The organism is Verrucosispora sp. WMMD1129 (genome assembly GCF_029581255.1).
GTDB lineage: Bacteria > Actinomycetota > Actinomycetes > Mycobacteriales > Micromonosporaceae > Micromonospora > Micromonospora sediminimaris.
On record NZ_CP120741.1, the window covers coordinates 1 to 56,973 of the forward strand.

At 72.4% G+C, this 56,973-nt stretch carries 53 protein-coding genes and 1 pseudogene (1 of these 54 only partly in view); 30 read left to right on the plus strand and 24 right to left on the minus strand.

Going from position 1 to position 56,973, the window contains the following annotated elements:
* A partial coding sequence (locus O7624_RS00005) for an AMP-binding protein (RefSeq protein ID WP_282238381.1) occupies window positions 1–890 on the plus strand: 890 nt, incomplete at its 5' end.
* Here O7624_RS00005 and O7624_RS00010 read toward each other — a convergent pair.
* From O7624_RS00010 to O7624_RS00020, 3 genes are read right to left on the minus strand one after another with little or no spacing between them, the layout of a single operon-like run.
* Window positions 887–1,558 carry a lysoplasmalogenase gene (locus O7624_RS00010; protein WP_282238373.1) on the minus strand — a complete coding sequence of 224 codons (672 nt, stop codon included), beginning with the start codon at window positions 1,556–1,558 and terminating at the stop codon, window positions 887–889. The two genes, O7624_RS00005 and O7624_RS00010, sit on opposite strands and share 4 nt — an antisense overlap.
* A complete protein-coding gene (locus O7624_RS00015) occupies window positions 1,555–2,382 on the minus strand; it encodes a sterol desaturase family protein (RefSeq protein ID WP_282238374.1) in 828 nt (275 codons plus the stop codon). The genes O7624_RS00010 and O7624_RS00015 overlap by 4 nt, the downstream gene beginning before the upstream one ends.
* Window positions 2,379–3,095, minus strand: coding sequence for a GntR family transcriptional regulator (locus O7624_RS00020; protein ID WP_282238375.1), 717 nt, complete (start codon window positions 3,093–3,095; stop codon window positions 2,379–2,381). The genes O7624_RS00015 and O7624_RS00020 overlap by 4 nt, the downstream gene beginning before the upstream one ends.
* Before the next feature lie 587 nt (window positions 3,096–3,682).
* Between O7624_RS00020 and O7624_RS00025 the strand changes: the two genes are divergently transcribed.
* Entirely contained in the window at window positions 3,683–4,441 is a 759-nt protein-coding gene (locus O7624_RS00025; protein ID WP_282238376.1) for a hypothetical protein, read from the plus strand.
* Between the two features lie 161 nt (window positions 4,442–4,602).
* Entirely contained in the window at window positions 4,603–5,298 is a 696-nt protein-coding gene (locus tag O7624_RS00030) for a hypothetical protein (protein WP_282238377.1), read from the plus strand.
* 122 nt (window positions 5,299–5,420) lie between these two features.
* On the opposite strand, the gene O7624_RS00035 is transcribed toward O7624_RS00030, so the two are convergent.
* On the minus strand, window positions 5,421–6,995 hold the full coding sequence (locus tag O7624_RS00035; RefSeq protein ID WP_282238378.1) for an FMN-binding glutamate synthase family protein: 1,575 nt from the start codon (window positions 6,993–6,995) through the stop codon (window positions 5,421–5,423).
* Window positions 6,996–7,234: 239 nt separating this feature from the next.
* Between O7624_RS00035 and O7624_RS00040 the strand changes: the two genes are divergently transcribed.
* From O7624_RS00040 to O7624_RS00050, 3 genes are all read left to right on the plus strand, one after another.
* A complete protein-coding gene (locus tag O7624_RS00040) occupies window positions 7,235–8,920 on the plus strand; it encodes a serine/threonine-protein kinase (protein WP_282238379.1) in 1,686 nt (561 codons plus the stop codon).
* A gap of 48 nt (window positions 8,921–8,968) precedes the next feature.
* The gene (locus O7624_RS00045) at window positions 8,969–9,751 is read left to right on the plus strand and encodes a hypothetical protein (RefSeq protein WP_282238380.1); all 783 of its coding nucleotides are present in this window, start codon (window positions 8,969–8,971) and stop codon (window positions 9,749–9,751) included.
* 552 nt (window positions 9,752–10,303) lie between these two features.
* Window positions 10,304–10,909 (plus strand): lytic polysaccharide monooxygenase, encoded by a 606-nt coding sequence (locus O7624_RS00050; protein ID WP_093406097.1) that lies wholly within the window; start codon window positions 10,304–10,306, stop codon window positions 10,907–10,909.
* Window positions 10,910–11,006: 97 nt separating this feature from the next.
* Here O7624_RS00050 and O7624_RS00055 read toward each other — a convergent pair whose 3' ends face one another.
* Window positions 11,007–12,191, minus strand: coding sequence for a helix-turn-helix domain-containing protein (locus tag O7624_RS00055; protein ID WP_282238382.1), 1,185 nt, complete (start codon window positions 12,189–12,191; stop codon window positions 11,007–11,009).
* Between the two features lie 242 nt (window positions 12,192–12,433).
* Here O7624_RS00055 and O7624_RS00060 point away from each other — a divergent pair, with 242 nt between their 5' ends.
* From O7624_RS00060 to O7624_RS00075, 4 genes and pseudogenes are all read left to right on the plus strand, one after another.
* Window positions 12,434–13,225, plus strand: a complete 792-nt coding sequence (locus tag O7624_RS00060; protein WP_093405625.1) for a hypothetical protein — start codon at window positions 12,434–12,436, stop codon at window positions 13,223–13,225.
* On the plus strand, window positions 13,222–14,046 hold the full coding sequence (locus tag O7624_RS00065) for a hypothetical protein (protein ID WP_282238383.1): 825 nt from the start codon (window positions 13,222–13,224) through the stop codon (window positions 14,044–14,046). Before O7624_RS00060 ends, O7624_RS00065 begins: the two co-directional genes overlap by 4 nt.
* 84 nt (window positions 14,047–14,130) lie before the next feature.
* Window positions 14,131–14,856: pseudogene (locus O7624_RS00070) on the plus strand (hypothetical protein); the annotation flags it as partial.
* A 514-nt stretch (window positions 14,857–15,370) separates the two neighbouring features.
* Entirely contained in the window at window positions 15,371–16,762 is a 1,392-nt protein-coding gene (locus O7624_RS00075) for an MFS transporter (RefSeq protein ID WP_282238384.1), read from the plus strand.
* 5 nt (window positions 16,763–16,767) lie between these two features.
* Here O7624_RS00075 and O7624_RS00080 read toward each other — a convergent pair whose 3' ends face one another.
* The 4 genes from O7624_RS00080 to O7624_RS00095 form a co-directional block, all read right to left on the minus strand.
* Window positions 16,768–17,187, minus strand: coding sequence for a YchJ family protein (locus O7624_RS00080; RefSeq protein WP_282238385.1), 420 nt, complete (start codon window positions 17,185–17,187; stop codon window positions 16,768–16,770).
* Window positions 17,188–17,255: 68 nt separating this feature from the next.
* Window positions 17,256–17,726: a hypothetical protein gene (locus O7624_RS00085; protein WP_282238386.1), complete on the minus strand. Its 471-nt coding sequence runs from the start codon at window positions 17,724–17,726 to the stop codon at window positions 17,256–17,258.
* Window positions 17,727–17,792: 66 nt separating this feature from the next.
* On the minus strand, window positions 17,793–18,407 hold the full coding sequence (locus tag O7624_RS00090; RefSeq protein WP_282238387.1) for a class F sortase: 615 nt from the start codon (window positions 18,405–18,407) through the stop codon (window positions 17,793–17,795).
* A gap of 126 nt (window positions 18,408–18,533) precedes the next feature.
* A complete protein-coding gene (locus O7624_RS00095; protein ID WP_093405611.1) occupies window positions 18,534–19,022 on the minus strand; it encodes a hypothetical protein in 489 nt (162 codons plus the stop codon).
* Window positions 19,023–19,600: 578 nt separating this feature from the next.
* Between O7624_RS00095 and O7624_RS00100 the strand changes: the two genes are divergently transcribed.
* Together O7624_RS00100 and O7624_RS00105 are read left to right on the plus strand one after the other, a co-directional pair.
* Window positions 19,601–20,188: a hypothetical protein gene (locus tag O7624_RS00100; RefSeq protein WP_282238388.1), complete on the plus strand. Its 588-nt coding sequence runs from the start codon at window positions 19,601–19,603 to the stop codon at window positions 20,186–20,188.
* A 144-nt stretch (window positions 20,189–20,332) separates the two neighbouring features.
* Window positions 20,333–21,607 carry a lycopene cyclase family protein gene (locus tag O7624_RS00105; protein WP_282238389.1) on the plus strand — a complete coding sequence of 425 codons (1,275 nt, stop codon included), beginning with the start codon at window positions 20,333–20,335 and terminating at the stop codon, window positions 21,605–21,607.
* Here O7624_RS00105 and O7624_RS00110 read toward each other — a convergent pair.
* On the minus strand, window positions 21,601–22,137 hold the full coding sequence (locus O7624_RS00110; protein WP_282238390.1) for a GNAT family N-acetyltransferase: 537 nt from the start codon (window positions 22,135–22,137) through the stop codon (window positions 21,601–21,603). The two genes, O7624_RS00105 and O7624_RS00110, sit on opposite strands and share 7 nt — an antisense overlap.
* A gap of 62 nt (window positions 22,138–22,199) precedes the next feature.
* On the opposite strand from O7624_RS00110, the gene rnhA reads away from it, so the two are divergent.
* Window positions 22,200–22,679, plus strand: coding sequence for a ribonuclease HI (gene rnhA, locus O7624_RS00115; RefSeq protein WP_093405601.1), 480 nt, complete (start codon window positions 22,200–22,202; stop codon window positions 22,677–22,679).
* 84 nt (window positions 22,680–22,763) lie between these two features.
* Here the strand turns inward: rnhA and O7624_RS00120 are convergent, their stop codons facing one another.
* Window positions 22,764–23,630, minus strand: coding sequence for a pentapeptide repeat-containing protein (locus O7624_RS00120; RefSeq protein ID WP_282238391.1), 867 nt, complete (start codon window positions 23,628–23,630; stop codon window positions 22,764–22,766).
* A gap of 154 nt (window positions 23,631–23,784) precedes the next feature.
* Here O7624_RS00120 and O7624_RS00125 point away from each other — a divergent pair, with 154 nt between their 5' ends.
* From O7624_RS00125 to O7624_RS00145, 5 genes are all read left to right on the plus strand, one after another.
* The gene (locus O7624_RS00125) at window positions 23,785–26,574 is read left to right on the plus strand and encodes an exo-alpha-sialidase (RefSeq protein WP_282238392.1); all 2,790 of its coding nucleotides are present in this window, start codon (window positions 23,785–23,787) and stop codon (window positions 26,572–26,574) included.
* A gap of 26 nt (window positions 26,575–26,600) precedes the next feature.
* A complete protein-coding gene (locus O7624_RS00130; RefSeq protein ID WP_282238393.1) occupies window positions 26,601–27,452 on the plus strand; it encodes a carbohydrate ABC transporter permease in 852 nt (283 codons plus the stop codon).
* 2 nt (window positions 27,453–27,454) lie between these two features.
* Complete coding sequence (locus O7624_RS00135) at window positions 27,455–28,780, plus strand: sugar ABC transporter substrate-binding protein (RefSeq protein WP_282240790.1); 1,326 nt, start codon at window positions 27,455–27,457, stop codon at window positions 28,778–28,780.
* The gene (locus O7624_RS00140) at window positions 28,777–29,814 is read left to right on the plus strand and encodes an ABC transporter ATP-binding protein (RefSeq protein WP_282238394.1); all 1,038 of its coding nucleotides are present in this window, start codon (window positions 28,777–28,779) and stop codon (window positions 29,812–29,814) included. The genes O7624_RS00135 and O7624_RS00140 overlap by 4 nt, the downstream gene beginning before the upstream one ends.
* A gap of 83 nt (window positions 29,815–29,897) precedes the next feature.
* Window positions 29,898–30,767 (plus strand): sugar ABC transporter permease, encoded by an 870-nt coding sequence (locus O7624_RS00145; protein WP_282240791.1) that lies wholly within the window; start codon window positions 29,898–29,900, stop codon window positions 30,765–30,767.
* Here the strand turns inward: O7624_RS00145 and O7624_RS00150 are convergent.
* Window positions 30,733–31,284 carry a DUF1772 domain-containing protein gene (locus tag O7624_RS00150; protein ID WP_282238395.1) on the minus strand — a complete coding sequence of 184 codons (552 nt, stop codon included), beginning with the start codon at window positions 31,282–31,284 and terminating at the stop codon, window positions 30,733–30,735. The genes O7624_RS00145 and O7624_RS00150 overlap by 35 nt on opposite strands.
* A gap of 205 nt (window positions 31,285–31,489) precedes the next feature.
* Here O7624_RS00150 and O7624_RS00155 point away from each other — a divergent pair, with 205 nt between their 5' ends.
* The gene (locus tag O7624_RS00155) at window positions 31,490–32,908 is read left to right on the plus strand and encodes an RtcB family protein (protein ID WP_282238396.1); all 1,419 of its coding nucleotides are present in this window, start codon (window positions 31,490–31,492) and stop codon (window positions 32,906–32,908) included.
* A 48-nt stretch (window positions 32,909–32,956) separates the two neighbouring features.
* Here the strand turns inward: O7624_RS00155 and O7624_RS00160 are convergent, their stop codons facing one another.
* Window positions 32,957–33,379, minus strand: coding sequence for an archease (locus tag O7624_RS00160; RefSeq protein WP_282238397.1), 423 nt, complete (start codon window positions 33,377–33,379; stop codon window positions 32,957–32,959).
* Window positions 33,380–33,392: 13 nt separating this feature from the next.
* Window positions 33,393–35,006, minus strand: coding sequence for an LLM class flavin-dependent oxidoreductase (locus tag O7624_RS00165; protein WP_282238398.1), 1,614 nt, complete (start codon window positions 35,004–35,006; stop codon window positions 33,393–33,395).
* A 108-nt stretch (window positions 35,007–35,114) separates the two neighbouring features.
* Here O7624_RS00165 and O7624_RS00170 point away from each other — a divergent pair, with 108 nt between their 5' ends.
* Window positions 35,115–35,651: a MarR family transcriptional regulator gene (locus tag O7624_RS00170; RefSeq protein WP_282238399.1), complete on the plus strand. Its 537-nt coding sequence runs from the start codon at window positions 35,115–35,117 to the stop codon at window positions 35,649–35,651.
* 92 nt (window positions 35,652–35,743) lie between these two features.
* Complete coding sequence (locus O7624_RS00175; RefSeq protein ID WP_282238400.1) at window positions 35,744–36,346, plus strand: MBL fold metallo-hydrolase; 603 nt, start codon at window positions 35,744–35,746, stop codon at window positions 36,344–36,346.
* A gap of 61 nt (window positions 36,347–36,407) precedes the next feature.
* Here O7624_RS00175 and O7624_RS00180 read toward each other — a convergent pair whose 3' ends face one another.
* Together O7624_RS00180 and O7624_RS00185 are read right to left on the minus strand one after the other, a co-directional pair.
* Window positions 36,408–37,100: a phenylalanine--tRNA ligase beta subunit-related protein gene (locus O7624_RS00180; RefSeq protein WP_282238401.1), complete on the minus strand. Its 693-nt coding sequence runs from the start codon at window positions 37,098–37,100 to the stop codon at window positions 36,408–36,410.
* An 18-nt stretch (window positions 37,101–37,118) separates the two neighbouring features.
* On the minus strand, window positions 37,119–37,730 hold the full coding sequence (locus O7624_RS00185) for a LysE family translocator (RefSeq protein WP_282238402.1): 612 nt from the start codon (window positions 37,728–37,730) through the stop codon (window positions 37,119–37,121).
* Between the two features lie 58 nt (window positions 37,731–37,788).
* On the opposite strand from O7624_RS00185, the gene O7624_RS00190 reads away from it, so the two are divergent.
* The gene (locus O7624_RS00190; protein ID WP_282238403.1) at window positions 37,789–39,351 is read left to right on the plus strand and encodes a PLP-dependent aminotransferase family protein; all 1,563 of its coding nucleotides are present in this window, start codon (window positions 37,789–37,791) and stop codon (window positions 39,349–39,351) included.
* 9 nt (window positions 39,352–39,360) lie between these two features.
* On the opposite strand, the gene O7624_RS00195 is transcribed toward O7624_RS00190, so the two are convergent.
* From O7624_RS00195 to O7624_RS00210, 4 genes are read right to left on the minus strand one after another with little or no spacing between them, the layout of a single operon-like run.
* Window positions 39,361–41,745, minus strand: coding sequence for a tetratricopeptide repeat protein (locus O7624_RS00195; protein WP_282238404.1), 2,385 nt, complete (start codon window positions 41,743–41,745; stop codon window positions 39,361–39,363).
* Window positions 41,742–43,505, minus strand: coding sequence for an ABC transporter permease subunit (locus tag O7624_RS00200; RefSeq protein WP_282238405.1), 1,764 nt, complete (start codon window positions 43,503–43,505; stop codon window positions 41,742–41,744). The genes O7624_RS00195 and O7624_RS00200 overlap by 4 nt, the downstream gene beginning before the upstream one ends.
* Window positions 43,502–44,782 carry an extracellular solute-binding protein gene (locus tag O7624_RS00205; RefSeq protein ID WP_282238406.1) on the minus strand — a complete coding sequence of 427 codons (1,281 nt, stop codon included), beginning with the start codon at window positions 44,780–44,782 and terminating at the stop codon, window positions 43,502–43,504. The genes O7624_RS00200 and O7624_RS00205 overlap by 4 nt, the downstream gene beginning before the upstream one ends.
* The gene (locus O7624_RS00210; protein ID WP_282238407.1) at window positions 44,779–45,408 is read right to left on the minus strand and encodes an ATP-binding cassette domain-containing protein; all 630 of its coding nucleotides are present in this window, start codon (window positions 45,406–45,408) and stop codon (window positions 44,779–44,781) included. The genes O7624_RS00205 and O7624_RS00210 overlap by 4 nt, the downstream gene beginning before the upstream one ends.
* A 124-nt stretch (window positions 45,409–45,532) precedes the next feature.
* Here O7624_RS00210 and O7624_RS00215 point away from each other — a divergent pair, with 124 nt between their 5' ends.
* The 6 genes from O7624_RS00215 to O7624_RS00240 all read left to right on the plus strand — a co-directional run bounded on the left by O7624_RS00215 (window position 45,533) and on the right by O7624_RS00240 (window position 51,763).
* On the plus strand, window positions 45,533–46,180 hold the full coding sequence (locus O7624_RS00215; RefSeq protein WP_282238408.1) for a phosphotransferase: 648 nt from the start codon (window positions 45,533–45,535) through the stop codon (window positions 46,178–46,180).
* A 129-nt stretch (window positions 46,181–46,309) separates the two neighbouring features.
* Window positions 46,310–47,794 (plus strand): NAD(P)/FAD-dependent oxidoreductase, encoded by a 1,485-nt coding sequence (locus O7624_RS00220; RefSeq protein ID WP_282238409.1) that lies wholly within the window; start codon window positions 46,310–46,312, stop codon window positions 47,792–47,794.
* A 164-nt stretch (window positions 47,795–47,958) separates the two neighbouring features.
* Window positions 47,959–49,044 carry an S-(hydroxymethyl)mycothiol dehydrogenase gene (locus O7624_RS00225; RefSeq protein ID WP_093405557.1) on the plus strand — a complete coding sequence of 362 codons (1,086 nt, stop codon included), beginning with the start codon at window positions 47,959–47,961 and terminating at the stop codon, window positions 49,042–49,044.
* Complete coding sequence (locus O7624_RS00230; protein WP_282238410.1) at window positions 49,044–49,673, plus strand: MBL fold metallo-hydrolase; 630 nt, start codon at window positions 49,044–49,046, stop codon at window positions 49,671–49,673. The genes O7624_RS00225 and O7624_RS00230 overlap by 1 nt, the downstream gene beginning before the upstream one ends.
* Before the next feature lie 79 nt (window positions 49,674–49,752).
* Entirely contained in the window at window positions 49,753–50,856 is a 1,104-nt protein-coding gene (locus O7624_RS00235) for a DUF3626 domain-containing protein (RefSeq protein ID WP_282238411.1), read from the plus strand.
* A 208-nt stretch (window positions 50,857–51,064) separates the two neighbouring features.
* Entirely contained in the window at window positions 51,065–51,763 is a 699-nt protein-coding gene (locus O7624_RS00240; RefSeq protein WP_282238412.1) for a hypothetical protein, read from the plus strand.
* Between the two features lie 8 nt (window positions 51,764–51,771).
* Here the strand turns inward: O7624_RS00240 and O7624_RS00245 are convergent, their stop codons facing one another.
* Together O7624_RS00245 and O7624_RS00250 are read right to left on the minus strand one after the other, a co-directional pair.
* Window positions 51,772–53,250 (minus strand): MFS transporter, encoded by a 1,479-nt coding sequence (locus tag O7624_RS00245; protein WP_282238413.1) that lies wholly within the window; start codon window positions 53,248–53,250, stop codon window positions 51,772–51,774.
* 49 nt (window positions 53,251–53,299) lie between these two features.
* Window positions 53,300–53,536, minus strand: a complete 237-nt coding sequence (locus O7624_RS00250) for a hypothetical protein (protein WP_093405548.1) — start codon at window positions 53,534–53,536, stop codon at window positions 53,300–53,302.
* A gap of 146 nt (window positions 53,537–53,682) precedes the next feature.
* Here O7624_RS00250 and O7624_RS00255 point away from each other — a divergent pair, with 146 nt between their 5' ends.
* Both O7624_RS00255 and O7624_RS00260 read left to right on the plus strand, forming a co-directional pair.
* Window positions 53,683–54,843, plus strand: coding sequence for a geranylgeranyl reductase family protein (locus tag O7624_RS00255; protein WP_282238414.1), 1,161 nt, complete (start codon window positions 53,683–53,685; stop codon window positions 54,841–54,843).
* A gap of 194 nt (window positions 54,844–55,037) precedes the next feature.
* Complete coding sequence (locus O7624_RS00260) at window positions 55,038–55,940, plus strand: SDR family oxidoreductase (RefSeq protein WP_282238415.1); 903 nt, start codon at window positions 55,038–55,040, stop codon at window positions 55,938–55,940.
* 54 nt (window positions 55,941–55,994) lie between these two features.
* Here the strand turns inward: O7624_RS00260 and O7624_RS00265 are convergent, their stop codons facing one another.
* Together O7624_RS00265 and O7624_RS00270 are read right to left on the minus strand one after the other, a co-directional pair.
* Window positions 55,995–56,666, minus strand: coding sequence for a nucleotidyl transferase AbiEii/AbiGii toxin family protein (locus O7624_RS00265; RefSeq protein ID WP_282238416.1), 672 nt, complete (start codon window positions 56,664–56,666; stop codon window positions 55,995–55,997).
* Window positions 56,663–56,973: the 3' portion of a hypothetical protein gene (locus O7624_RS00270; protein ID WP_093405541.1), read on the minus strand. It continues 31 nt past the right edge of the window; only the last 311 of its 342 coding nucleotides appear in the window; its start codon lies beyond the right edge, outside the window — the gene reads right to left on this strand; it ends in the stop codon at window positions 56,663–56,665. Before O7624_RS00270 ends, O7624_RS00265 begins: the two co-directional genes overlap by 4 nt.

A 56,973-nucleotide genomic window follows, 5' to 3' on the forward strand; every position in this document is an offset into this window, starting at 1 on the left:
CGGCCGTGCGGTACAGCCGCGCGCTGGACACGTCACGTGGCCCCGGAAGGCTGCTCCGCCTGGCGCACCTGGTGTTCGACCTCGCCGCGTACCGCCGGTTGCGCGCCGCACTCGGCGGACGGTGCCGGATGGCCATCGTGGGCGGCGCGCCGCTGGGGGAGCGGCTGGGTCACTTCTTCCGGGGCACCGGAATCACCGTGCTGGAGGGGTACGGGTTGACCGAGACCTCCCCCGCGCTTACCGCGAACCTGCCGACGGCGATGCGGATCGGCACGGTCGGGAAACCACTGCCGGGGGTACGGATCCGCATCGCCGACGACGGCGAGATCCACGCCCGGGGCGAGGTGGTGTTCGGCGGCTACTGGAACAACCCGGAGGCCACCCGGGCGGCGTTGACCGACGACGGGTGGCTGCGTACCGGCGACCTCGGCACGATCGACGACGGCGGCTTCCTGCGGATCACCGGACGGACGAAGGACATCATGGTCACGGCCGCCGGCAAGAACATCGCGCCTGCGCCGATCGAGGAGCGGATCCGAGCGCATCCGCTGATCAGTCAGGTGATGCTGGTCGCCGACGGTCGCCCCTACGTCGCCGCGCTGGTGACGGTGGACCCGCAGGCGTGGACGCGCTGGCGGGAGCAGCACGGGCACCCCGGGGCGTCGGTGTCCGCGTTGCGGGACGATCCGGCGTTACGTGGCGAGATCCAGATGGCGATCGACCGGGCCAACCGCAGCATCTCCCGGGCCGAACAGGTCAAGACCTTCCGGATCCTGCACCGGGATCTCACCGAGGTGGACGGGGAACTCACCCCCACGCTCAAGATCAAGCGGGAGGCGGTGCAGGATCATTTCGCCGACGAGGTCGCCGCCCTCTACCAGGGCCATTAGGGTCGGTGCCGGCTCGCCGCTGCCCAGCCGGTGCTGATCAGGAACAGTGCGGCGCTGTAGGTCGCCATCACCAGCACGCTGTGTCCGGGCACCGTCGTACCGGCCGCACCGAGGCCGATCAACAGGTCCGAGAAGAGGAACAGCGCGCCGCCGAGCGCGACCCGCAGACCGAGCGCGGTCGCGGTCGCCGCCATCAGGCACAGCGCCAGGCTGTACCCGAGCACCGGCAGCCGCAGCTCGCCCAGCCGCGGCCACAGCAGCGCGTTCGCCACCACCCACAGCGCCAGGTACCCGGCCAGCGCCGCCGGTCGGGCCCGGCGGTGACCCACGAACGCGGTGACGAGCGCCAACTGGGTGCCGAGGAAACAGCCCATCCCGACCAGGAACGCGGCGTCCGACGGCATCAGCAGCGCGACGTCTCCGGCGGTGGCGAGCAGCAGGCCGACCGCGATCGGGGCGTTCGCCGCGCGGACCCGCCACAGCCAGGCCAGCAACAGCGGCGCCAGCAGCGGCTTGGCCAACCACTGCACCGCGAGCACGTCGGTGGCGACGGCGACCAGTTCGACGGCCGCCACGACGGCGAACGCCCAGAGCAACACCCCATCCCGGTCCGGCCGCCGCAGCCGCGTGTCCACCAGCCTCCGGCCGGTGCCGGTCGCGGTGTTCATCGGGCCGGCTGCCAGCCCGGGCGGCGCAGCAGGTACCCGAGCCGCTCCCGCCAGGACCTGGCGGTGCGCAGGTCCCGCCAGATGGCCGCGTACTCGTGGGTCGCCACCCGCAGCGGGTTGTAGGTGCCGATGTTCTTGGTCAGGCCGTACCGGACCGCGTCGCCCTCAGCCTGGAAGGTCCCGAAGAGTCGATCCCAGATGATCAGAATGCCGCCGTAGTTGCGGTCCAGGTACTCGTCGTTCGAGCCGTGGTGCACCCGGTGATGTGAGGGGGTGTTGAACAGCAACTCGATCGGTCGGGGCAGCAGGTTGATCCGCTCGGTGTGCAGGAAGAACTGGTAGAGCAGGCTGATCGACTGCTGAAGGAAGATCATCCACGGTGGAATGCCGAGCAGGGCCAGGCCCAGCCAGAAGGGCAGCGAGGTCATCGGTGTCCAGCTCTGCCGCAGCGCGGTGGAGAAGTTGAAGAACACGCTGGAGTGGTGCACCACGTGTCCCGCCCACAGCAGTCGCACCTCGTGGTGGGCCCGGTGGAACCAGTAGTAGGCGAAGTCGTCGGCGAAGAACAACAACACCCAGACCCACCAGTCGCCGGGGGAGAGACTGAACGGCGAGATCGTGTAGGCGGCGGCGTACAGGCCGATCGTGAGCAGCTTCCACGGCACGCCGATCACCTGGCTGCCGGCCCCCATGGTCAGGCTGGTGGTGGTGTCCCGGGCCTCGTAACCCCGTTCGGCGTCGTCGGGCGCGAACCGGTACGACAGCGCCTCGACGGTGATGAGCAGGAGGAACGCGGGGATGGCGTAGAGCACGGCGGGGATCATGCCCGGCTGTCCTTTCTGGTCGGGGCGGTGAGCGCGGCGGTGAGCAGCGATCGGGCCTCTTCGGCGGCCTCGACGTCCCGGCCGTCGGCGATTGCCGACGCCAGCCGGCGGTGCCCGGTGACGTCGAGCAGTTCGGTGGCGCGCCGTTGGGGCGGCACCTCGGCCACCGCCAGGGCGCCGGCCACCAGGCTGTTGAAGGCCAGCAGGTACGCGGTGTTGCCGCAGCCGTCCAGGATCAACCGCCAGACGGCGATGTTGGCCTCACCCATCGCGGTCAGATCGGGTGCGAGGTCGGCGAACTCCTCCACCGCGCGGACGATCCGTCGCCGCGCCGCGTCGTCGGCCCGGCGGGCGCAGAGCCGGGCCGCGTCGACGCCGATGCAGGCCCGCATGTCCATCATGTCGCGGACCAGGGTGGCGACCGGCAGTACGTCGCCGGAGCGCACCAGCGACAGCGCGAGATCCAGACCGGCGTGCACCCGCCAGTCCAGCACCCGGGTGGCCCCGCCCTGGCTGATCCGGACCAGGCCGAGTTGCTGCAACCGACGCAGCGCCTCCCGGACCGCATGTCGGTTCACCTGGAAGGTCGTCGCCAGCTCCCGTTCGCCGGGCAGCGTGTCGTCGGTGCGGTAGGTGCCACTGACGATGGCGTCGCGCAACTGTCCGAAGACCAGGTCGGAGACGGAGGCCCGGGTGACGGGGACGAATGCCATGCCCGGCAGTGTGGCCCAGGGCACATCAACCCGTCAACTGGTTGGACCAGTTGGGAACCTGGCGGATCGACACGCCCGTGGCTCGTGACCGTGCTGTCGCAGTGAGTTAGGGTGCGTTCGCAGCGGGTGGCGGTCGGGCACGGGAGGCGCCGGTGACGAGACGACGGCGTGGCCTCGCCCGCGCGGTCCTACGACTCGGTTTCCTGACCGCGGTCGCCGGGGCGGCATGGTGCGCCTACGACGTCGCCTCGGCCGATTCCGCCCGGGCCGCCGGGGAGCCGCCGGCCGTCACTCAGGGCGGAGCAACGCCCCGCGTCGGCGACCTCGTTCGAGGTCTGCTCGCCCCGGCACTCACGTCGGATCCGCCCGCCCCGGAGCCCCCGCCGCCGGCCCCATCGCCGCCGGCCCCACCGCCCAGGTCCGATCCGCCCCGACCGCTTCCGCCCGACGAGCCCGAACCACCCGCCGACGCCAGGCCGGCGGAACCGCCGTCACCACCTGCCGGTGGGCGACCACCGCAGGACACCGCGCCACCGGCTGACCCGGCGCCACCGGCTGGGTATGCGCCACCGTCGACCGACCCGAGCATGTCGAGACCGAGGCCGAGCGCACCTCGGGTCGCTGCCCACCCGGCGGGTGCGACACCGGCAGCGCAGCGGACGGCCGGGTCGCCAGCTGCGAGCCGGCCCCACAGCCGATCGGCGGAGCCGCTGGCGCGACTGCCCGAGGCGGTACGCGACGAGGTGGCCGTCGTGGTCGCCGAGGCCGGGACGCTCGCAGCGCCGCTCATCGCCGCCCTTGTGGAGCTGCTGGATGCCGAGTTGCCGCTGCTGGACTCCGTAGTGGTGGGGCTGGAGCCGGTGCTCGACGTGCTGGATCCGGTCGTCGAGCTGCCCCAACCCGCTCCGGCACCGGTGGACCCGACCCCCCGACCCGATCCGGATCCCGCCATGCTACCGGCACCGGAAGCCGAACCCGCGCTACCGGCCAGGCCGGACCGGGCCGACGCCGGCGCGGACAGCGCCCGGCAGATCGGCTCCGTCCACCACGTCATCCGTCACCGGTCCGGCCACCCGGCGGCTTCGCTGCCGCACAGCGGCGAGGAGATCGTCGACGGTGGACTGCACGAGCGGGACGGGCAGGCCGACCGTACGCCGGGTCCGCCGCCCTCGTCGCCGGCTCCCGGCACCAGCGGCGCCGAGTCGGCACCGACGTCGCACAGCGGCCCGGTCGACATGGCCGTGGCCGGCTGGTCGCCGCCAGCGGTCAGCGGCCGGGTGACCCGGCTGGCGCGTACCCGGAGACGCCCCTCCCGCTCGCCACGCCCGCGCAGCCGGCCCGCCTGACCGCTCGCTGCCACCTCCGCGCCGCCACGTCGGTCGTGGCCGCGCGACGCGACACCTGACGGCGGTCTACACCGTCGACCGTCCCGGGCCTGCCGGCGTGTGACTGCCTGGCACCGGCCCATCACCTACTTTTCCGACTTCATGCCTCACCAGGAGTAACCATGCACGTCACCCTGCCGGTCAACCGTGCCCGATGGTGCGACGTCGACTGGATCGTCGACCTGCTCACCGCCACGATCGTCCCCACGTCCCTCGGCGCGTGGCTCGTGCCCGATGAGCGGCGCCGTGCCGCCGTGATCGCCGCCGTGGCCCGCATCTGGACCGAGCACGCCCTGCTGTTCGGCGACGCGTTCCTGCTCAAGGACGGGACCGCCGCCACCGTCTGGTTCCACCGCTATCGCCCGATCCCGCCGCCACCCCGCTACGACGAGCGACTCGACGACGCCAGCGGCGAACACGCCGTGCGCTTCCGTCGCGTCGACCATCTCCTTGCCGCGCGGCGGCCCGCCGAGGCACACAACCACCTCGCGTTCCTCGCCGCACCCCCGGACGCCGACCGGGCTCGTCAGGCCGCCGCCGTCCTCGCCGGCAGCCACCGGTACATGGACAACCTCGGCCTGCCCGCGTACGCGGAGGTGCACGACGACGACCTGCGTCTCTATCGCCGGCTCGGCTACCGGGGCCGGCAACGTCTGTCGGGTCCCGGCGGCGCTACCGTCAACCTGCTCTGGCGGCCGGTCCCGTCGGTCCGGATCAGTCACTCGACCGTTCCGACGCGTCGGGTACCACCCGCCCTACAGGCGACGCCGCCCAGGACGGTGATGACGGTCGACGCCGGAGGAGGGGCCTGCCGCTGATCCGTGCTGAGATGGCACGAACGTGATCCGTCCTTTGGCGACCCGGACGCGCGCGGGTCGGCCCCGGTCGACCCGCGCGGGGCTCGAAACCACCGTCGGCGGCTGGTGTGAAACGTCGGGCGTCAACGCTGGGCGGTCGGTGACGGGGGAGCGCTGCCGCCCTGGGGTGCCTCGGTGGACATCAGCTCCACGACCGCCTTGCGGTCGGCCGCCGACGGTAGGCCCCAGCCAGGTTGGTACCCGTACACCTCGCGCAGCGGAGTGGCGCTGGTCCGCCCGCCGAGTATCTCCACGGCGTCGGTGTCGATCAGCCCTGGATGCTCCACCCCGCACGCCTCGGCGACCTTCATCAGGTCCCGCCGCAGCGTCTTGAGGTAGTGCGCCGCCCGGACCGACTTCGATGCCGGGTCCAGCCCCCGGGTCAGCCAGGCGTTCTGGGTGGCCACTCCGGTGGGGCAGGTGTCGGTGTGGCACTTCTGCGCCTGGATGCAGCCGATCGCCAGCATCGCCTCCCGGCCCACGGCCACCAGGTCGCAGCCGAGCGCGAACGCGACCACCGCGTTGTCGGGCAGGCCGAGCTTGCCGGAGCCGACGAAGACGACCTGCTCGTGCAGGTCACGTTCGGCGAAGATGGGATAGATCCGGGCGAAGCCCTGCTGGAACGGCAGCGACACGGAGTCGGTGAAGATCAGTGGCGCGGCCCCGGTGCCGCCCTCGCCGCCGTCGATGGTGACGAAGTCGACGCCTCGGCCGGTGTCGCGCATCAGGTCGGCCAGCTCGGTCCAGAAATCGAGGTCGCCCACGGCCGATTTGATACCGACCGGCAGACCGGTCTCGGTGGCCAGGAGTTCCACCCAGTCGAGCAGGCTGTCGCAGTCGGCGAACTCCGCGTGCCGCGAGGGGCTGACACAGTCCCGTCCGACCGGGATTCCCCGGGTCGCGGCGATCTCCGCCGACACCTTCGCCCCCGGCAGCAGGCCACCCAGGCTGGGCTTGGCCCCCTGACTGAGCTTGATCTCCAGCGCCCGCACCGGTGCGCCGGCGACCACGTCCTTGAGCCGGGCCAGGTCGAACCGGCCCCGATCGTCGCGGCAGCCGAAGTACGCGGTACCCAGTTGCAGGATCAGCTCGCCGCCGTTGCGGTGATACGGGGACAGCCCGCCCTCGCCGGTGTTGTGCAGGCAGCCGGCGAGCGCCGCGCCCCGGTTCAACGCCTCGACAGCGGGGCCGGACAGGGAGCCGAAGCTCATCCCGGAGATGGTCACCACCGATGCGGGGCGGAACGCGTGGGTGCGGCGTCGCGCGCCTCCGAGCACCTTCGCCGACGGCAGCCGCACCTCGTGCCCGGTAGTCGGCGTCGACGGCGGTACCGCCCGACCGAAGGTGCGGTGCTTGATGACCGGATATCCCGGGCTGTACTCGATGTCGTTGTCGGTGCCGAACCCGAAGTAGTTGTTCTGCCGCTTCGCCGACGCGTACACCCAGCGGCGTTGGTCCCGGGTGAACGGACGTTCCTCGTTGTTGCCGGCCACGATGTACTGCCGCAGCTCCGGCCCGAGCGATTCGAGCAGGTAGCGGGCGCGACCCAGCAGCGGGAAGTTGCGCCTCAGCGCGTGCTCGCGTTGCAGCAGGTCACGGGCGGCGAGCGCGGCGAGGGCGGTGACGGCGGCGGGTACGGCGTGACGGGCCCATCTCATCCCGCCACACTTTCCGTCGCCGAGCCCGGTCAAACGTCGGGGCGGTGCAGCTCAGCGCCGGTCGGCGGCACCAGGCGCAGCGGGTAGGCCGCCGACCGTGCCCACCGGACGACTCACCAGTTGGCCACCCGGTGGGGTCGGTGCACCCGCCGGGCCGATGGCGTCACTGGCGGCGGTGGCGATAATGATCGCGTGTTCAGCGGCACCGTTCACTTGCGCGTGGCACGGATAGTGGCGACATGAACGGTTGGCAGGTCTCCGGCTACACCCCGGTCCGTCGGCTCGGTGCCGGTGCCTCCGGCAGCGTCGATCTCGCCGTGCACGACGCCACCGGCACCGCGGTGGCGATCAAGTATCTGACCACCGGGCCCGACGACGAGCTGTTGCGGGCCGACTTCCGGGACGAGGCGCGGCGGCTTGCCGACATTGACGACCCGCACATCTGTCGCCTCTACGAGTACGTCGAGGCGCCCGGCGGGGCGGCGATCGTGATGGAGTTGGTCAACGGCGTGTCGCTGCGCCAGATGCTGCGTGCGCAGGGCCCCACCACACCGGAGTCGGCGCTCTGCGTGCTCAAGGGTTCCCTGGCCGGGCTCGGTGCGGCGCACGCGCGCGGCGTGGTACATCGTGACTACAAACCCGAGAACGTGCTGGTGACTGCCGAGGGCGCGAGCAAGCTCGCCGACTTCGGCATCGCCATGCCGGTCGGTGCCGCCTCCGGTGGCACTGTCACCGGCACCCCCCGCTACATGGCTCCCGAGCAGTGGTCCGGTGCGCCGGCCAGCCCGGCCTGCGACATCTACGCCGCCACCGCCACCTTCTTCGAATGCCTCACCGGCCACCCGCCGTTCGACGGGCGGGATCTGGCCACGCTGCGCCGGCAGCACATCCGGGCGCCGATCCCCACCGATCGGGCGCCGCGCCCGGTGCACGGCCTGCTGCGCGACGGGATGGCCAAGCGGCCCGACGACCGTCCACAGCCCGCGCAGGTCTTCCTCGCCAGCCTGGAGGAGGTAGCCGCCGGTGCCTACGGGGACGACTGGGAGGAACGCGGGTGGCGCGAGCTGGCTCGCCGGGCAGCGCTGCTGGCGGCGCTGTTTCCGTTCCCGGACGGCAGCGGGGGCGGCATCAGCGTGGCCAGCACGGCGGTCGGCACCTCTGCGCCGACATCGGTGGGCGAGGCCGCCGACGGATCCGTACCTCGGCGGACCGGACGGTCCCGGGCGGCGCTGGTCGGGTCCGGCCTGGTGGCGGCGATGCTGGTCGGCGTTGCCGGACTCAGCTACGCCGGGAAGGACGAGCCACCGTCGGTCGGTGCGGCGGCGGCCACCGAGGCCCGCACGGATCTGACCGCCGGGACCGTCCCGACCGTCGGAGTTCCGGCCGCACAGCAGCCGACGCCGACGTCCGACGTGCCGACGGTCGGCACCCCCGCTTCACCCACCCCGACCGGTACGGGGACCGTCCCGACGGGCGGCACCACGGTCGAGCCGAGCCGGTCGGTGCGTCCCCCGGGCGGCTCACAGCCCGCGACGCCGGTGCCCACGTCGTCCACCAGTCCCGCACCGCCGTCGGACACCACCGCGCCCATCGTTGACCGGGTCACCGCGAGTCCGACCGAACTTGATCCGGCGGGCTGCCCGTTCGGGCCGACCGCGAGCACGGTCACCGCGCTCGTCGCCGACGACCGTACCGACTCGGGTGAACTGCGGGTCCGTCTGCGCTACACGCTCGAGAAGCGGTCCTACGAGCAGAACATGGCTCAGCTGCGTGGCGGCCAGTTCCGGGGCGTGCTCGGCGACCTGCCCAGGCCCGGAGCGACCACGCGGATCCCGGTCGCGGTCCTGGCCACCGATGCCGCCGGTAACACCACCACCGGTGCGACGGTGCACGTGACGCTCTACTCCTTCTGCACGCCCGGCTGACCAGCCGCCCCCGCACCCAGGCCCGCGACGAACGCAGGAGACGACAGCGTGAATCAGCCGGACGACGACGCCACGGAGGCCCTGCCCACCCAACGGGTACCGGCCGAGCCGACCGTCACTCTGCCCGCACACCCACCGTCCGTGACCGCACCTAAGCCGTCGCTCGACGGTGCGGAGCCGACGCTGTCCCTCGACGCTGCTGAGCCGACGCTGTCGTTCGACGGTGCGGAGCCGACGCTGTCGCTGGCTGGGACCGGGGGAGACACGATGGCCGCGAATGTCACGGTCGGTACGCGTACCGGCGGCACGGCCCTGCCCGCGCCCACCGCCGGGCCCGGCGGCGAGCTGCGGTTCGGTCCCGGCGTGCCGGTCGCCCCGCCAGCGGCACCGGCCTGGCCGGCACCCGCGCCGCCGCGCCGGCCGTCGCCCTGGCGTCGCTTGACCACCGTGCTCTCCGCGCTGCTGAGCCTTGCGCTGCTGACCGCGGTGGGGTTGTGGATCTGGCAGCGACTCAGCCCGCTGGAGATCGCCGATGTCACCGCGAGCGTGCCCCGACCGGCCGAGGCACGCTGCGACGTCACCGTCGACGTGGTCGCCACCGTGCGGACCAACGGCCGCGCGGGCGTGATCGAGTATCAGTGGCTGCGGACCGGCAGTGCGCCAGGTGCTCTGCTCACCGAGCGCGTCGGTCGGGGACAGCGTAGCGTCACGCTGACGTTGCGCTGGTCGTTCACCGGGGTCGGCAGCACCACGGAGACCGCGACGGTGAACATCGTGTCGCCGGCACCGGCGCAGGCAGCGACCGAGGTCAGCTACGCCTGTCCAGGCTGACTCCGACGGGCCGGTGGTCGGGATGCGTCTGCGGCTGGGACGCCTACCGGCCCCCGGGATGCAGCGGCCCCATCCTGATCGCCCACGCCGTGGAACCGGGTAGCGCCGTGGAACCGGGCAGCGCCGCCGCCGAGCGGCTGCCGCTGCTCGCTGCGGACGCGACTTGACGACCTCTGCCGGCCACACCGACATCCGCCTCTGGTACGAGCCGGCCTGACGGTGCTCTCGTACTATGAATCGCGAGCCGTCAAGGACCGAAAGTTTCGATCCGGGACGTCGTTCGGGTGATCGGGTGGGTGGCGGAGTGGGCCATCGTCGCAGCACAGATGGGGCATTGGTGCCCTTCACGGTGACTCGGGCCGGCTCGGGACACAGTGGCACCAATTAAGATCATAATTGACATTTATGCGACTCGATGCTTGTCTGGCGTTGGAAGCGCTCCCATCCACCGACACCACCGAGGAACGGAGGACGCACATGCGTTCACGCAGGCCTGATCAGAGCGGCGGACGGTCCCGGTCAGCCGTCCGCCAGCCCCTTCGGGTGTTTGCCGTGCTGCTCGCGATGATCGTTGGCGTGCTGCCCTGGGCCACCCCGGCCCAGGCGCACGGCACCATCATCAACCCGGCCTCCCGCGCCTACCAGTGCTGGCAGAGCTGGGGCAGCCAGCACACCAACCCGGCCATGCAGCAGCAGGACCCCATGTGTTGGCAGGCGTTCCAGGCCAACCCCGACACCATGTGGAACTGGATGAGCGCGCTGCGGGACGGTCTGGGCGGCAACTTCCAGGGCCGCACCCCCGACGGGCAGCTGTGCAGCAACGGGCTGTCCAGGAACAACAGCCTGAACCAGCCTGGCGCGTGGCGGACGACGAACGTGAGCCGCAACTTCACGGTCCAGCTCTACGACCAGGCCAGCCACGGCGCCGACTTCTTCCGCGTCTACGTCAGCAAGCAGGGGTTCGACCCCACCACCCAGCGGCTCGGCTGGGGCAACCTCGACTTCATCACGCAGACCGGCAGGTACGCGCCTGCGCAGAACATCTCGTTCAACGTCTCGACCTCCGGCTACACCGGACGCCACATCGTCTTCGTCATCTGGCAGGCTTCGCACCTCGACCAGGCGTACATGTGGTGCAGTGACGTGAACTTCGTCTGATCGACCAGCTCCATCGCTCCGGCCCAGGGTTGCCGTCCTGGGCCGGAGCGGCTCGTCGAGGCGGCCGCGACGCTGCGGCGGACCGGCACCGGCCGGCTCACTGCGTCCGGTCGGCCCGAGCACGGGCGATGCCGGCACCGATCAGGCGTACGCCTCGAGCCGTCGCGGGGTGAAAGCCGAGCAGTTCGTGGGCCCGGCGGATGCGATAGTCGAGCGTGCGCGGATGGATGTTGAGGGCCGCCGCGGTACGAAGGCGGTTCATGTCGTTGTCGTAGTAGGCAGCGAGCGTCTCGATAAGATCGGGGCCGGCGGAGAGACGGCGGGTGAGGTCGTCGAGCCAGCGGTCGACCGCGGGCAGTTGTGCGACAGCGAGTTCGATCAGGACGTCGGCGACCGTGTGCAGGCACTCCGGCCTCGGCTGCGCGGGCGCGACGCAGCTGACCCGGCGGGCCAAGTCGGCGGTGTCGGCCAGGCTGCCGGTGGGGCCGGCGGCGGTGCCGATCGACAGCGGACGGCCGACGGTGTCGGCGAGACCGCGGATCACCGCGAGAGCGGTCTGATGCTCCGTGGCGACGAGCGTTCCGACCGCCTCCGACACGGGGGTAAGCAGGACGAACTCCGACGGCTTGCGCCACATCATCGGCGTGCGGCGCACGCGCAGCAGCGTTTCGATGGTTCTGGCGCGCACCTTGGCGGTCAGGCGTCGCGTGTCGCCTCGGATGGTGACGACCGTGACCAGGTACGGCCCGTGGTGGGGCAGGGCGAGGTCACCGGCGAGCTGACCGGCGGCGGGGTCGTCGTGAAGCAGCGCCAGCGTGAGGTGTTGTATCCGCGCTGCGAACGGCACGCTGCGGTGCTGCCCGGCGAGGAAACCCCGGGTGTACGCGGCCTGGGCGACCGCGCCCTGCGGGCCCAGCCACCGCAGCATTCGCATCACGTCCTCGATGTCGTCCGGCCCGGCCGCCTCGCGGATCTCCTGAAGTGTCAGCGTCGAGTGCAGCGTCAGCACCTGGCGTTGGGCTACGGCGGAGATGCCGCGTTCGCCGCGCTCCTGGCCGACCGACTCCATGTGCCGCAGATCGTCGTCGGTGAAAGGCTGCTCGTCGGCCGCGAGCGCAGCGGTGCGGCGGCGGAGCAGCACCGCGAAATCCATCATCGCGGCGAGCCCGTGGCTGGACACATCGACCCGCCGAAACTCGGGCAGCTCGCGTTGGTACACCCGAACAGCCCGTCGGGCGTTGCGGTCGACCTGCTTGCTGAGCTGGTGGAACAGGTCTCCCATTGAAGCCCCTGCCTCGAAGGTCCAGCCGTTCCCGCGTCACCTCAACCTCAGAGATTAGTGCCCCCGCCCGAGTAATAACCAGCGCTCCGCGAAGGGTGGCACCGCGTTCGATCGGGTCACCACAAGTGACAAGCGGCGTTTCCCGATCGCGCATCCGGGTTGTCACCGATGACGAAGACAAGCCGGTGCCGCACGGTCCACGCTATTCGCGTCCGTCGATAACAGGGCGAAGGAGAATCGCCATGGGACGTCAACCGGTACGTACGCTCGTCGCCGCCACGCTGGCGGTCGCCCTGGCTGTTCCGGGTACGGCGGCGCCGGCGCACGCCGCCGACGGCACGGTGCCCGTGCAGAAGATCGGCACCACTGTCATCCAGCTGCTGAACCTGTTCAGTGACGGCGGGCTCAGCCCCGAGGAGATCGCCCAGCTGGTGACCGACACCATCCTGGCTGTCGACGATGCCGAGTCGGTGGTGCTCACGCACATGGACGCCCTCGCCGCGGCGCCGTGGCTCGGTGCGGCACGGGCGCACATCGTGGAGTTCAACGACATAGAGATCTTTGAGGAGGAGACGCTCTGGGACTGGGCGATGGCCGTCACCCGCGACGCCGACATGGCGGCGAGCGTCTTCAACGCGATGACGGACCCCAAGTCCCGCAACGACCTCGGGTACGCGATCCACACGCTCTACCCGATGGCGCTGGCCGCCCGGGCCAAGGCCGGGTTCGGCACGACCACGCTGATGCGCCACTACCGGGAGGCACTGGAGTCGATCGTGGAGAACCTCAAGCCGGTCTGCGCACCCCCCGCGCAAGGTGACCTGGACCCGCACCCGTCGATCTACCACGTCGTGCACGTCTGCACCGCGCCCGACGGTCGGCGACTGGAATTCCAGGACTACGAGTACTTCGGCGACTGGCGGGAGGGCCCGTACTCGCCGGAGTCGCTGTTGGAGGCCGCCGGGGCGGGCACGAGTTGGGCGGTGGCCCGGGCGGTCCTACAAACCATGGATAACCAGGGAGGCGATCGGTGACAAGACTACGTAAGCGATTCGCTACCGGCATGGCGGCTGTGGTGCTGGCCACCGGGCTCGTCGTGCCGGGCGGAGCCCGACCGGCACAGGCGGCCGTGGACCCGACGACGGTGGCGGCCATCATCCAGTTCGCTGCTGCGGCCTACTCGTACTTCAACAGTTCCCAGAACGGCGGACTCACTCTCGAACAGGCGACCAGCCAGATCATCGGCGCGGTAAACGCCTCGCGGGACGCGATCAACGCACACGCCGACGCCTTGGCGGTGGCGGAGGCGACCGGCTGCGTACGGCACCATGTGCTCGAGTTCGCCGACATCGCCGAGTTCCCGCTCAGCCTCAAGCAGCGCTGGGCGCAGGACGTGACAAGCTGCGTGACGCTCATCGACGCGCTGTGGAACGCGGTCACCAACGCCTCGGCGAAGAACCAGCTCGGCATCCTGCTCGGCGCCATCGGGCCGATCGCGCTGATCGCCCGGGCCCAGGCCCGCTTCAGCGTCACCGAGCTGAGGTCGTTGCTTGTCAACGCGTTCACCCGGGTGCAGACCCAGTGGCAGCCGTACTGCATGGGAACTCCGTACGGTGTCAACGAGGAATTCTGGATGAACTACCACGATCCGATCTGGCTCGACGGCGGCTTCTTCTGTTCCGGCCCGTACGACACCGTCACCCGTACGCACGTGGCCCGAGCATCCGCCGGCGGCATGGGGCTCTTCCAGTACGGAGCACTCATCCAGTACGACTTCAGCCCGCTGATCGACGCGGTGTCGAAGCAGTACGCGCACGGGGTCGCGGTCGCCTCACTGGCCCAACTGCGTCCGTAGGTCGTCTCCTCCACTGGTTTCTGCGCAGGGGCAGGCGGGTAGGTCGGGCCGGACGAACCACCTGCCCCTGTGGAGGACCATCCGATGCGAGACGACTTTGGTGACGCGGTGGGGGACACCCTCCGCTCGATACTTCTCTTCCTGCCCAAGGCGCTCGCCTTCGTGGCCATTCTGGTGGTCGGCTGGCTGCTGGCCAAGGCGGCGCTGAAGCTGGTCAACCGGCTGCTCGAGAGGGTCGGCTTCGACCGTGCGGTCGAGCGCGGCGGCATCCGCCGGGCCCTGGCCCGATCCCGCTACGACGCCAGTGACATCGTCGCCCGGCTCGCCTACTACGGGATCCTGCTGCTCACCCTCTACCTGGCCTTCGGGGTCTGGGGGCCGAACCCGATCTCCGACCTGATCGGCGGGGTCATCGCCTGGCTGCCCCGCGCCTTCGTGGCGATCGTCATCGTGGTTGTCGCCGCCGCCATCGCCAGTGCGGTGAAAGACATCATCTCCGGCGCGCTCGGCGGGTTGTCCTACGGCCGGCTGCTGGCCACCGCCGCCTCGGCGTTCATCCTCGGACTCGGCATCATCGCCGCGCTCAACCAGATCGGTGTGGCGACCACGGTGACCACGCCGGTGCTGATCGCCGTGCTGGCCACGATCGGCGGCATCCTCGTGGTCGGGGTCGGTGGCGGGCTGGTGCGTCCGATGCAGAGCCGCTGGGAGTCGTGGCTCGCCCGGGCCGAGCAGGAGTCGCGGACCATCGCCGAGCACGCGCGGGCCTACTCCGCCGGCCGGCGCGAGGCCGACGAACGTCCCGCCGACCCCGCCGCCAGCGCGTCCACCCATGCGTCGGACGTCGCCACGCCCAGCACCTCCCACCCGGTCAACGCAGAGCCCACCTCCACCGGTGACGACCCGGAGGCGACCCAGGTCGTCACCGGCCCCGCCATCGATCCCGACGCGACCACGCCGCTACCGCGCCAGGACCCGGCCCCGACGCAGCCCTCGGCGTCGCCGGAGAGCGACCCGGACACCACCCAGGTGGTCACTCCGAATCCGCCGCAGGCGCCGGCACCGCGCGACTCCGCCGACAGCGACTCGACAATCGTGCTGCCGAAGACCGGCGAGCAGCGTTGACCGTCGGGCGGGACGGGACCGGTACCGGTCCCGTCCCGCCCGGGCCGTTGGCCACGCCCGAATCACCCGTGCGGAACCGCCGGGTGGGGCGTTAGCATCAGCGCCATGACCTGGCGACATTGATCCGTCATCCGAGGCCGTGGGCCGCCACGAACGCCGTGACACCGGCGTCCGTGACCCGTCCACCTGAAAGGCCCCGATGACCCCGACCTCGCCGCGTGCCCGCCGCCTGGCCGGCACGCTTTACGCGTACGCGTTCCTCACCGACCTGGTGCTGCTCTACCCGGTGTACGCGCTGCTGTTCGCCGACACCGGCCTGTCGGTCGGGCAGATCTCCTCGTTGTTCGTCATCTGGTCGCTGGCCAGCATCGCGCTGGAGGTGCCCTCCGGCGCCTGGGCCGATGCGACCTCCCGACGGCGGATGCTCTGCCTCGCGCCGCTGTGCACCGCCGCCGGCTTCGCCCTCTGGACCCTCGCGCCGTCCTATCCGGCGTTCGCCGCCGGGTTCGTCCTCTGGGGGGCCGGCGGCGCGCTCGCCTCCGGCGCGACGGAGGCTCTGGTCTTCGACGAACTAGACCGGCTCGGTGCCGCCGACCGGTACGCCCGCGTCATCGGCCGGGCGCGCACCGCCGGCACCCTCGGTGTGCTGGCGTCGATCGTGCTGGCTGCTCCCGTGCTCGCGTTCGGTGGCTACCCGGCGGTTGGCGCGGCCAGTATCGCGGTGTGCCTGCTCGCCGCGGCCGTCGCCGTCCGCTTCCCCGAACACCGCCAGGCCACCCGCCCGGCCGGCATCGCCTCCGCCCCGCCGGGCGGCCTCGACGTCGATCGCGCCGTGCCGCGTGGCGTCGATCGCGCCGCGTCGGCTGACCTCGACGCCGACCTCGCCGTGCCGGCCGTGGGCAGGGCGGCCCCAACCGTGGTCAGTGGGCCGGCGGACACCGTGACGGCCGCCGACCCGGACGGGGACGAACTCGGTTGGTGGCAGGGGCTGCGCGCGGGAGTCGCCGAGGCCCGAGGTCACCGGTCGGTGCGCCGGGCGGTGCTGCTCGTCGCCGGGGTCGGTGCCGTCTGGGGCGCACTCGACGAGTACACGCCGCTGCTGGCCCGCGACACCGGCGTCGCGCTGACCACCGTGCCGTTGCTGCTCCTGATCGTCACGCTCGGGCAGGTCGTCGGTGGTCTGCTCGCCCCGGTCGGTCAGCGGTTCGGCAGTCGTGGCTTTGCGCTGCTGCTGGCCGGCTCGGCGTTGGCCCTGGCCGGGGGCGCACTGTCGGGTCACCCGGCCGCGTTCGGGCTGGTGGCAGTGGCGTTCTGTGGTTTTCAACTGGCCTCTGTGCTGGCCGACGCGCGACTACAGGCCCGGATCACCGGGCCGGGGCGGGCCACCGTCACCTCGCTCGCCGGGATGGCCACCGACGTGACGATCATCGTCGTGTACGGCGGGTACGGCCTGGTCGCTACCGTGGCGGGCAATCGGGTGGCGTTCGCGGTCGCCGCCGTGCCGTACCTGCTGATCGCGGTGGCACTGGCGATCCGGCCGTCCGATGACCGGAGACCGCTCGCGTCGGTGGGGGTGGCCCGGGGTGGTTAACGGCTTCAGCCCAGGTCGTCGTCGAGGTAGACCCAGCGGCCGTCCTCACGGACGAAGCGGCTGCGTTCGGTCACCGTGCCCGGATCGCGTCCCTCCCGGTAGTGGGCGCGGAACTCCACGGTGCCGGTGCTGTCGAACAGGCCACCGCCGTCGGTGTCGAGCACCTCCAACCCGGTCCAGCGCTGGGCGGGGTCGAGGTGCAGCCGTGGCGGCCGGGTACCGGAGTGCCAGCTGCGCAGCAGATAGTCCGGGTCGCCCACGGCGAAGGCCGCGTACCGGGACCGCATCAGCGCCTCGGCCGTGGGCGCGTCGGCCTCACCCCGGTGCAGCCGTCCGCAGCAGTCCGCGTACGGCAGGCCCTGCCCGCACGGGCACGTCCCGGTCACCTCGGGTCCGCTGGCTGGTCGTCTGTCTCGCTTGGCCACGTCGCCATCCTTCCGGTCGCGGCGTCGGCCACGGCCACCGGGGCGCGTCGGCCTTGCGGACGCGCCGGTCAGCGGGATCCCGAGCGGGGGCTCCGCCGGTTGCCGAACGACTCCATCGTGGTGGCCCGCTTCGCCGGTGCCGGGGTGGCCGAGCGGGACCGGGATGCGGCGGCCTGGGAGGCGGAGGTCTTCCTGGTCGGTGCCCGCTTCGTACCCGTGGCCTTCCCCGCCGGTGCCGTCGTGCCGGGCGCTCTCGCCGCCGTCGCCTTCTTCGCGGATGCCTTCTTGACCGGGGCGGACTTCTTCGCCGCGGTTGCCTTGGCAGTGGGGCGGCGGGCCGGGGTGGCGGTGGCGGAGACTGCCTTCTTACGGGCGACGCGGGAACTCGTCGGGGTGGGCTTCGTCTCGGGCGTCTTCGCGGCGGTGGCCCCGGTGGCCCGCTTCGCCGCCGTGGCCGCCTTCTTCGCCGCCACCTTCCGCGGCGGCGGGCCACCCTTCTCCGCGCCGGTCCGCTTGCTGGCCCGTGCTGCCTGCGCCATCGTCGCTCCTTGCGAATCTGCCGTGGGCGACAGTTCTTCCCGGCGCCCCGACGGTCAAACGCGGGTTCACGCTGCCCGGGTGGCGAAAACGATCACGTTGTCGACGTACTCGTCGGTGTCCCGGTCGAACCGACCGCCGCAGGTGATCAGTCGGAGGCCGGCCGCTTCGCCCGGGCCGTAGACCAGGTCCGTGGGGAACCGGTCCTTCGGATACGCCTCGACGTCGTGCACGGCGAAGCGCACCATCCGGGCGTCGGTCCGGACGATCTCGATGGTGTCGCCGGGACGCAGCCGTCCCAGGTGGAAGAAGACGGCTGGCCCGCCGGGGGAGTCCACGTGCCCCACCAGCACCGCGTTGCCGGTCTCGCCGGGGCTGACTCCGGGCCGGTACCAGCCCGCGACACCCGGGCGGTCCAGCGGTGGCACCTCCAGCGCCCCGGCGGCGTCGGCGGCGACGGAGATCAGCGGTGCGCGGATGCCGACGGCGGGGATGCGAACCTCCACAGGGTCGGCCCGGGGCAGCGGCGACAGGTGCGGCGCCGGAACCGTCCGGTGCGGCGCCGTCGCGCCGTCGGGTTGCGGTGGTCGCGCCGGTAGCCGCGTCAGACCCGTGCCGACCAGCGCGAGGCCGGCCACCGCGAGCGCCGCGATCAGGAACCGGATCACCTGGTACGCCCGCACGGGAACCTCCGTTCGCGGTGCCCGCGAGGGGCGTGGGATCTTCGTCTGCCGGTGCCACCTCGGGTGCCCGCACCGTCGAGCACGGTGCGGGCACCCGTCGCAGGATGGGATGGGGTGAGTCGTGGATCAGTGGGTCGCGGCGGTGACGGCGTGGCGACGCCGCCGGGCCAGAATGACGGCACCGCCGAGCGCGGTGGCCAACAGGGTGGCGCCGGTGGCCAGGGTCCCGGCACCGTCGTCGTCACGGCCGCCGGCCTCGGCACCGCCGATCGGGGTGACCGTGAAGGTCGCACTGCCGTCGGCCGTACCGTCGCCGCAGGTCGCGGAGACCGTGTAGGTGCCGAGGGTGAAACCGGCGGTGAACAACTCCGCGCTCAACCCGCCACCGGCGGCTGCCGTGGTGGAGCGAACGTTCTGGTCGCGGTCAGGCCCGGTGACGCGGAAGATCGCGTCGCCTGATTTCGGGTTGCAGCCCGTCGCGGTCAGTACGACGGTTCCGCCGACCGGCGTGGTGGACGGCGACACGGTCGTGTCGGCCAGCGCGGTGCCGGGCAGCAACAGCGCGCCGAGAGCGATGCCACCTGCCGCCGGTATGAGAACTCTTCTTGCCTTCATACGCGTCTTCCCTCACTTTTCGTCCGCTGACTGCGTGGGACGTCGTTCGGGTGGCCAACTCCGTGACTAGCACCGGTGTGCCCAACACTAGGTGGCCTTGAGACTCGATCCGGTGAAAATGAGAAATCCTCGTTGCCGTCCGGTGTTCTCCCGGACGCCGTAGGCGTCGCGGAAGGGGCGGTCGGGGTACGCCGTGTCCGGCTGCTGGGGTTGTGGGCGCGATGCCCAGGTGGCCTACACCCGCGCCCCAGCCTGCGAGCGCCCTCCCAATGGTCCCGGGGGGTTTGGGGTGGGGTGTCGGGTTCCGGGGGAGGGGGTTGGGGAATGGTGGGGACCGGCCGGTCGTTGAACACTCGCGAACGGCCGTGAAAGACTGCCCGCCACGGCGGGTGGCCCCGGGAATGATGGCGGGCCGGCGGTCGTTGGACATGGTCGCGGCGATGCGGAGCGGCCCCTCGGGCCCCGCGTCCCGGAGATCTTTTCCCCCTTCTGTTTTGAGCGCCTTTTGTGCTGGTGCTTGCGTGCGTGCGCCCGTCTCCCTCGGTGTGCGTGCGTCGACCCCCGATTGGAGCTTTGTCATGAACACGATGCTGCGGAAGAGCGTGCTGGGTATCGCGGGTCTGGCGTTCACCGGTGGTCTGTTCGCTGGTCCGGTGGCCGCCCACGCCGATGTCACCCCGGTCAAGACCGTCCCGGTCGCGGCGGTGCAGGCTGACAAGCCGGACATGGGCAAGCTGCTGCCGCACGGCGCCCCGAGCAACCAGTCGATGATCGAGTTGAACGACGAGCAGATCGCGAACGTGAAGGCGATCATCGCGGCGACGAAGAAGGCCGGGATGGACGAGCGGGCCGCGGTGGTGTCGATCGCGACGGCGTTGCAGGAGTCGAAGTTGGAGAACCTGGGTCACCTGGGTGACCGCAACGACCACGACTCGCAGGGCCTGTTCCAGCAGCGCCCGTCGTCGGGTTGGGGCACGGTGGAGCAGATCACCGACCCCGAGTACTCGACCCTGGCGTTCCTGAAGGGGTTGAAGCAGGTCGACGGCTGGCAGGACATGCCCCTCACCGAAGCAGCGCAGACCGTGCAGGTGTCGGCCTACCCCGACCACTACGCCCAGTGGGAACAGCAGGCCGCCGACCTCGTCGCCCAGCACTGGACCAGCTGACAACCGAAGACATTCCTCCACAGGGGGAACCAAAAACCGCTGGCCGGCACCCGACACCCCGGGTGCCGGCCAGCGGGCTTTGCGGCGTTTGAGGACCGGCCCAAGAAGTCGGCACCGCCCCCTGCGCATCCGACCGGCCTGCGGATGTGGCAGCGTGATCGGATGGACTCCCCGCCGGTTGACGTCGATCTCGCCCTGGTGGGCGGGGGTGGGGCGGCGTCGCTGGTGCTGGCCGCGTTGGCTCGGCACCGCGTACGCGACGTGCGGATCGCGGTCGTCGATCCGGTGCACCGACGTGGGCAGGACCGCACCTGGGCGTTCTGGGGCCGGCCCGGCAATGACCTGGACGAGTTGCTAAGCGCCAGCTGGTCACGCGTCGAGGTGGTCACGCCCGACACGCAGCACGCCCTGGATCTGACTCCGCTGCGGTACGCGATGCTGCGCTCCGGCCCGATCTACGAGCGGGCCGCAGCGGCGGAGCGACGCCTGGGCGTTACCCGGATCGTCGCCGCTGCCGGAAGCGTCGACGACGATGGTGAACGGGTGCTGGTGCGTACCGCCGAGGGTCGACCGCTGCTGCGGGCCGGCTGGCTGCTGGACTCCCGGCCGCGGCCACCGCACCGGCCCGGCCGCACCAACTGGTTGCAGCACTTCCGGGGCTGGTGGTTGAGAGCCGACCGACCGGTCTTCGACCCGGCGCGGGCGGTCCTGATGGACTTTCGCACCCCGCAGCCTGCCCGGGGGGTCTCGTTCGGCTACGTGCTGCCCGTCGACAGTCGGTACGCCCTGGTCGAGTACACCGAGTTCTCACCCCACCTGCTGACCGGAGCGGCGTACGACGCGGCGCTGGCCGGATACCGCGACCTGCTCGGTCTCGACCCGGCCCGGCTCACGGTCGCCGAGGTCGAGAACGGCGTCATCCCGATGACCGACGGCCCGTTCGTGGTCCGGCCCACGCCGCGAGTGGTACGGCTCGGCACGGCGGGCGGTGCCACCCGGCCCTCGACCGGCTTCACCTTTTCGGCGATGCACCGTCAGGCCGAACAGGTGGCCCGGGCCGTCGCCGCCGGGCGGCCACCGGTGCCGGCGTCCGCGTACCCCGACCGGCACCGGTGGATGGATGCGGTCGCGCTGCGGGCGCTGAACGGTGGCCTGGTCGACGGTCCGGAGTTCTTCGGCCGCCTCTTCGAGCGCAACCCGGCCAGCCGGGTGCTGCGCTTCCTCGACGGTGACACCACCGTGGCCGAGGACCTGGCGGTGATGCGCTCCACCCGTCTCCGACCGATGGTCACCGCGACCGTCGCCGATGCCGTCGGTCGGCTACGCGACCGGCTCGCGCCGTCGCGCCAGCCGGCGTGGACCGTGCCGCCGCCCGTCGTCGACAGCGAGTCGCCGAACGTCGACGCCCCAGGTCACTGAGCCACAGCGGAGTCGGCCTCGGACCGGTGGTGGTCGGCGGCGAGCGCCCGCAGCTGCGGGCCGTCCAGCCGAAGCACGTCGATCTCGTCGACGGTGCGGGCGTGCAGCCGTCGGTAGAAGCGCAGCGCCGGATCGTTGGTACGCAGCACCCACCACTCCAGGCGGGCGCAACCGCGTGCCACGGCCAGCCTCGCCAGGTGGGCCAGCAACGCCCGACCGACGCCATCGCCGCGATGCTCCGGCCGGACGTACAGGTCCTCGAGATGGATGCCGGGCCGGCCGGCCACGGTGCTGTAGGTGGGGTAGTAGAGCGCGAAACCGACCGGGTCACCGGCGATGTCGGCCACCACCGCCTCGGCCACCGGCCGGTCGCCGAACAGCGCGTTCGCCACGTCCGCCGGCTGTGCCGCCACCTCGCCGGGATACTGCTCGGCCTCGGTCAGCTCGACGATGAAACGGTGCAGCATCTGCGCGTCAACCGGCTCCGCCGGGCGGATCAGCAGCCGACTTTCGGTCACGACATCACTCACTCCGCCGACCCTAACGGCCCGTCGAGCGACCCGGGGGCCCGCGGACGGTAGGGTCTGCCGCCATGGTGGACGAGACGGCCGGCCGGGTGGTGCGGATCTGGACCGACGGGGCGTGCAGCGGCAACCCCGGCCCGGGCGGCTGGGGCGCGGTGCTGCGCTACGGCTCCCACGAGCGTGAGCTGCGCGGCGGGGAAGCGGACCCGACCACCAACAACCGGATGGAGCTGACCGCCGCCATCGAGGCGCTGGAGAGCCTGACCCGCCCGGTCACCGTCGAACTGCACACCGACAGCACGTACGTGCGCAACGGCATCACCAGCTGGCTGGCGTCGTGGAAACGCAACGGTTGGCTGACCGCCGCCAAGCAGCCGGTGAAGAACGCCGACCTGTGGCAGCGGCTGGAAGCGGCCTGCGCCCGGCACCAGATCACCTGGCTGTGGGTGAAGGGCCACAACGGGCACCCGGAGAACGAGCGGGCCGACGCGCTGGCCAACCAGGGCATGAACGAGGCGCGGAAGGCCGCCGCGCCAGTTCGCCGCTGACCGATCGCACCGGGCCGCGCCGGGGCCGGGCTGGGCCGGGGCCGCGCCGCGCCGGGGCCGCGCCGGGCCGTCGTCTCGTACCGGTCAGCGGCGCCGGCCGCGCCGCGACGTTCTCGGCGAGGCGAGCGGCAGGTGTGACCAGTGGGCCGGGCGGCTGATCCGTCCCGGCAACCGGGTCCGCAGGTCGCCCCGGGCGGCGTCGACCTGTGACCGGTGCAGGAAGAGAGCATCGGACAGGTCGGCCCCGCGCACGTCGGCCCCGCGCAGGTCCGCGCCGGTCAGGTCGGCTCGGGCCAGGTCCACGCCACGCAGGTCGGCGCCGACCAGCGCGGCACCCCGCAGGTTCGCCCCGCGCAGGGTGGTGCGGCGCAGGTCGCGGCCGACCAGCGTGGCGCCACGCAGGTCGGCGCCAGCTCCGCCCCGGGCGCGGGCCAGCGCGGCAGTACGCGAGAGCAGCGAGTTGACCGCCGCCCGATGCGTGTCGACGTCGGTGGCGAGCAACGTCTGCGGGTCGCCACCGGTCAACCGCTCGGTCTCCGCGAGCGCAGCTGCCAGCCCCGCCCGCAGGTCGGCTGGGGGACTCATCCGCAGCGCCTCGGTGAGCAACCACAGCAGCTCGTGCAGCGGGCGCATCACCGCGAACACGTCGAACATCTGCCGTGCGCGTCGCGGCTCCTCGCGCCAGTCCCGACCGCCGAAGGTGACCTGGGCGACCCGCTGACCCGCGCCGAAGCAGTCGAAGACGGTGCAGCCGGGAAAACCCCGTTCGCGAAGCTCGGCGTGGATGGTGCAGCCGAAATCCGCTCCCAGGTTGCGGCACGGCTGGCCGGCGGGCTTGTCGAGCGCGAAGTCGCTCGACGCGGCGAAGGCGGGGGCGACGCAGCACAGGCCGAAGCAGCGGGCACAGTCGGCCCGTAGCTCGTCCCCGGCCGGCCCACCCTCCTCGGACATCCGGTCCGTCCCTCCTGGCGGCGGTTGGATAACGTCTAACAGCTCTATTGCCTGCGGTGGATCTCTCTGACATATTCCTGCGTGGACGCTGCCAGCGACGGTCGCCAATCCGGATGCCGCGCTGCGGTGACGCCGTCATGCCGGAGGAACCCTCGTGAAGCGTAGACGTCGCCATCTTCTTGTTGGCCTGGCGGTCGGTGCCCTGGTGGCGTCGACGGGTCTGGTCGGAATTCACTTCGCCGGCGCCGAGGTGCCGGCACCCGTCGCGGTCGGCGGGGAGATGCCCAACGCGCTCGGCACCCACCTGGAGCGGCTGCGCCGCGCCGTTCCGGGCGACAGCGGAATGTCCCCCGACGGGCCGGGCGGCGCCGCCCAGCAGGCGTTCCTGGAGCGGGCCTACCCCGCGGACGCGATCACCATTGCCCAGTTGGACCGGTCCAAGTCGGCCTTCAAGGCCGCCGACAAGCGGTTCAAGGGCAGCCGGCATTGGACAAACATCGGCCCGAGCGAGGCGCTCTACCCGTTCACCGAGTACCGCAACGCCTTCAACTACGTGCCCAACGAGTACGTCGCGGGCGGTCGGGTCACCTCGATCGACATCAGCCCCGACTGCTCGAAGCTGCTCTGCCGGGCGTACGTCACCCCGGCCGGTGGCGGCGTCTGGGGCACCCTGAACATCCTCGCCGCCGAACCGAAGTGGTTCTACCTGGGCGGCCCGCTGGGCATCAACGCCGCCGGCGCGGTGACCATCGACCGCAACGACCGCACCGGCCTGACCATCTACGTCGGCACCGGCGAGGCCAACACCTGCGGCTCCGGCTGTGTCGCCGGCGTCGGCCTGTACCGGTCCACCAACGGTGGCCTGACCTGGTCCGGCCCGCTCGGCAAGGACGTCCTCGGCGGCAAGGGCATCGGTGAGATCACCATCAAGCCCGGCGACCCCAAGACGCTCTACGTGGCCACCACCACGGCGCTGCGCGGCATGTCCAGCTCCTGCTGCACCGGGGTCACCCGGCCGGTGCCGGACGCCGAGAAGTGGGGCCTGTACAAGTCCACGAACGGCGGCAAGAGCTGGAAGTTCATCCACAACGGCTCGGCCGACGCCACCGCCTGCACCGGCAGCGCCGCCGAGTACAACAACACCGCCACCTGCTCGCCGCGCGGCGTACGCCAGGTCAAGCTCGACCCGCGCGACGCCAACATCGTCTACGCCAGCTCGTACGCCCGGGGGGTGTGGCGCTCCTCCGACGCCGGGGCGACCTGGACGCAGATCAAGCCGTCGCTCAACGCCGCGATGTTCCAGACCCGGCCGGCGATCGACGTGACCGCCCTGCCCGGTGGCAAGACCCGGATGTACGTCTACGAGGGCAACACCGGCACCCCGTACTCGCGGCTGTTCCGCAGCGACGACGTGGCCGCCGGATCGCCGACGTTCACCGACCTGACCAGCTCCAACCCGGCCGATCCGGGCTTCGCCACCTACAACCAGTGCACCGGCCAGTGCTGGTACGACGTGTTCGTGCACACCCCGGCGGGGCACCCCGACATCGTCTACACCGGCGGCTCCTACGTGTACGGCGAGACGGTGGCCAACAAGCGGGCCGTGATCCTCTCCACCGACGCCGGGGTCAGCGGCACCGACATGACCTACGACGGCACCGACGAGTTGCACCCCAACGGCCTGCACCCCGACCAGCACGACCTGGTCACCAACCCGCGCAACCCGTACCAGTTCTTCGAGGCCAGCGACGGCGGCGTGATGCGCTCCAGCGGTGAGTTCGTCGACCGCTCGTCGTGGTGCGACAACCCGGACCGCAACCTGACCAAGCCGGGCCAGCAGGACCGCTGCCGGCAGATGCTGTCGAAGATCCCGTCGAAGCTGGACGGCGTCAACAAGGGCATGAACACCCTGCAGTTCATCAGCCTCTCGGCCAGCCCGCACGACGTGAACCTGTTGCAGGGCGGTACCCAGGACAACGGCACCTGGGAGAACAAGGGCCAGCGGCAGCGCTGGGTCAACACGATGATCGGTGACGGCGGGGCCTCCGGCTGGGACGTCGCCCGTCCCGAGTTCCGGTTCCACACCTACTACGACGTCTCGCCCGAGGTGAGTTTCGCCAACGGTGACATCGCGAGCTGGATCTGGACCGCCGACCCGATCTACGGTCAGCCGGGCAGCCTGTTCTACGCCCCGGTGATCAGCGACCCGAAGGTCAGCGGCACCATGTTCGCCGGCACCGGACTGTCCGCGTACCGCACCAAGACCTTCGGCCTGGGCGACCGCAGCCTGGCCGAGGCCGACCGGATCTGCAACTCCTGGACCGGCACCTACGAGGAGGACTGCGGTGACTGGGAGCCGCTGGGCACCACCAACCTGACCGGTACCGGCTGGGGCGACCGGGCCGGCGGCGCGGTGTCGGTCATCCAGCGGGTCGACTCCGACAGCTCCACCGCCTGGGCGGCCACCAGCACCGGCCGGGTCTTCGTCAGCCGCAACGTCGACGCGGAACCGGCCGCCGCGGTGACCTGGACCCGGGTGGACACCGCCGCCACGCCGAACCGCTTCGTCACCAGCATCCACATCGACCCGGCCGATCCGGCCCGGGCGTGGATCTCCTACAGCGGGTACGGCTCCAACACGCCGACCACCCCCGGCCACGCCTTCGAGGTGACGGCCACGGCCGACGGGGCGACCTGGAGCGACAGGTCGTACGACTTCGGGGACCAGCCGATCACCGACCTGGTCCGCGACGACGTCACCGGCGACCTGTACGCCTCCACCGACTTCGGGGTGCTGCTGCTGCCCAAGGGCAAGAAGTCCTGGACCAAGGCGGCTCGCGGCATGCCGAACGTCGAGGTGGCCGGCCTGACCATCGTGCCCGGCGAGCGGATCCTCTACGCTGCCTCGCACGGTCTCGGCGCCTGGAAAATGACCTTGAAGTAAGGAACACGATCATCGGCACAACATTGGTGAGGGGTCGCGCTCGCGGCCCCTCACCGCTGCCCGAACGGGCCGCCCGGCTGTGGCGTACGCTCGGCGCGGTCTTCGTCCTCTTGGTTTTCGTTCCGCCCCTGCTGCTGTTGGTCTCCGGCTCCCTCACCGAGCCCGGCCTGCCACCGTCCCCGACGCCGCAGCTGGTGCCCGAACCGCTCTCCACGACCGGCTACGAGCGCGCCCTCGACCTCGGCGGCCTGCTGCGCGCCTCGCTCAACTCGCTGCTCGTCGCCGTGGTGGCGGTGCCGTTGAGCGTGCTGGTCGCCGCACTTGCCGGCTTCGCGTTGGCCAGAATCGCGCCGCGCGTCACCGCCGTGGTGGTGGCCGCCTCGCTTGTCGCGCTGATGGTGCCGGCGACCGCCCTGCTGGTGCCCCGCTTCGCGATCTTTCGGCTGCTCGGGCTGACCGACACCCTCGTACCTCTGATCGCCCCGGCGCTGCTTGGCACCTCGCCGCTCTACGTGCTGGTCTACTACCTGGCCTTCCGGGCCCTGCCGGCCGACCTGTACGACGCCTGCCTGGTGGAGGACCTGTCACCGCTGCGGACCTGGTGGCGGGTCGCGCTGCCGCTGGTGCGCCCGGTGACCGCCGGGCTGACCGCGCTGACCTTCGTGCTGACCTGGTCGAACTTTCTCGACCCGCTGATCTACATCTACGACCGTGAGCTGTTCACCCTGCCGCTGGCGCTGCGGTCGCTGTCCCTGCTGGACCCGACCAACTTTCCCGTCTTCCTGGCGGGGGCGGTGATCGCCACGGTGCCCGCGCTTGTGGTCTTCGCGCTGGCGCAGCGGCGTTTCCTGCACCACGACGACCGATCCGGGGGATGACCATCGTGCGAATCAGATCCCTGTCCGCCCTCGCGTTGAGCGCCCTGCTCGCCCTCACCGGCTGTGGCTCCGGCGGCGGGTCGTCCTCAGGTGATCCGGTCAAGCTGCTGGTGTTCGGCGCCCCGGAGGAACTCGGCGCGTACCGCACCCTGATCGAGGCGTACCAGCAGGCCCGGTCCGGCGAGCGGATCCAGCTGATCGAGGCCAGCGACCGCAAGGACCTGCTGGCCCGACTCGCCACCTCGGTGGCCGGCGGCGCACCACCGGACCTGTTCCTGATGAACTACCGCTTCTACGGCCAGTTCGCCGCCAAGGGGGTGGTGGAGCCGCTGGACGAGCGGATCGCCGGCTCCTCGGTGCTCGACCCGGCCGACTACTACCCGGTGGCGATGGAGGCGTTCCGGTGGGACGACGCCCAACTGTGCCTGCCGCAGAACGTCTCCAGCCTCGCCGTCTACTACAACCGCACCCTGTTCACCGAGTACGGGGTGCCCGAGCCGACGGCCGGCTGGACCTGGAACGACCTGGTCACCACCGCCACCCTGATGACCCGCGACGACCGGGGGCTGGTGATCAAGGGCACCGAGGCCGAGGGGGCGGCTCGGCTGCCCGCCGTGCACGGGCTCGGCGTGGAGCCGTCGATCATCCGGCTGGCCCCGCTGGTCTGGTCCAACGGCGGTGAGATCGTCGACGACCTCGAGCGGCCGACCCGGCTCACCCTGGACAGCCCGGCCGCCCGCGAGGCGCTGCGGAACCTGATCGACCTGCGGCAGGCGTACGGGGTGGTGCCCAGCGACGCCGAGGTGGAGGCGGAGGACGACGAGTCACGCTTCCTCAACGGCCGGCTCGCCATGCTGATGACCTCCCGCCGAGCCACCACCAACTTCCGCACCATCACCGGCTTCGAGTGGGATGTCGCACCGTTGCCGGTCTACCGGCAGCCGGTGGGGGTGCTGCATTCCGACGCGTACTGCATGACCCGCGGGTCACGGAACAAGGACGCCGCGTGGCGGTTCATGGAGTACGCGATGTCTGAGGAGGGACAGCGGATCATCGCCGCGACCGGGCGTACCGTGCCGTCGCACATGGAGGTGTCCCGCTCACCCGCGTTCCTGGACCCGGATCAGCCGCCCCGTAACTCGCAGGTCTTCCTCGACGCCATCCCCACCGTCCGGGCCCTGCCGACCGTCTCCACCTGGCCCGAGATCGAGGACCTCAGCTACGGCATCCTGGAGAACGCCATGCATCGGGGCGACAAGCTCGACGACGTGATCCGCGAGCTGGACGCCAAGAGCCGGCCGATGTTCGCCCGGGGAGAGAACGGGTGAGCGACGGGCTCGTCCTCGACGGGGTCAGTGCCGCCTACCGCGACACCACCGTGCTGCACGAGGTGGACCTCAGCGTCGCCCGGGGTGAGCTGTTGGTGGTGCTCGGCCCCTCCGGCGCCGGCAAGTCGACGGTGCTGCGGGTGGTCGCCGGGCTGGAACCGGTCACCGCCGGTCGGGTCCGCATCGCCGGCCGCGACGTCACCGAGGAGCGACCCGGCCGCCGCAACGTGTCGATGGTCTTCCAGTCGTACGCCCTGTTCCCGCACCTGACCGTGGTCGAGAACATCGCCTTCGGGCTGGAGGTACGCGACATTCCGCGCCGGCTGGCGCGCGAACGGGCCCGGGCGGCGGCCGAGACGGTGGGCTGCGCCGGGCTGCTCGACCGCCGGCCCGGGCAGCTCTCCGGCGGGGAACGTCAACGGGTCGCCCTGGCCCGGGCGCTGGTCCGCGAGCCGGACGTGTTCCTGCTCGACGAGCCGCTGTCCAACCTGGATCTGGCGTTGCGCGCCGAGATGCGGACCGAGCTGCGGGCCCTGCACGACCGGATCGGGGCGACAATGGTGCACGTCACCCACGACCAGACCGAGGCGCTGGTGCTCGCCGACCGGATCGCGGTGCTGCGCGACGGGCGGGTCGAGCAGGTGGGCACCCCGGACGAGATCTGGCGCACCCCGGCGAGCAGCTTCGTGGCCCGGTTCGTCGGCTCACCGGCGATGAACCTGCTGCCGGCGGACGGCCCGCTGCGACCACGAGGCGACGCGCCCACGCTCACGGACGAGGCACTGCTGGAGATCGGGTTCCGACCGGAGGCCGTGGCGCTCGACTCGACCGAGGGCACCCCCGCCACCGTCGACCGGGTCGAGGTGATCGGCGAGGACGCCTTCGCGTACCTCCGCCTCGCCGCCGGACAACAGGTGGTCGCCCGGGTGCCGGCGGCCCGCCGGCCCGACCGGGGCGCGACGGTACGCCTCGACGTACGGTGGGCGGACACGCACCTGTTCCACGCCGCCACCGGTCGCCGGTACCAGCCGTGAGCGCCAGTGGTGCGGCACCGGGCCGGCGAGCGGCCCGGCCGGTGCGCAGCCCGGACACCAGGGCGCGGCGGCAGCTGGCGTTGATGCTGACGCCGTACCTGATCGGGCTGGTCGGTTTGGTGCTGGTGCCGGCCCTGGTCACGCTCGGCATGTCGGTCACCGACTACGACCTGCTGCGTCCGCCGACCTGGGCCGGGCTGGACAACTTCGCCGCCCTGCTGGACGACCCGATCTTCCGGGTGGCGCTGCTCAACTCGGTGGTCTTCGCACTGGTGGCCGTGCCGCTGCGGGTGCTGCTGGCGCTGGGACTGGCGCTGCTGCTGCACCGCCGGGCGGCCGGCGTCGGCACCGCCCGCACCGCCACGCTGCTGCCCACCGCCGTACCGGAGATCGCGTACGGCCTGCTCTGGCTCTGGCTGTTCAACCCGCTGTACGGGCCGATCAACCAACTGCTGCGGGTAGGCGGGGAGAACGGGCTGACCGCGCTGGGCCGTACCCCGCCGCAGTGGTTGACCGACCCGACAAGCGCCCGCGCCGGGATCATCCTGATGAGCCTGTTCACCATGGGGGAGACCTTCGTGGTGCTGCTGGCCGCCCGGCGGGCGCTGCCCCGCGACGTGTACGAGATGGCCGCCATCGAGGACGCCACCGGCTGGGACGTCTTCCGCCGGATCACCCTGCCGCTGATGGCTCCGGTGCTCGCCCTGCTGGCGGTCCGCGACGCCGTGGCCAGCCTGCACTTCACCTTCGTGCCGGCGTTCGTGGTGACCGACGGCGGCCCCCCGCCGTACGCCACCACCTACCTGTCGCTCTTCGTCTACCAGACCGGATTCGAGTACCTGCGGTACGGCTACGCGGCGGCGGCGACTCTGGTGATGATGCTGCTGACCGTCGCGGCGGTGCTCGTGCAGTGGCGGCTCATCCGCCGCTACCGTCGCTTCTACCAGGTGTGACCGTGGCGCGGGGCCCCTGCTCTCCAGCGACGTTACGGGCCCAGCGCAGCAGAGCGGTGAAGGCCAGCGCGGCGGTCACCGCGCCACCGGCGAGCCGCACCCGGTGCCCGGCGACGAACTCCTCCGCCACCTGGCGCAGGTACTGCGGTGAGTGGGCGCCCACCGGATCGACGAACATGATCTCGTTGCGGGGCCAGAAGAAGACGACCGAGAAGAGGAACTCACACGCGACGAAGACCATGGTCGCGGCGGCGACCCACCACCGCAGCCGGCGATCTCGCCAGGTGAGCACCGTGGTGGCGCCGCCGAGCAGCACCACCGAGGCGCCCAGCGGCGGGAAGTAGTCGCTCGGGCCGCTGACGCTCAGGAAGTCGCGGGCGCGCTCCAGCGATGCCGGGGCGTCGTGGAAGATGTTCGGGTAGAGCATCACGGTCTCGGCCGCCACGCCGCCGAACGACATCATCGCCGCCCAGGTCAGCGCGATCAGGCCGAGCCAGGTCAGTCTGCTGCGAGACACCGGTCCTCCTACCGGTTCGGCGCCCGTCCGGGCGCGGTCGGTCCGTTGCGCTACGAACGCTAGGTCGGCGACTGTGGGTCAGCTGCCGTCCGGCGACGCGAATGAGGGTCGCCTCTCGACGTACCGCCGCGACTGTCCGGCACGTCCCTGGGCGATGGTCGGCAGCGCCAGGTGTAGCTGGGGCGACGGCGGGTAGCTGCCCTCGATGGAGGTGGTCGAGGAGTCGCCGTACCGGTTCCGGATCGAACGGCGTGACCCGATGCGGGTGCCCGGAGTGGTCTTCGCGTCCCGGTCCCTGCTGCCCGACCCGGCGGCGGACCGCTCGCTGGAACAGGTCGCCAACGTGGCCACCCTGCCCGGCATCGTCGACGCCTCGTACGCGATGCCGGACCTGCACTGGGGCTACGGCTTCCCGATCGGCGGGGTCGCCGCCACCGACGTCGAGGCGGGTGGGGTGGTCTCGCCGGGCGGTGTCGGATTCGACATCTCGTGCGGGGTCCGGCTGCTCGCCGCCGACCTGGGCCGCGACGAACTACGCCCGCACCTGGACGCGGTGATGGACGGGCTCGGCGCGGCCACCCCCCGGGGCATGGGCAGCGGGGCGGTGTGGCAGCTGACCAGCCGCGACGAACTGGACGCGGTGCTGCGCGGCGGCTCCCGGTACGCGGTGCGGCGTGGCTTCGGCGTGGAGCGGGACCTGGACCGGTGCGAGGACCACGGCGCGGTGGACGAGGCCGACCCGACCCAGGTCAGCGAGCGGGCGATCGAGCGCGGCGCGCGCCAGGTGGGCAGTCTCGGCTCCGGCAACCACTTTCTGGAGGTACAGGCCGTCGAGCAGGTGTACGACGAGCCGGTGGCCGAGGCGTTCGGGCTGCGTACCGGCCAGGTCTGCGTGATGATCCACTGCGGTTCGCGGGGCCTGGGCCACCAGATCTGCACCGATCACGTGCGGATCATGGAGCGGGTGATGGACCGGCACGGCATCCGGGTACCGGACCGGCAGCTCGCCTGTGCGCCGGTCGCCTCCGCCGAAGGACGTGCCTACCTGGGCGCGATGGCCGCGGCGGCCAACTACGCTCGGGCCAACCGGCAGTTGCTAGCCCACGCGGCGGGGCAGATCTTCAGGCGGCAGACCGGTCGGCGACTCGACCTGGTCTACGACGTCTCGCACAACCTCGCCAAGATCGAGGAACATGTCGTGGCGGGGGTCGCGGGCCGGCTGTGCGTCCACCGCAAGGGGGCCACCCGTGCCCTGCCGCCGGGGCACCCCGAGTTGCCCGAGGACCTGCGCGCGGTCGGCCAGCCGGTGCTCATCCCCGGCTCGATGGGCACCGGCTCGTACGTGCTGACCGGGGTGAGCGGTTCGCCCGCCTGGGCCTCCACCTGCCACGGGGCGGGCCGGGTGCGCAGTCGCAAGCAGGCCGTCTCCGCCGGGCGCGGCACCGACCCGCGCGGCCAGTTGGCGGCGCAGGACATCGCGGTACGCGGAGCGTCGCGGCGCGGCCTGGCCGAGGAGATGCCGTCGGCGTACAAGGACATCACGGCTGTGGTCGAGGCCGCCGAAGGCGCCGGCCTGTGCCGCAAGGTGGCCCGATTGGTCCCGCTCGGCGTGGTGAAGGGCTGAACGGCACCTGCCCGACGGTTCGTGGCCGGTGTCGGCCAGCGGGTGACGTCACACGTCCAGCGTCACCGCACAGGACCAGCCGGTTCCGTCCGGACCGAAGCGCAGCTCGTGCAGCGAGACCGCCTTGGGTACCGCGCCGGTGAGCTCCAGGTCGGTGGTGGCGCAGGTGTGCCAGCGCACCAGCAGCCCGTCGACTCCGTCGTCGATCACCTCGGTCGCCAGCGGCAGCTCGTCGGTCGTCTCCATTCGGAAGATCACCTCGTCGAGGACAGCCACCAGCAGGTCACCGTCGGCAGCGGGCGGCGCGTGGAACACCCGTTCGGCACGGGGACGGGCCCCGCCGGGGTCGGCGAACGACCCGACCAGCGCGGCGACCGCCTCGGCGACACAACCGGCCCGGTCCGGTGCCCACGCCTCGATCCGCACGTCGGCGGTGTGCGGTACGCACCGGTGTCCCCGAGCTGGCTCCATTGCTCGATGATGCCTAGTGCGCGCCGAGCCGGGCGATCGGTTCGACCAGTTCGCGTTCCTCGTAGGACAGGTGAGACAGCAGCGTGTCGCTGAGCAGGTCCACCGCGGCGCGCAGGTCGGCCATCCCGTCCGGGGTGGCCACGAAGGCGACGAGCGCCCGGTCGACGCCCTCCAGCACGTCGTGGATGGCGTGGTGTTCCTCCTCGAGCCGGTCGATGACCGGTGCGAGTCGTGGGTCGGCCCGCCGCAGGTGCGGAAAGAGCGACCGGTCCTCGATCGTGTGGTGGGTGGTGACCACCCGGCAGTACGACTCGCAGTAGGTGCCCAACGTCCACTTGTTCTGCCGCATGGTCATCGTGTTGATGTGCGAGCGGGCCGTACCCACGTCGATCAGACCGGCCGCGACCTGCTCGATCAGGTCGTGGATCTGGGCCAGCTCGGCGCGTAGACCGTCGTGCACGTCGATCAGGTGCTGCGCGCCCGCCTGGTCGTGCGCCGTGTAGGTGCGCTGCGGGTCCGGGGCTGGTCCGGCCGGTCGGGCGGCCTCGTCCCACACCTGCACGTCGCTGCGGCGTACGCCGTCATCGGGTGTCGGCACCACGGCGAACGGTGCCGCACCGACCGGGGCCGGGCGGCCGGTCGGCCCGGCCGACGTGGTGTGGCGGCGCGTGCCGCCGGTGGCCCCGGCCGGGTCGGCCCCTTTGCGGGTCCGGTCGGCCGGGGCACCGGTCGGAGGGTCGGCGCGTTCGGCGGCGACCAGTTCCCGGGTGGCCGGTGCCACCTCGGCGGCGAACCGCCGCAGATCGTCCGGATCATCGCTGGCCAGGATGAACGTGCTGATCCCCTCGGTGAGGGCCAGGTCGGCGAGTTCCTCGGCCCACTGCTCGGCCGGACCGTCCAGCGGGCCACGTCCGGTGGCCGCGAACCGTCCGTTGACGTTGAGCAGTCGCCGCACGTCGGCGGGGGAGCGTCCGGCGTCCGCGGCGGCCTCGTCGATGATGGTGTTGCCCCGGGCCAGATCGCCGGGTTGCAGGTAGGCCAGCGACGGTAGCCAGCCGTCCGCCCGCCGCCCGGTCAACGCCAGCATGCGCGGCTTGTAGGCGCCGAGCCAGATACCGACGTCGTGGGCCGGGGCCGGCCCGCGTTTGGCGCCGACCGCCCGGTGGAACTCGCCGGGGACCCGGACGCCGCCCTGGGCGTCGACGTTCCAGATCTGGCGGATGATCTCGATCGCCTCCTCCAGGGCGCGTACCCCCTGACCGGGAGAGAGGCGTCGGCCCCCCATCGCCTCGATGGCGTCCCAGAACGCGCCGGCGCCGAGGCCGAGTTCCATCCGGCCGCCGCTGAGCAGGTCGAGGCTGGCCACGCCCCGGGCGAGCACGGCCGGCGGGCGCAACGGCAGGTTGGTGACGTTGGCGGACAGGCGTACCCGTTCGGTGCGAGCCGCGACGAAGCTGAGCAGTGTCCAGGTGTCCAGGAACGCCGGCTGGTACGGGTGGTCCTGAAACGTCACCAGGTCGAGCCCGACCTGCTCGGAGAGCATGGCCAGGCCGACCGGCCGGGTCGGGTCGGCGTTGCCGGGCGTGAGAAACGACCCGAAGGTCAGTGGGTGCCCGTAGTCGCTCATCTCGGCCGTCCTTCCGGTCCTGCGGCGCGGACCCGCGCCGAGACAAATGTTATGTCGCACAGAACATCATTGCTCAAGAAAATATGTGATCTACGCTATCGTGGGCCGATGAGCGGCGCCCAGGCCAGTGATCCGATCAACGACGACCTCGGTTGGATGCTCGGTGTCGTATTTCGCGCCTACCTCCGCGCCGCCGACCATGCCGTCGGTGACCTGCCCGGCGGGCCCCGCGGATACCAGGTGCTCACCTCGGCGGACCGGGAACCGGCCCGCAACCAGGGCGCCATCGCCGAGGAGCTGGGCATCGACCGCACGGTGCTGACGTACCTGATCGACGACCTGGAACAGGCCGGGCTGGTGGTCCGCCGACCCGACCCGGCGGACCGGCGCAGCCGCCTGGTCACCCTCACCGAAACCGGGCGGACGGCTGCTCGGCACCGTCGCGAAGCCCTCGCCGCGGTCGAGGCGCGCTTGTTGCGGGAGTTGTCGCCGGAGCAGGCTGGCACCCTGCGTGACCTGCTGCAACGGGTGGCCTGCGCGGCGCAGGCGGACGACCCGCTGACCGACCTGTGTCAGGTGGCCGAGGCGGCGGCGGAGCGGCCGCCAGCCGGTCGCGCGGGCCGGCGGCGTTCGACCCGGAGCTGAAGCCGCACGTCACCGGGCGCGTCGGCCGGCAACGGCACGTACGCCCCCGCGCGGGGCACCCGGCGGCTGGTTGCTCGGCGTACCGTCCCGGAATGCGGCTCACGAAGTACACGCACTCCTGCGTCCGACTCGAACACGACGGCGTCGTGCTCGTCATCGACCCGGGCACCTGGAGCGAGCCGCGGGCTCTGGTCGGCGCGGACGCCGTACTTGTCAGCCACGAGCACACCGACCACATCGACGTGCTCCGGCTCGCCGGCCTCGGTGTGCCGGTCTTCGCGCCGGAGGGGGCCGTGCTGCCGGACCTGGCGCCGCTGACGGTGACCCGGGTGCGCCCGGGTCAGCGCTTCACCGCCGCCGGCCTCGACGTCACCGCAGTCGGCGGACGGCACGCCACCATCCACGGCGGGCAACCCGACTGCCCGAACCTCGGTTACCTCGTGGCCGACACGGTCTACCACCCGGGCGACTCGCTGGCCCCACCGGACCGGCCGGTGCGGACCCTGCTGGTGCCGGCGCAGGCGTCCTGGCTGAAACTGACCGAGGCGATCGACTTCGCGGTCGGGGTCGGTGCGGCCGAGGTCCTGCCGATCCACGACGCCCAACTCAACGAGCGTGGCCTGGCCAGCGTCAACGGCTGGTTCGGCGAGACCGTGCCCGGCTACCGCTACCTCGCACCGGGCGAGACCCGCTGACCCATGCGGACCCGGGACGGCCGCCCCGTGCCGGCCGCCCCGTGCCCAGCGTGACCGGCAGCTACGCCTCGAACCGAGGCGCGTCCGGGCTCAACATGCTGGTGCGTGCCGAGACGCCCCAGCCGTGCCGCAACCCGGCGGCGAGCGCGTCGAGCACCGCGGGCACATCGCGGTCCGCCTGGTGGTGCATCGCCTCCACCACCACCAGGACGGTGCGGGTGTCGTCGCGCACCGCCGACCACCCGCTCTGCCGATTGGTCCACCGGCGCGCGTGGGCCCGGCCGAGCGGATCCGTGAAGATCACCTCACCGGGCTCGGGGTGTTCCTCGACCCCACCGAAGGTCAGGTAGCGCTCGTCGCCCCGGGCCGGGCGTACCTCGATGCCGCCACCACACCTGTCGACGTCGAGGATCCCCACCGGCACGGCGTACGCGGCCGAGACGGCGTTGCCGAGGTCCACCAGCGGGCTCACCCTCGGCAGGTCGCCGGCCGTGCGCAGCCGCCGCAGCAGCGATTCCGCCGCGCACCGGTACTTCGTGGGAGCCAGGCCCATCCGCGTGAAGGCCCGCCGCCACGCCTGGATCTCCGCGAACGTCGCCTCGGTGCTCCCGTCGAGCCTGCGCCGGGCCGTCCCGAGCAACTCGGCCAGCGGCAGCTCGGCGCGGGGCTTCCCGGCGACGCCCTCGGCGTACAGCACGCCGGCGACGAGTGAGGGGTGCTGCGCCCACACCTGTGGTGAGTGCTGGAAGAACATGTTCGGCTCCTCGTCCACTCACGCCTCGGCGCGGGCCAGCAGCAGCCCGAGCCCCAGGAACGACCCGGCGAAGCACCGGCGCAACCAGTCGGCCACCCGAGGGCGGTCGAGCACCCGCCGGCGTACGGCGGCGGCGCCGAGCCCGTAGCCGACGAAGACCACAAGCGTCGTCGCGGTGAAGACCGCACCCAGGCCGAGCATCCGGCCGAGCGCACCCGGGCTGCCGGGCTCAACGAACTGCGGCAGGAACGCGACGAAGAAGATCGTCAACTTCGGGTTGAGCAGGTTCATCGCCACCGCCGAGCCGATGATCCGGCCGGCCGGCGGGGCGGGGCCGTGGTCGTTGACGGTGAACGCGCCCCGCTCGCGTACCGTCGCCACCGCCAGCCAGAGCAGGTAGCCCACGCCCACGTACTTGATCAGGTCGAAGGCCAGCGCGCTGGAGTGCAGCAGCGCGGCGAGCCCGGTCACCGCCGCCAGCAGGTGCGGCAACGTGGCCAACGTGCCACTCACGGCGGCGAGCAGCGCGGCCCGGTGCCCACCGGTCAGCCCGGCGGAGAGGGTGAACAGCACCCCGGCGCCCGGAGTCACGACGACCACCAGCGTGGTCAGCAGGAATGCGATGGTCACGAGAACTGCTTCCTGGTCGGTGATGGGTTCACCACCACCCTGCCGGCAGAATGGTCCGATGGGCAGTGCCAAAGACATGTCCGCTGACAGGTCCATAACGGTAGGAGCGGATCGGGGCCGGACGCCTCGCCCGGCAGCGGAGCCGACCCTCAACGCCGGGGCGGACTTCCTGCACCTGGACGTCGGGCAGGCGCCACCCGGAGGCCGGGCAACCTGGCTCACGGACCGGCTGCGCCGGGCGATCGCCGACGGCGTGATCCCCATCGGATCCCGGCTGCCGGCCACCCGCACCCTCGCCGCCGACCTGGGCGTGTCGCGGGGCGTGGTGGTCGAGGCGTACCAGCGCCTGATGGAGGACGGGCACGTCGCCGGCCGGGGCCGCGCCGGCACGAGGGTCGTGGCCAGCGCCCTCACCGCGACCAACGCCGTCGCCGAGCCGGCCGAGCCGCCGGGCGACGCGTCGCCGGCCCGGGTGGTCGATCCGGCCGCACTGTTCCGCGCCGCGCCCGGCACCGACGTCTTCGACACGGTACGCACCATCCCGGCCCACATCGACCTCACGCCCGGCGTACCCGATCTCGCGGCGTTTCCCCGCGCGGACTGGCTGCGGGCCGAGAAGGCGGTGCTCGGCCGGTTGGTCGCCGCCGACCTCGGCTACGGTGACCCGTGCGGCACGCCGGCCCTGCGCCGGGCCGTCGCCGGATGGCTCGCCCGCAACCGGGGCATCACCGTCGACCCGACCGAGGTCATCGTCACCACAGGTGTCTCCCAGGCGCTCGGCCTGCTGGCCCAGGCGCTGCGCGACAACGGCGTGACCACGGTCGGCGTGGAGGACCCGGGCTCGCTCGGCGTCCGTCAGCACCTCGACAACTGGCGGCTGACCACCGTGCCGATCCCGGTGGACGCCGCCGGGGTACGGGTGGACGAGCTGACGGCCAGCGGGGTGCCGGCGGTGATGCTCACCCCGGCGCACCAGTTCCCGACCGGCGCGGTGCTCGACGGCGAACGGCGTCGCCAACTCGCCGGCTGGACCCGAGCGGGCGGGCTGGTCATCGAGGACGACTACGACGCCGAGCACCGCTACGACCGCCCGCCGGTGCCCGCGCTGCGGGCCACCCTGCCCGAGCGGGTGTGCTACGCCGGCAGCGTGTCGAAGCTGCTCGCCCCGGCACTGCGGATCGGCTGGCTACTGGTGCCCCGCCGCTACCGAGACGCGGTGGTGGCGGCCAAACGCAACGCCGACCTGGGAAACGCCGTGCTGCCCCAACTCGTGCTCGCCGAGCTGATCACCAGCGGGGCGTTCGAACGGCAACTGCGGTTGCTGCGTCGGCGGCACGTACGCCGCCGGGACGCGATGACCGCCGCGCTGGCCCGGCACCTGCCGGAGGCGACCGTCCACGGCGCGGCGGCCGGGCTGCACCTGACGGTCACCCTGGACAGCGACGTGGTCGACACGGAACTCGCGGCGGCGGCGCTGGCGCGTGGGGTGAAGGTGCAGCCGTTGTCCTGGCACTGCCTGCGGCCCTACCGGCCCGGCCTGGTGCTGGGCTACGCGGCCAACACCGCCTCGGCCATCGACGCGGGCATCGCCACCGTCGCGGCGGCGCAGCACGGCGGGTAGCCGCCACGATCACCCCGGGCGGGGCTCGGCCGGGTGCTCACCGCCCAGTCGGGCGTCGGCCGCCTGCTGGCCGTCGTCGTCCCCGGCCACCTCGCAGATCGCCGCCGCGTCCGCCCAGTGCCCACGGGCCTCCTCGTGGTCGCCGAGCGCGGCCGCCGCGTCGCCCAGGTGCAACAGCGTCCGGCCCAACCCGGCGTCCGGGCGGCCACCCTCGCGCAGCCGCCAACTCTCGGCCAGCAACTCGTACGCCTGACGGGCCTGTCCCGGCGCCACGCCGAGCAACGCCACGCCCGCGTTGAGCAGCGCCACCGCCCGGTTGGTCGGGTCACCGAGCGACTCGTACTCGCGCAGCGCGGCCCGCCACGCCTGCGCCGCGTCGAGGTGCTCACCCATCGCCGAGTGGACCAGCACCAGATTGGTCAACGCCGCCGCGTAGCCGCGTGCGTCGCCGAGCGACCGGAACGAGTTTGCCGCCCGTACCAGCAGGTCGTGCGCGGTCTCCAGCTCGTGCCGCGCCAGCCGCGCCGCCCCCAGCCCGAGGTCGCTGAGCGCCCGACCGGCGCGGTCGGCGCTGGCCCGGTGTCGCCGCGACAGCTCCAGATGCTCCACCGCCTCGTCGGTGCGGCCGAGGTCGAGCAGGGCCAGCCCGAGATTCATCCGCGCCTGGGCGGTGCCCCGGCGGCCCTGCCCGGCCACCGCCAGACTGAGCGCGGCCACCGCACCGTACGGGTCGTGCCGGCGACGACGCAGCACACCCAGCTCGTTGTGGGCCCAACCGGCGATCTCCGGCCGGTCCTGGGCGGTGGGGTTGGCCAGCACGGTCCGGCAGACGTCCTCCCACTCGTCGAGCCGTTCGGTGTGGGCGAGCCAGCCGCACAGCGCCACGGCCAGCCGGAACCACCAGTCCCGCACCCGACCCGGCAGGGTCTCCACCGCGCCGGCCGGCACCTTGACCACCGCCAGCAGCAACTCCTGATGCAGGTCGAACCAGCCGTACGGATCGTCGTCGGGCAGCCGCTGGCCGCGGTCGAGAGCACCGGTCGCCAGGGCGGCCACCTGCTGCTCGGCCCGGCGGGCCAGATGCCGGGTCAGCCGCGCCTGCACGGTGACCCGCCGGTGCACCGGCTCGGCCTCCCGCAGATGCATCCGGGCGTACCCGGCGAGCAGCGGACGGATCTCGTACCGGTCGCCGGGCGCGCCGACGACGAAGGCACCGTCAGCCAGCTCGTCCAACAGGGCGGCGACCCGGTGTGGTCGGCGTCCGGCGAGCGCGGCGATGGTCGCCCGGTCCAGCGGTACCCGGCTCAGCGACAGCAACCGCCACAGCCGGCGAGCCTCGCCGCTGAGCGCGTGGTAGGCGGTGTCGCGAGCGGTGACCAACCCCGTCACCGGTGACACACCCACCCGCTGGTGCGGCGGTGTGTCGACGGCGCGGTGCAGCGCGTGCAGCACGTCGGCGGGCCGCCAGCCGTGCTGTGCGCTGCGTCGTCCCAGCTCGGTCACCGTGCGCGGCTGTCGTCCGCACAGCTCGACGATGGTCCGTACCGCCGGGTCGGAACGCGGGTCCGGGCGGTGCGGGCGGGCCACCGCGGTGGCCGCTCCGGCGTCGGCGAACATCTCCACCGCATCGTCGACGTCCGGCTCGGCCAGCCAGTACGCCACCACCCCGTCGACGGCGGCGAGCCGGCCGGTGCCGGCCAGCAGCAGCCGGCAGGCCCGAGCGGTCGGCGGTAGCAGCGGCCGGACCTGCGCCGGTGAGTCCACGTTGTCGAGCACCAGCAGCACCTTGCGGCCGTCCAACTGGCCGCGCAGCTCGTCGGCGGCGTCGGCCAGGTCGTCCGGCCGACCGGACCGGGGCGCCCGGGTGCCGACGATGCGGGCCAGCGCGGCCAGCACCTCCCGGGGCGAGCGGGCCCGACCACCTCGGCGCAGGTCGAGGTAGTACTGCCCGTCGGGGAAGTCCGCACGGCTCAGGTTCGCCGCCTGGATCGCGCACCAGGACGTACCGACGGCGCGCCGGCCCACCACCGCCACCGCGTGTTCCGGGGCGAGCATGGCCACCACCGCCTCCGCCTGGCCCTGCCGACCGGTGTAACCGGCCGGCCAGGGCAGCGTCGGTGCGCTGCTGCCCGCCTGCGCCTCGGCCTCCTCGCCGGCCAGCAGCTGCTCGCGTTGCCGCCGCCGCCACTCGACCAGGAAAGAGGCGGCCACGCCGAGCGCCGCCAGGCCCAGGCTCGCCGAGCCGAGGACGGTCAGCGACAACTCGGAGAGCAGATTGCCGGTGACGTTGCCGAGCACGGCGCTTACCCCGGCGCCCACCACCCCGCCGGCGGCCAACAGCACGCTCAACAGCCGGGACCGCCGGCCCGCCCGCCGGGGCGGGGCCCCGGTCACCGCACACCCCCGGCGACCAACCCGGCCACCACCTGCCGGCGGGCCAGCACGAACACCAGCACCGGCAGGATCGAGGCGAGTACACAACCGGCGGCGAGCGTGCCGCTGCCGGCCACGAAGCCGCGGGTCTGCCCGGCGAGGAACAGCCCGAGCGGGGCGGCGTCCGGACCGCTGAACAGCAGACCCACCACCAGGTCGTTCCACACCTGCACGAACTCCAGGACCGCCACCGCCACCAGCGCGGTGCGGTTGTGCCGGGCCAACCTGCGCAACGTGCCCCACCAGTGCCGCCCGCCGATCCGGGCGCCACGGACCTGCTCGGCGGGCAGATCGGCGAAGGAGTTGCGCAGTACCAGCACCGCGAACGGAACACCCAGGGCGATGTGCACCAGGGCCACGCCCCGGGCCGTGCCGGAGGACAACGCCAGCCCGAGCACCTCGTTGAGCGGGCCGGCGATCACCTGCACCGGGACCACCACCGCGGCCATCAGCACCAGCCCGGTGAGCTGGGCGGCCGGCCCGGTCAGCCAGGCCAGCGGATAGGCGGCGAGCAGCGCGACGCCCAGCACCGCGGCGGTGACGACGACGGCGAGCACCAGCGTGAAGCCGAGGCTGCGCCACAGCTCCGCGCCGCTGAGCACAGCCCGGTAGGAGTCCAGACCTGGCGGGCCGGACCACCAGCCGCCGGTGGCCGCTCGTACCGGATTCTGCAACGACGTGGCGGCCAACACCCCGAGGGGCAGCAGCCAGGCGATCGCCGCGCCCGCGGCGAGCAGCCGGACCAGCCGGCGCGGTGGCCGCGCGGTCACCGCGCCGCCCGCCGGCTGCTGCGGCGGCGGCCACGCCTGCCGGACGAACAGGGCCACCACCAGCATGCCGGCGGTCACCGCGACCAGCCAGACGACGCCCAGGGCGGCGCCCTCGCCGGTGGTCGTCGCACCGGACGTCTGCCAGATCCGCAGCGACAGCACCGCGGCCTCGTCGCGTACCGAGCCCGGGGTCATCACCAGGATCAGGTCGAAGGTGCGGCTGGTGCCGATCGCGACCAGGGCGAAGACCACCGCGACGGTACGCAGTAGCAGCGGTCGCCACTGCGCATCCCAGAGCACGTCGCGGCGGGTGCCGCCGAAGGCCCGGACCGCGTCGATGAGCCCGGTCGGCACCGCGTCGAGAGCGGCCCGGAACACCAGCATCGCCAGCCCGACCCAGGCCCACACGAACGCCGACATCACCGCCACGGTGACCAGGTCCGGCCCGAGCAGTTGGGGCAGCTGCTCCGGGTCGCGTCCGGTCACCCGGGCCAGCAGCAGGGTGGCCAGCCCGCGCCCCGGGTCGGGGTCGTAGAGCAGCCGGAAGGTCACGCCGGTGACCACCAGCGGCAGCGCGGTCGGCACCACCAGGATGAGCCGGACCAGCCAGCCCTCCTGGGAACGGCGGGAGGCCACGGCGAGCAGATAGCCCAGGACGGTGACCACCGTCGGTACCAGCAGCGCCCACAGCAGGGTGCGCCCGATCACCGCGGCGGTGCCGGGGGCGGCGAGGGCGGCCCGGTAGTGTTCGCCGCCCACCCAGCGGCCGTCGGTGGTGACGCTGGCGTGCACGGTACGCAGCACCGGCCAGGCCAGCAGGCCGCCGAGCAGCAGCACCGCCGGTGCCAGCAGCGCCCAGCCGACGCCGGCCGCCGGATAGGCCCGGCCGCGTCGAGGCGGCCCGACATCGTCGAGCACCGCCAGCTCGCCAAGCAGCGGGCCCCGGCTCACCTGCCGCCCCCCGCCGCCGCCCGGGCCGCCTCCGCCAGCTGTCCGGTGGCCCGGCCGACCGCCTCCCGGGCCGGCACCCCGTCGGTCACGTTCATGAAGAAGTCCTGCATGATCCGCCAGATCCCCACCCCGTCGGTGCCGGTGAAGGTGCCGGGCAGCTGGTCGGAGAGGTCGAACTGCACGCTGTCGGCGGCGCGCAGCTCGCTGGCGAGGCGCCGGCGCAACGGGTCGCGGTAGCTGGCCACCGGCACGGCGAGGTTGGGGGAGAGGTAACCCCCGGCGTCGAGCCAGGGCAGGAAGGCCACCGCGTCGCTGAGCCAGCGCACCAGCTCCGCCCCGCCGTCGGAGCCGGCGAACGCCACCGCCGCGTCGCCACCGACGATCAGCGGCTGGTCGGCCACCCGGGCGCCGGGGAAACGGAACGTGGCAAGCGGCTCGGTGCCCCGGCGGAACCGGCCGACCACCGCGTCGACGAAGTCGGCCTCGAACACCATGGTCGCCTCGCGGTGGTGCACCACCTGAATGATCGACTCCTCGAACTGGGTGAGCAGGGCCCGCCGCCCGCCGCCCGGGAACGCCCCAGCCACACTCCACAGCTCGGCGAGCCGCTCCAACGCGTACCGCACCGGCCGGCCCCGCCAGTCGGCCTCACCACGGGCCAGCGCCGCGTACAGGTCCACGTCGGCGACGTCGCCGAGCACGTTCTCGAACCAGTCGGTGAGCACCCAACCGTCGGCGGCACCGATCGCCAACGGGGCCGGGCCCGCACCCGCCCGGTGCCGTTCGCCGAGCCGGCGGGTCAACCGCACGAGCGCGTCCCAGGACCTGGGCGGCTCGGCCAGCATCGACGGGAAGTGCCAGAACAACGACTTGTGGGCCGCCTTGACCCAGACGCCGTAGCGACGCCCGTCGACGCTGAGCAGGTCGCGCATCCCCACCGGGGCGGTGTAGCTGACCGCCGGGGTCACCTCGCTGAGCCAGCCCCGCCGGGCGTACTCGACCACCAGACCGGGTCGGGGCAGGATCGCCACGTCGGGACTGGTGCCGGCGGCGCGGCGCGCGGTCAGAAACGCGTCGATGTCGTTGCCCACGCTGACCACCTGCACGGTCGTCGGGTAGCCGGCGACCACCTCGCGGAACCGGCCCAACTCGCTGCCGGCCCAGACGACCGCCACCTGCACCGACCGCCGACCCTGCCCACAGCCACCGGCCATCGCGCCGGTGGCCGCCGCGGCGGCGCCCAGCAGCGTACGGCGACGCAACCCGGCCCCGGTCATGCCCGCACCGCCGGCTGGACCGGGCCGGGCGGGACGTCGTCGACGAGTGGCACCCGCTCGGTCACGCCGGCCAGCACCTCCTCCTCGGCTGAGCAGAGCAGCACCGTCACGCCCGGGGCGTCCGGTGGGGCCGTGCGCTGGAGCAGGTCCGGTAGGAAGACCCCGTCGACCGGGGCCGGCAGGTCGACCACCAGCACCTCGGGCAGACAGGCCATGGCCCGGGCGAGTGCGACCCGGAATCGTTGCGCCTCGGACAGCAGGTGCGGGCGCAGACCCAGCGTGGGGGCGAGTTCGAGCCGGTCGACCAGGGCGGCCGCCCAGCCCTCGGCGACGTCGCGTACCCACCGGCGTCGGCGCTGACCGTAGGAGATGTTGCGGCCGACGGTGAGGTGGGGCAGCAGGGCGCCGCCGGCCGGCACGTATCCGATGCGACGGCGCAGCGGCGGCAGGTCGGTGACGTCGCGGCCGCCGACCAGGATCCGGCCGGTGACCGGCGCGGCCAGCCCGGCCACCACCCGCGCCACGGCCGTGGCCGGCCGGGGCCGGGCGATCAGGGCGACCGTCGCGCCGACGGCCACGTCGATGTCGAGCGGCGACATGTCCGGCACGGCAACGAGGTCGTGCATGCGTAACGTGACCATCACCTCCGGCGAGCCTCGCTGTCATCCCAGCCTGTCACAGGCGCACCACGCTCGGTGTCCTCGACCGCCGTCCATCGTGGCCTGGGCGCTGCCGGTTACCGTGCCACCCATGGGAGCGACCCCCTTCGCCGCCGGCCGTGACGCCGACGTGTACGCCCTCGACGGCGGCCGGGTGCTGCGCCGCTACCGCGACGGCACCGACGTCGCCGTCGAGGCCCGATTCATGTCCCACCTGCACGCCGCCGGATTCCCGGTGCCCCGGGTGCACCGCGCCGACGGTGCGGACCTGGTCATGCAGCGGGTGACCGGACCGACGATGCTCCAGGCGCTGGTCGACGGCACGACCGAGGTCGACGCCGCCGCCCGGATCCTCGCCGGCCTGCACCGCCGGCTGCACACCGTGCCACCACTGCCGGACGCGTCCGCAGGCGAGCGGATCCTGCACCTGGACCTGCACCCGGAAAACGTCATCCTCGCGCCGAGCGGTCCGGTGCTCGTCGACTGGCGCAACGTGCGCCACGGCCCACCCGGTCTGGACGTCGCCATGACCGCGCTGATCCTCGCCCAGGTCGCCGTCGACCCCGATCAGCCGATGGCCGACGCCGCCGCTGCCGCCCTGCGGACCTACCTGCTGGTGATCCGCGAGCATGCCGTACCGCTCGTCGCCGACGCCCTGGCGATCCGGCGCGCCAACCCCACCCAGACCGCCACCGAACTCGCGCTGCTCGACACCGCGGCGGCCCTGCTCACCTCCTGACTCGCGGATCTTGCGCTTGTGGCCGCCGGGATGCCCATTTTGTCGCTGTGCGGCGGCAGAAAGTGCAAGATCGCGGCGGGGGTGGGTGGGAGGGTAGGGTCCGGTCGTTGGCGTGGGGTGGGAGGTGGAATGGGTCGGGAGCATGTCGACGTGCTCATCGTCGGCGCCGGTCTCTCCGGCATCGGAGCCGCCTGCCACCTGCGGCGTCGCCACCCGGGCCGGACCTACGCCCTGGTCGAGGCGCGCGACGCGATCGGAGGCACCTGGGACCTGTTCCGCTACCCCGGGGTGCGTTCGGACTCGGACATGTTCACCCTCGGCTACTCGTTCGCGCCGTGGACCGCCCCGAAGAGCCTCGCCGACGGCGACACCATCCGCGACTACCTGCGGCGTACGGCCGACGAGCACGACGTCACCCGACACATCCGGTTTCGGCACCGCGTCCAGCGGGCCGACTGGGACAGCCACCGGGCCCGCTGGACGGTGCACGTACGCCGCGAGGACACCACCGAGACCGTCGTACTGACCTGCTCGTTCCTGTACGCCTGCACCGGCTACTACCGGTACGAGGCGGGCCACACGCCGCACTTCACCGGCCAGGAGCGGTTCACCGGCCGGATCGTGCATCCGCAGCAGTGGCCCGCAGCCCTCGACCTCACCGGCCAGCGGGTGGTGGTCATCGGCAGCGGCGCCACCGCCGTGACGCTGGTGCCGGCGCTGGCCCGGCAGGCGGCCCGGGTGACGATGCTGCAACGCTCACCGACGTACCTGCTGGCGCTCTCCTCCCGCGACCGGCTCGCCGACGCCGTACGGCGGCTGCTGCCGGCGCGGCTGGCGCACCAGACCGTGCGCTGGAAGAACATCCTGCTCGCCACGGCCAACTACCAGCTCAGCCGGCGCGCCCCCGGGCTGGTACGCCGGCTGCTGCGGCGCGGGGCGGCCCGCCGGCTGCCCGCCGGCTTCGACGTCGAACGGCACTTCACCCCCCGCTACGACCCGTGGGACCAGCGGCTGTGCGTGGTCCCCGACGGTGACCTGTTCACCGTGCTCTCCGACGGGCGGGCCGAGGTGGCCACCGACACGGTGGACACCTTCACCGCCCGGGGCATCCGGCTGGCCTCGGGTCGGGAACTGCCGGCCGACGTGGTGGTCACCGCCACCGGGCTGGACCTGCTCGCCCTCGGCGGGATGACCCTGCGGGTGGACGGGACGGAGGTGGACCTGCCGGAGACCGTCGCGTACAAGGGAATGATGCTCTCCGGGGTGCCGAACTTCGCGATGACCATCGGTTACACCAACGCCTCCTGGACGCTCAAGGCCGACCTGGTGGCCGGCTACGTGTGCCGGCTGCTGCGCCACCTGGACCGCACCGGAACCCAGATCGTCACCCCGCTCGCCCCGCCACCAGGCCCGCGTACGCCGTTGATCGGCCTAACCTCCGGTTACGTGCGCCGCGGCGTTGGCAGGCTGCCCCGCCAGGGCACCCGGGCACCGTGGCGGCTGCACCAGAACTACCTGCGTGACCTGCTGCCCATGCGGTACGGCCGGCTGACCGACCCCAATGTCCGGTTCGACCGGGCCGGCGCGCCGCGAAGAAGCCCCGTCGGTGCGTAGGTTCGCCCCAGGGGTGTGCCGGCTGCCGTCCGCGTACGGGCAGCGGCGGCGAAGCGGTGCCGATCCGTCGTCGCGGCGGTAGGTTCGCCTCCGGAGGCGAAGGCGGCAGCCGCCGCCGTGCGGCGACAGCGAGACCGCGGGCCGGCGCCGAGTAGGAGGACAGCGTGAGCCAGCAGGTACGGGGAGTCATCTCCCGCAGCAAGGGCGCGCCCGTCGAGGTCACCGAGATCGTGGTGCCCGACCCCGGGCCGGGCGAGGCGGTGGTCCGGGTGCAGTCGTGCGGCGTCTGCCACACCGACCTGCACTACCGCGAGGGCGGCATCAACGACGACTACCCGTTCCTGCTCGGCCACGAGGCCGCCGGCATCGTCGAGCAGGTCGGCGAGGGCGTGGACGCGGTCGCACCCGGTGACTTCGTGGTGCTCAACTGGCGGGCCGTCTGCGGGGTGTGCCGGGCCTGCCGGCGCGGACGCCCGTGGTACTGCTTCGCCACCCACAACGCCGCCCGGAAGATGACCCTCACCGACGGCACCGAACTCGCCCCGGCGCTGGGCATCGGCGCCTTCGCCGAGAAGACCCTGGTCCACGCCGGCCAGTGCACGAAGGTGGACCCGGCGGCCCGGCCGGCCGCCGTCGGGCTGCTCGGCTGCGGGGTGATGGCGGGCCTCGGCGCGGCCATGAACACCGGTGGGGTGACCCGGGGTGACTCGGTGGCGGTGATCGGCTGCGGTGGCGTCGGCGACGCGGCGGTGGCCGGCGCGGCCCTGGCCGGCGCGACGACGATCATCGCGGTGGACACCGACTCCCGCAAGCTCGACTGGGCCCGTCGGTTCGGCGCCACCCACACCGTCAACGCCTCCGAGGCCGACCCGGTGGCGGAGATCCAGGCCGCCACCGGCGGCTTCGGCGCCGACGTGGTGATCGACGCGGTCGGTCGGCCGGAGACCTGGAAGCAGGCGTTCTACGCCCGTGACCTGGCCGGCACCGTGGTGCTGGTCGGCGTGCCCACGCCCGAGATGCGCGTCGAACTGCCCCTGCTGGACGTCTTCGGTCGCGGTGGCGCCCTCAAGTCCAGCTGGTACGGCGACTGCCTGCCCAGCCGTGACTTCCCGATGCTCACCGAGCTGTACCTGCAGGGCCGCCTTGACCTGGATGCCTTCGTCACCGAGGAGATCGGCCTGGACGGGGTGGAGGAGGCGTTCGACCGGATGCACCGGGGCGACGTGCTCCGCTCGGTGGTGGTCTTCTGATGGCCGCCCGGATCGACCACACGGTCACCTCCGGCACCTTCTCCCTCGACGGTCAGACCTTCGACGTGGACAACAACGTCTGGGTGGTCGGCGACGACACCGAGTGCGTCGTGATCGACGCCCCACACAACGTCGACGCCATCCTCGAGGTGGTGGCCGGGCGGCGGGTCACCGCGATCGTCGCCACGCACGCCCACGACGACCACGTCCGGGTCGCCCCGCAACTGTCCCGGGCCACCGGCGCCCCGGTGCTGCTGCACCCCGCCGACCGGGTGCTGTGGGACATGGTGCATCCCGACGAACCACCGGGCGGCCCCCTCGGCGACGGCCAGGCCATCACGGCGGGCGGCACCACGCTCACCGTGCTGCACACCCCCGGGCACAGCCCCGGCGCGTGCTGCCTTTACGCCCCCGAGCTGGGTGCCGTCTTCACCGGCGACACCCTGTTCGCCGGCGGGCCGGGCGCCACCGGCCGCTCGTACAGCGACTTCGGCACCATCGTCGACTCGATCCGCGACCGGCTGCTCACCCTCCCGCCGGAGACGTCGGTGCACACCGGGCACGGCGACAGCACCAGCATCGGGGCCGAGGCGCCGCAGTTGCCACAGTGGCTCGCCAGGGGGCACTGAGGGCGCTGTCGCCTCCGGCCCGGCCCGGCTCGCGAGAACGGGGATGCGGCCAGGAGCCGGTCCCGGCGAGACTGCCGGCATGTCCGTCGATCCAACACTTACCGCCGCGCAACGCGCGGCACTGCGCCACGTGCGCAAGGTGGCATTGCGTGACCGTCCCGCCGCGCTGGCGGTGATCGGGCGGGCGCTGGCATCCGTCGGCGTACGCCACGAACCGGAGCGGCTCGTCGCGGAGATCGGCCGGCAGGGACGGATCACCCTCAACTTCCACCCCGACCGGCTGCGCGCCGACGGCCGCACGGTCGCCGAGGCCCTCACCACCGAGGGGGTCTACCGCAACCAGTTCGAGACGCGGATCTCCAACGGCGGCCTCACCGCGTACCCCGGTGGGGACCGTGACCGCTGGGAGGAGCGCCTGTTCGGCGGCGCCTACCAGCGACCGGGCGTCGGCCCGGCGGAGCGGCCGAAGTACGGCGGCCTCAATCTGCTCGACCACCCCGACGGCGCCTGCCCCCGGTTCGGTTCCTGTCACCTGCGGCTGCGTCCCGAGGTACTGGCCCGGACCACCTTCTGCTTCGGCGACAGCCACCTCGGACCACGTGACGTCGGCACCGTCGACGTGGTCGAGCCGGTGCTGGCCGCCCTGATCGCCGCCACCACCGATACCGGCGTGTGCCTGGGCCGGCCCGGTACGGACCTGGTGACCCTGACCGGTGAACTGCTGCGTCGTCGTGAGGCGGTGGCCGCGACACCCCGGGCCGCCGGCCGGGCCCTCGACGACTACGTCGAGGCGCAGGTGCACGGCGAGGTCCGACTGGACCGCGACGTCCTGGAACTGGTCGTCGATCCCTCGTTCCGGGGCACCGACACCGCGGCGAGGCTGATCGCCGCCGCCCACCGGTACGGCTTCCCGATCCGCTGGCACGCCGGCTTCGCGTTGCCTGTGGACCGGGTGGACGCCGAGTTTCGTGGGCCGGCGATCCCGCCGTTGGCGGCCCGGGTGCACGCCGAGTTCGGCGGGGCGGGTGAGCCGCTGCACGCCGCGCTGATCGGGCGGGCCGCGGCGTCGGTGGTGACCGACCCGGGCGGGTGGGCCGACCACGGACCGACCACGGACACCTTGCAGCAGCTCAAGCAGCTCTGGCACGTCCTGGTGCGGTTCGGCGAGCCGTACGAGGTGTGACGCTCGCTGTCCGTTTCATCCCCACCGAGCCGGTCTGCGCCGTGACCTGGGTCGCAGCCGACCACCATCAGCACATTTCCGGAATGGCGGACTTGTCAACCGGGTTGTGTCCCCCATAGCGCCGGCTGGCCAACCTCGACCAGCTCGGCCCGTCCCCCGAGAGCGGCTCACCCCGAGCGGCTCGTACCCGATCGAAAGGGCAACCATCGTGAAGCCGGACTTCACTCGATGGCTCCCGGCCATCGCGACGATCCCGAACCGGAAGACCGCGCTCAGCGTGGTGGGCGTGACCGCCCTCGCCGGACTCGCCTTCGGCCCCACGGCCGTGGCCGCACCGATCACCGCCGGTCCGCATGCCGGCGCGGTTGCGGCGATCGACCGGGCGACCGGTCGCACCAGCACCGGCGTCACCGTCGAATCCGGGCTGACCACCGCCGGCCGCACCGACAAGCCGGACGCTGGGAAGCCGACCCGGGACGAGCTGATCCCGCACGGTGTGCAGGGCGCCCAGTCGCGCGTCCCGCTCGACGACGCCCAGCGCGACAACGCCAAGACCATCATCGAGGTGGCCAAGCGCACCGGTGTCGGTGAGCGCGGCGCCGTGATCGGCATCGCCACCGCGTTGCAGGAGTCGAAGCTCTACAACCTGGGACACCTCGGCGCGTGGAACGACCACGACTCGCAGGGCCTGTTCCAGCAGCGTCCGTCCACCGGATGGGGCAGCGTGGAGCAGATCCGGGATCCTGAATACTCCTCGACCGTCTTCTTCGAGGCCCTGAAGAACGTCGGCGGCTGGCGGGAGCTGCCGCTGACCACCGCCGCGCAGACGGTGCAGGTGTCGGCCTACCCGTTCCACTACGCGCAGTGGGAGGAGCAGGCGGCGGACATCGTCTCCCAGCTCTGGTGACACCGCAGTCAGTGACCGCCCGGCCGGCCCCGCTCGCGGGGCCGGCCGCGGCGGTGGTTGCCGATGATGTCGACGGCGGCCGCCACCAGGGCCAGCGCGATGATCGCGGCCGAGGTGAGCAGGGACCGTTCGAACGCCCGGGACCAGGCGTCCGCGCCGTCGGCCAGCGCGGAGAAGAAGACCGCGCCGACCACCGCGATGCCGGCGGCCGAGCCGATCCGCTGCCCGGTCTGCAACATCCCGGCACCACTGCCGGCCTGTGGAACCGGCACCTGCGTCAGGGTCAGCGTCTGGTTGGGAGCGATCACCAGGCCGCTGCCGATGCCGGCGACCAGCAACGGCAGCGCGGTCACCCAGGGCACCGGCGCGCGCGGCGCCAGCTCGATGGCCAGCGCGGCGAGACCGAGGCCGGTCACCACGCCGACCAGCCCGATGGCGACCAGCGGCCGGCCGTACCTGTTGACCAGCCGCCCGCCGACGGCGGACGCGACGGCTGACCCGAGCGCGAACGGGGTGATCGCCGCACCGGCGACCAGGGCGCTGTAGCCACGCCCGTTCTGCAGGTAGAGGGTGAAGATGAAGAAGATCGCGGTGAACCCGCCGAAGTAGAGCAGCGCGATCGTCGAGCCGAGGGCGTACGACCGGTGACCGAACAGCCGGACGTCGAACAGCGGCGGGCCGTGCCGGGCGTACCGGCGCTCCCAGCCGACGAAGGCGGCGAGGGTGATCAGGCCGGCGGGCATCAGCAGCCACTTCGTCGCGCCGTGCCACTGCTCGCGCTGCACCAGCGGCAGCAGCACGAGCGTCACGCCGATGCCGAGCAGCAGCACGCCGACCGGGTCGAACCGGCGTTGCGCACCGCGCGGGGTGATTCGGCCGGGCAACAACCGCCAGCCGAGCAGCACCGCGACGAGTCCCACCGGCACGTTGACGAAGAAGACCCACCGCCAGCCGTGTTCCGGGCCACCGGCGGCGATCAGCAGGCCGCCGAGCAACGGACCGATCGCGGTGGAGATACCGATGGTGGCACCGAGCCAGCCGAAGGGTCGGCCCCGCTCAGGCCCCGCGAACAGCTGCTGGATCAGGCCGGTCACCTGCGGGTTCACCACCCCGGCGGCGGCGCCTTGGAGGAGCCGGGCGGCGATCAGCCAGCCGGGGGACTGGGCCAGCCCGGCCAGCGCGCTGGTCAGCGTGAACAGCGCGATGCCGAAGACGAACGCGTTGCGTCGCCCGCGGACGTCACCGAAGCGTCCCGCCGGCACCAGAACCAGCCCGAAGCTCAGCGCGTACCCGGACAGCACCCATTGCAGGTCGCTCGGATCCGCCCGCAGGGCACGCTCCAGGGACGGCAGGGCCACGTTGACGATGCTGATGTCGAGCAGCGTCATGAACGCCGCGACCAGCCCCACGCCGAGGGCCTGCCAGCGCCGCCGCTCGTACGACGTGGTCCCGGACCCCGCCGAACCGTTGGGCTCCGCCGAGGTCAACCGGCCATCCGCCGGGCCAGGTGGCGGTCGTGGGGTGCGCGACCGACCGTCATGCCAGCTGTTGCGCGCAGAAGCGGGGGCCGAAGTCGAGCCCGGCCATCGGCGAATCCTCCCGATGCAGCAGGTTCTTCTCGGTCAGCAGGTGCAGCGGGGTCTGTAGTTGCTCCTCGGTCAGCCCGCACTCCTGAGCGATCATGTCCGGGTACGGTACCTGGCCGCGCGCCTCCAGGGCCGCCACCGCGTCGTACACCCGCGCCTCGACGTCCGACAGCCGCACCTCTTGCATGGTGTCCTCCTCGCGCCTCCGTCCGCCTGCGGCAGGCGGTCTGCGGCCGGCGGTTACCCGGCGCGCCGGAGAAGATGCCCGCGTCAGCGGCCTGTCCCGGCCGACCGTTACCGCCGCGCGCGCCCTGGTTGATCTACCCTGCACCAGTGAGCGTCTGGGAACTCGTGGTGATCGGTGGCGGCCCTGCCGGGCTCTCCGCCGCCGCCGTCGCCGCCCGTCGAGGCGTCCGCACGCTTGTCGTCGAGCGTGCCGCGCATCCGCGCTACAAGACCTGCGGCGGTGGGTTGATCGGCACCTCGCTCGCCGCGGTGGCCGGGCGGATCGAGGTACCCGCCCACGACACGGTGGACCGGGTCACGTTCACCCTCGACGGGCGAAGCGACTTCACCCGCCGGCATGGCGCCGGGCCGCTGGTGAGCATGGTGCGCCGGGAGGAGTTCGACGACCGGCTGCGGGCCGCCGCGTTGGCCGCCGGGGCCGAGGTCCGCGAGCGGGCGACCGTCCGGTCGGTGGAGCAGGACCCCGATGTCGTACGCCTGCGACTGGCCGACGGCGAGCTGCTCCTGGCCCGTACGGTCATCGGCGCCGACGGCTCGTCCGGGGTCAGCGGACGGCACGTCGGGGTACGTCACCGCCAGGTGGATCTGGGGCTGGAGCTGGAGCTGCCGGTGCCGCCGGCCGAGCAGGCCCGGTGGCGGAGTCGGGTGCTGCTCGACTGGGGGCCGCTGCCCGGTTCGTACGCCTGGGTGTTCCCGAAGGGAGATCGGCTCACCGTCGGTGTGATCGCCGGCCGGGGGGAGGGGGAGCGGACCCGGGAGTACCTGCGGAGGTTCGTCGATCGTCTCGGGTTGGCCCACGTCTCGCCGATCCATGACTCGGGTCACCTGACCCGCTGCCGGACCGACGACTCGCCGCTGAGGCGCGGGCGGGTGCTGGTGGTCGGCGACGCCGCCGGCCTGTTGGAGCCCTGGACCAGGGAGGGGATCAGCTACGCGCTGCGCTCCGGCGAGCTTGCCGGTGCGGCGGTGGCCGGCGCTGATCTCGCCGGCTACGAGCGGTCGGTGACCGAGCGCCTCGTGCCGGCCATGCGGGCCGGGCAGCGGCTGCTCGACGTCTTCTCCCAGCGACCGGCGCTCTGCCACAGGTTGCTGGCCACGCCGCCGGGCTGGCGTGCGTTCACCCGGTTCTGCCTGGGCCGGGCCGAGTTCGACGAGTTGCTCGGCCGGGTACCGGTCCGGGCCGCGCTGGCGTTGGCGGATCGCCTGCCCGCCCCGAGGCGCCGCGTCGCCGCACGACTGTCCGACTGACGCCTGGATGGCTGGTCCCGCACGCGGCGGGACCAGCCATCCAGGATCCTAGGATGCCTTAGCGGTGGTGACGCACCGCGATCCGTGCTCGTCGAGAGTCTGTGTCGTCGCGGCGACCGGACGGTTTCCACCGAGTTCGCCCGGGTAGGGGCTTGCGGGAGCGCAACCCCACGATCCCGGGCGAGGAGACCTCCGTGAGCGAGACGCAGCACACCCCGCAGGACCCGACCGAGCAGTACGGCCAGCAGTCAGGTCAGCCGAACCAGCAGCAGAGCCCACCGGGTCGTACCGGCGACATGACGCCCGAGCCGGATCACGGAGAGGACTCCTATCGGGGCACCGGCAAGCTTGACGGCAAGAAGGCGGTGATCACCGGCGGCGACTCGGGCATCGGCCGGGCGGTCGCCATCGCGTACGCCCGGGAGGGTGCCGACGTGCTGATCTCCTATCTCAGCGAGGAGGAGGACGCGGACGCCCGGGAGACGGTACGCCTCATCGAGGCCGCGGGTCGCAAGGGTGTGGCGGTCCGGGGTGACATCGCCGACGAGCGCAACTGTGAGACGTTGATCGAGCGGGCGGTGCGTGACCTGGGTGGCATCGACATCCTGGTGAACAACGCGGCGTACCAGATGGCGCAGGACAAGGGCATCGCCGGCATCAGCACCGAGCAGTTCGACCGGGTGTTCAAGACCAATCTGTACGCGATGTTCTGGCTGTGCAAGGCGGCGTTGCCGCATCTGGACGAGGGGTCCACGATCATCAACACGTCCTCGATCCAGGCGTTCGACCCGTCGCCGCAGTTGCTCGACTACGCCACCACCAAGGCGGGAATCGCGAACTTCACAAAGGCTCTCGCCGCCGATCTGGTCGATCGGGGCATCCGGGTCAACGCGGTGGCGCCGGGTCCGATCTGGACGCCGCTGATCCCGGCGACCATGCCGGAAGGGAAGGTCGAGCAGTTCGGCACCGACACCCCGGTCGGTCGGCCTGGTCAGCCGGCGGAGCTGGCGCCTGCGTACGTCTTCTTCGCCTCGCAGGAGTCGAGCTTCATCACCGGCGAGGTCCTGGGCGTCACCGGTGGTCGCTTCACCAAGTGAGGTCCCCGTCGACGCGGTGCTCCCGCCGGCTCGGTGTGGGTCGGCGGGGCCGGGTCAGCGGGGCCAGGCGGCCAGGTGCCGCCGGACCTGGGCGATGTCGGCGGGGTCGAGGCCGTAGCGGGTGAACCGGGCGTCGGGGATCCGGTCGAGGTACCGGCCGGCCGCCCGTACGTCGTCGTCATCGAGGGCGGGATCGAGCTGGCGGGCGAGTTCCAGCAGCTCCGCGACGGACCGGTGCTCCAGGGCGGAGGCCACGTCGATGTAGTCGCGTACCTCGCGACGGTTGACCAGGGCGGCGGTCTTGTTGGCGATGAGGTCCCGCACGTCCATGACCGGACCGAGGTCCATCACCACCGGGCTGCGGTGTCGGTCGAGCCGGGCCAGGCTGAGGCGGATGCGCCGCTCGTTCCGGCCGACGACGAAGTCCCGCAGATCCCGGTCGAAGCCGTCGAACAGGTCACCGAGGTCGCTGTCCGGATCGGCGTCGACCACCTCGAACCCGGCGCGTTCCAGCGCGGTCCGGACGTCGGCCGCTGCCGCGGCGGCGGCGCCCTCCACGTCGGCGAAGAGGTCGACGTCCTCGGTGGGGCGGGTGACCAGTCCGTGCGCGGCCCAGGCCACTCCGCCACCGAGGACGAAGCGGTGCGGCCCGGCGACGGTCAACGCGACCCGGGCGACCTCCCGGTAGAACTCGTGTGGGTGTGCGTCGGGGGTCGCCTCGGTCACGCCGACCGGAGCCCCTGGTGCCGGCTCTCCCACGCCAGGCGTACGCCCCGGGGCAGGTTGAGCAGCTGCCACACCCGGCGCAGCGTCCGCCCGTTGACCAGCCGGCGCAGGTCGTCGACGCTCGTGGTCTCGCGCAGCACGTTCTCGTAGAGCCAGAGCAACTGGTCGGGGTCGGCCAGGTCGAACGCGCGGTCGGCGCACCACATCAGCCGTACCGGCAGTTCCACCACCCCTCGGGTGGGCCCACGCAGCTCGGCGAGCGTCCGGGCCACCACGGCGGGACGGCCGGGCCGGGCCAGGTGCGCCA

Bases quoted from the DNA above. Each gene is read 5' to 3' on its own strand.
- O7624_RS00025 (WP_282238376.1), top strand. From the start codon at position 3,683: ATGTCGAGACCGAGGCCGAGCGCACCTCGGGTCGCTGCCCACCCGGCG.
- O7624_RS00230 (WP_282238410.1), top strand. From the start codon at position 49,044: ATGGCCGCCCGGATCGACCACACGGTCACCTCCGGCACCTTCTCCCTC.
- rnhA (WP_093405601.1), top strand. From the start codon at position 22,200: ATGGTGGACGAGACGGCCGGCCGGGTGGTGCGGATCTGGACCGACGGG.
- O7624_RS00235 (WP_282238411.1), top strand. From the start codon at position 49,753: ATGTCCGTCGATCCAACACTTACCGCCGCGCAACGCGCGGCACTGCGC.
- O7624_RS00075 (WP_282238384.1), top strand. From the start codon at position 15,371: ATGACCCCGACCTCGCCGCGTGCCCGCCGCCTGGCCGGCACGCTTTAC.
- O7624_RS00015 (WP_282238374.1), bottom strand. From the start codon at position 2,382: ATGATCCCCGCCGTGCTCTACGCCATCCCCGCGTTCCTCCTGCTCATC.
- O7624_RS00210 (WP_282238407.1), bottom strand. From the start codon at position 45,408: ATGCACGACCTCGTTGCCGTGCCGGACATGTCGCCGCTCGACATCGAC.
- O7624_RS00165 (WP_282238398.1), bottom strand. From the start codon at position 35,006: ATGAGCGACTACGGGCACCCACTGACCTTCGGGTCGTTTCTCACGCCC.
- O7624_RS00035 (WP_282238378.1), bottom strand. From the start codon at position 6,995: ATGAGATGGGCCCGTCACGCCGTACCCGCCGCCGTCACCGCCCTCGCC.
- O7624_RS00190 (WP_282238403.1), top strand. From the start codon at position 37,789: ATGGGCAGTGCCAAAGACATGTCCGCTGACAGGTCCATAACGGTAGGA.
- O7624_RS00215 (WP_282238408.1), top strand. From the start codon at position 45,533: ATGGGAGCGACCCCCTTCGCCGCCGGCCGTGACGCCGACGTGTACGCC.
- O7624_RS00145 (WP_282240791.1), top strand. From the start codon at position 29,898: ATGCTGACGCCGTACCTGATCGGGCTGGTCGGTTTGGTGCTGGTGCCG.
- O7624_RS00010 (WP_282238373.1), bottom strand. From the start codon at position 1,558: ATGAACACCGCGACCGGCACCGGCCGGAGGCTGGTGGACACGCGGCTG.
- O7624_RS00250 (WP_093405548.1), bottom strand. From the start codon at position 53,536: ATGCAAGAGGTGCGGCTGTCGGACGTCGAGGCGCGGGTGTACGACGCG.
- O7624_RS00155 (WP_282238396.1), top strand. From the start codon at position 31,490: ATGGAGGTGGTCGAGGAGTCGCCGTACCGGTTCCGGATCGAACGGCGT.
- O7624_RS00095 (WP_093405611.1), bottom strand. From the start codon at position 19,022: ATGAAGGCAAGAAGAGTTCTCATACCGGCGGCAGGTGGCATCGCTCTC.
- O7624_RS00100 (WP_282238388.1), top strand. From the start codon at position 19,601: ATGAACACGATGCTGCGGAAGAGCGTGCTGGGTATCGCGGGTCTGGCG.
- O7624_RS00120 (WP_282238391.1), bottom strand. From the start codon at position 23,630: ATGTCCGAGGAGGGTGGGCCGGCCGGGGACGAGCTACGGGCCGACTGT.
- O7624_RS00160 (WP_282238397.1), bottom strand. From the start codon at position 33,379: ATGGAGCCAGCTCGGGGACACCGGTGCGTACCGCACACCGCCGACGTG.
- O7624_RS00055 (WP_282238382.1), bottom strand. From the start codon at position 12,191: ATGGGAGACCTGTTCCACCAGCTCAGCAAGCAGGTCGACCGCAACGCC.
- O7624_RS00205 (WP_282238406.1), bottom strand. From the start codon at position 44,782: ATGACCGGGGCCGGGTTGCGTCGCCGTACGCTGCTGGGCGCCGCCGCG.
- O7624_RS00040 (WP_282238379.1), top strand. From the start codon at position 7,235: ATGAACGGTTGGCAGGTCTCCGGCTACACCCCGGTCCGTCGGCTCGGT.
- O7624_RS00175 (WP_282238400.1), top strand. From the start codon at position 35,744: ATGCGGCTCACGAAGTACACGCACTCCTGCGTCCGACTCGAACACGAC.
- O7624_RS00105 (WP_282238389.1), top strand. From the start codon at position 20,333: ATGTGGCAGCGTGATCGGATGGACTCCCCGCCGGTTGACGTCGATCTC.
- O7624_RS00030 (WP_282238377.1), top strand. From the start codon at position 4,603: ATGCACGTCACCCTGCCGGTCAACCGTGCCCGATGGTGCGACGTCGAC.
- O7624_RS00220 (WP_282238409.1), top strand. From the start codon at position 46,310: ATGGGTCGGGAGCATGTCGACGTGCTCATCGTCGGCGCCGGTCTCTCC.
- O7624_RS00085 (WP_282238386.1), bottom strand. From the start codon at position 17,726: ATGGCGCAGGCAGCACGGGCCAGCAAGCGGACCGGCGCGGAGAAGGGT.
- O7624_RS00180 (WP_282238401.1), bottom strand. From the start codon at position 37,100: ATGTTCTTCCAGCACTCACCACAGGTGTGGGCGCAGCACCCCTCACTC.
- O7624_RS00060 (WP_093405625.1), top strand. From the start codon at position 12,434: ATGGGACGTCAACCGGTACGTACGCTCGTCGCCGCCACGCTGGCGGTC.
- O7624_RS00020 (WP_282238375.1), bottom strand. From the start codon at position 3,095: ATGGCATTCGTCCCCGTCACCCGGGCCTCCGTCTCCGACCTGGTCTTC.
- O7624_RS00170 (WP_282238399.1), top strand. From the start codon at position 35,115: ATGAGCGGCGCCCAGGCCAGTGATCCGATCAACGACGACCTCGGTTGG.